Source organism: Mucilaginibacter sp. P4_E8, assembly GCF_056401495.1.
Map to the genome: position 1 here is coordinate 1 of NZ_JBFUJG010000021.1, position 57671 is coordinate 57671.

Here is a 57671-nt window from a genome sequence, read left to right on the forward strand (position 1 = left end):
AACACCAACAACGGCGAAAAATGTAATAAAGTGAATAATCTCCCCCGGAAGGGGAGACTTTTGATTGTCATTTTAATATTCGAGTTACTTAAAACCCTCCCTTGGGAGGGGTGCCGTGGATTGTGAAATGGCAGGGAGGGGTTTATACGTGCGATTAAACCTGTAATGTTCAATAAACCCCTACCTCCACCTTCCCCAAGGAAGGAATCGCACTAGGCCCAAGCTTTCTTTTTATTTCTTCCGAACACCTATAGTGACAACACCAACAACATCTTACCAAACGAAGGAATATAATGTTGGTGACAACACCAACATTGGCGAAGTCTCACCCTGCGGGGGAGATTTAGAGCGGGCTCTTAAAACTCCTCATGAATATAAGTCATGATCCTTACCATTTCATCTCTGATCTCTTTAACGGGCCGGGTAAAATTATTGTTCATGAACGAGAATGCCAGCCGTTTACCTTTCCGGGTAACCAGGTAGCCGCTCTGGTTATAATTGTTTGATAACGATCCTGTTTTTGCCCAGATAAATACCTGACCGTTATCCGTTTTATAGGCATTACGGATAGTGCCGGTTGCGCCGCCCGCCGGCATCATACTATGTAAAAGCTGCTCGTCCTTTACCTCGTCCTCAATTTTACCTAACAACGCGATGATACTGCGCGGTGTAAACAGGTTTTGCCGCGAAAGCCCCGAGCCATCAACCCATTGTGGGGCATCGGGCAGGTCATTTAAAAAATGCTCTTTTGAATAGCTGATCACCGAGCTGGTGTTGAGCGTATTAAATTTTACTGATGAACAGGCCAGCAGCAGTTGCTCTGCAATAAAATTATCGCTGGGCTGCAGCATTCGTCTGTAAACCGAATCGGCATTGGTATTATAAATGGTTTTCGCGTTGCTGCTTAACGGCAGGTTTACGAGCCACACTGGTTTCTTCAGGGTATCACGCAGTAATGCCAATGTTAATTCCGGACTTGTTTTCCACGGAATTTCCTGCCTAAAGTTTGGAGGAACCGGCATTACAGGATAAACAAAGTTATTACCTGAAAAATCGCGCTTAACCATAAATTTATATGGATGATAACTGACATCGCTGTTTAAAAATCGTTTAAGGTATGATGGTTTAACCTGCAGGTTGCCGTCGCTGTCGGCATATAGCAGGGCTACATTATCTTCTATCGGCATGGCAGTTATTTCGGCCTGGTAATAGTCATTATAATCATCCCAGGCCCATCCGGCCCCATAAAAATCATTGTCATAACCCGTTGCCGAATAATAAAGCTTTTTATCACTGTGTTGCAAAAAATTTAAGCCATTCACGCCTTTAAGGTCGCTATGTAAAAATGAAGGATCGCCCGTACCCCAGAAAACCAGCGAATCGTTGCGCAGTTCATACCGAAGGGCCGGGATAGAATCGCCCAGCATTTTAAGACAGGTATAAAAAGTAAACAGCTTGGTATTTGATGCCGGAATAAAATATTTATCGGCATTTAATTCATATATCATTTTTTTATCATCCAGGTCATATAAAGCAAAACCTGTAAAATGATCATTTACTATCTGCGAGTGCTTAAACAGCTTTTTTATCTTCCGTTTTTTTATTGACCGGCCATAAAGGGTATCATTAAACAATAATAAACCACATATCATTAACAGAAATACAAAAGTTGTTCTTAGCATAAATTTATTCTATTTAACCAATTATTGTTGTAAATTTAATACACCGATTAATATACCAACTTGTTACTTACGTTATTTCATAAATTAAAGCTATTCCGGGCATTATGGCTGGCGTGTTCGCTTTCGTTTTGCTTTTTATCGGCCCAGGCACAGTACTTCGATCTTGAATATCATAAAAAAAAGATCACCATACCATTTCACCTGGTACGCAGCCTCATGGTAATAAAGTTAAGCATTAATCATAAGGGGCCTTATAATTTTATATTAGATACCGGGGTTGGGCTTATGATCATAACTGATCCTAAATTGGCCGACTCTATCCCGATTCCTAACAAGCGTACCTTAAAAATACCTGGACTTGGCGAGGGGGAGGACGCCGAAGCCTACGTTACATCGCCTTTGGATGTTGAAATACCTGGGCTGGTAAGTTATGATGTGGCCGCGGCTATCCTCAAAAAAGATCTTTTTAGTTTATCGGGCTATGCCGGAATGCCTATACATGGCTTGCTTGGGTACGAGTTTTTTAACAACCTGGCGGTTAAAATTAACGTTCAGGACAGCACTTTAACAGTTTGGCGGCCAAAGGACCTAAAAGTATTTAGAAAAGGTGTGCACATACCCATTACTATTGAAGACAGGAAACCTTACGTTGAGGCCTGGATAACCTTACAGACTGGCGAAAACATAAGAAGCAAGCTGATTATTGACCTCGGTGCAGGGCATCCGGTCTCGCTCGAAAATATCATACCGCGCTATGGCCTGCCTCAAAAATTTATTGCTTCGGCAAACCTGGGCATTGGTTTAAACGGGCCAATTAATGGTTATATAGGGCGCCTGGAGGCGCTTGAAATAGGTAAATTTAAAATCAAGCAGGTTATAGCCTCCTTTCCCGACGCTGGCAATAACCAAAGTGAGCTATCCGTTAGGCGGGATGGCAACCTGGGTATCGGCATATTAAAGCGCTTTTCTGTAATATTAGATTATGCGCACAATACCATGTATTTAAAACCAGGTTCAAAGTATCGTGAACCCTTTGAGCACGATATGAGTGGGCTTGAATATTATGCGGCTGGTGATAATTTTGATCGCATAATTATTAACCGTGTCGAGCCCGGCTCGGCCGGCGATGAGATTGGCCTGGAAAGGGACGATGAGATAGTAACCATCAATTTTAAACCGGTATCAAAAATGACGCTCGAAGAAATTGATGACCTGTTTAAATCAAAAAACGACAGGAGCCTTTTGCTTGATGTTTATCATGATAAAAAGCTTGATAAGGTAATCCTTACTTTAAAACGGCGTATCTGATGAGCATTTGCGTTGTAAACACCCTGCATTTTACTTAAATTTACGTTTCAAATTATCATCATAAATGAAAAGATACTCCTTGGCAGCCCGCCATTTGTGTGGTGCTGCATGCTTGTTTGTTGTTTTAGCCAGTTCATGCGCCACTAAAAAACAAACCGCAAACCAAACCCTAACCCTTAAAACCACAGCGGGGCCATCAGGAACAGTGGCAACCGCAACAGTTGGCGCGCCCAAAAAAGAAGGTATTAAAAAATTCAGTGACCTTATAACCGGCAAAATAAAAGCCGATAGCGGCCTTTTTAATACGTACAAAGTTGACGGTAAATATTATTATGAAATTCCCGATTCATTAATTAACCGCGAAATGCTGGTTGTTACCCGGTATATTAAAACTCCGGGCGGCTTAAAAACCTTTGGTCAGCAATATGGTGGCGAAGAATTGAATAACCAGGTATGGAAATGGGAGCGCCATGACAAGCAAATTTTTATACGTGTACCCAGCTATTCTATAAGGGCCGATAGTACAACCGATATGTACCAGTCGGTTAAAAATTCAAACCTTGATGCCGTGCTGGCCGGGTTTGATATTAAAGCTTTTAATAAAGATAGCACCGGTGTATTGATTGATGTTACCGACTTTTACAATGGTGATATAACGGCTATTGGTTTAAGTGATAATGTAAAAAAAGCTTATAAAATTTCAGGAATAGATAATACAAGGTCATATATTGATACTATTAAAAGCTTCCCGATAAACCTGGAAGCCCGCGTCTTAAAAACCTATCGCTCTGGCGAATCGCCTACTGATAACTCCAACGGCGCGGTAACTTTTGAGCTCAACACATCCATGCTGTTGCTGCCAAAAACACCCATGAAAGCCCGCATCAGCGATGAAAGGGTTGGCTTTTTTGGCCAGCGCCAAACCGATTATGGGACCAGCGCACAAAAGGCCCTGGTAACTGCCTACATACACCGCTGGAAACTGGAACCTAAAGACCCTGCTGCCTATGCCAAAGGCGAACTGGTTGAACCTAAAAAACAAATAGTTTATTACATTGACCCCGCTACCCCTAAAAAATGGGTGCCATACCTTATTCAGGGTATAAATGATTGGAACAAGGCTTTTGAAGCTGCTGGTTTTAAAAACGCCATTATAGGCAAGGAAGCCCCAACACCCAAACAGGACCCTGAATTTAGTACCGAAGATGCGCGCTACAGCGTGATCAGGTATTTTGCGTCAGACGTTGAAAACGCTTATGGGCCCCATGTTTCTGATCCGCGGAGCGGCGAGATATTGGAGAGCCACGTAGGCTGGTACCATAATGTGATGAGCTTGCTGCGCGACTGGTACCTGATACAAACCGCCGCGGTAAACCCGGCTGCCCGCAAAGCTCAGTTTACTGATGAACAAATGGGCGAGCTTATACGCTTTGTATCGTCGCATGAAATTGGCCACACCCTGGGCTTGCCCCATAATTTTGGTTCGAGCTATGCTTACGCGGTTGATTCATTGCGGTCAAAATCATTTACAGACAAGCATGGTACAGCGCCATCAATCATGGATTATGCCCGTTTTAATTACATTGCCCAGCCAGGTGATGGGGTTACCCACCTTTATCCGCAAATAGGCGAGTATGACCTGTGGTCAATAAAATGGGGATACAGCTGGTTCCCGGGTAATAAAACCCCTCAGCAGGAAAAAGAAATATTAGCCGACTGGACAAATAAAAAAGCCGGCAACCCGCTTTACTATTATGGCAGGCAAGGCACATCTATTGACCCTCGTTTGCAAAATGAAGATCTGGGCGATAATGCCATGAAAGCAAGTACTTATGGTATAGCCAATTTAAAACGCATTTTGCCTAATCTCGAAAAATGGACCTACCAAAAAACCGAGAATTTTAGTGATGTATCAGAGTTATACAACGAAGTAATAGGCCAGTTTTACCGTTATATGGGTCACGTTACTACCAATATTGGTGGCATGAACGAAAACTTTAAAACTTATGATCAAAAAGGTGCGGTATATGGTTTTGTTAGCAAAGCCCGTCAGCATGATGCTGTGCTGTTTTTAAACAAGCAATTATTTGAAACCCCGCTTTGGTTAATAAACAAACCCGAGCTAAGCAAATTTGATAATGGCGTTATTCTTAACCGCATTAAAGCCTTGCAGGTAGCTGTATTAGCCAATGCCACTAACCCGTCAAGGCTGGCACGCATGTATGATAACGAGGCTAAAAATGGCAATAGCGCCTACACGGTTGCTGAATTGTTTACCGATATACGCCTGGGTGTTTTTAGCAATAACAAACCAGATGCCTTTAAACGTAACCTGCAACGCGGATATATTGATAACCTGAAGAGTTTACTGGACAACGATTTAAGCACTACTATACCTGGCGTAACCAGCTCACAGCTGGCATCATATGGTTTAACTCCCATAAACATTGCCCTGTCTGACATAAGGCCAATGGTGCGTGCTGAATTAAAGAAAATAGACGTTGGATTGCCGAAGACTGGTGATGCTTTAACAACGGCGCATTTCGCAGATCTTCATTTAAGGATCAAAGAGGCATTAAATCCAACCAGGCCGGTAGTGAATTTCCCACAATCGCTTATGCGTGGCATAAATACCGACGAAATTATTAGAGAAAATAATGGTGGCGGCTATATGAATTGTTGGCCGCGAACAGTTGTTGACAAGTAATTTACTATAATCTTAAAATCTATTACCCCGATCCTGCTTAGTTTTTAAGCAGGATTTTTTTTTGAATATGTACATGAAGGCAGCATTGATCAGCTGTAGCTGAACATTGGCAATAATATAACACTATATCATTCAAAATAATGTTACTTGAGCTGGCTGATGTTTTCAAAAAAAGCAACCTGAAGATCCAACAACGACCTCACATTAATTTTTTCGCCGTAGGCATCAAAACATAAAAATTTTGTTCTTTCTGGATGATTTCTTTTTTCTTTTTCGAAAAAGTTAAAAGTCTCAAAAAAATAATGATTGGTTGTTACATTATTTTTGCCATTAGTTTGCGATGCATTTAGCCGAAAGCCAATTGCATCAATCCAAATATGCACTTTTGAGTGCAATGTGCTGCCAATATTTTTCATAGGTTAATTAGATTTTATAGATTTTAAGTATAACGAAAGTTACGAGCTTTTTGTTGTCATTTTTTTTCAAACATTTGTGCATTCTTCACATACGATATACTGGGTTAAAATTATACCCCGACAACAAATTTCTTCTGTGTTAATACCCCCGCAACTAATTAGCTACATATGCGTAAAAGTGTTACCATACAAACCTTAAAATCTTAATTTGATGAGAAAACTAAAACTCTTGTTTCCTATTTTATTCGTATGCCTTTTTAGTGTGAGTGCATGTAAAAAAGATGGGACGAACGGGGCAAACGGCGCCACTGGTGCCGATGGGGCACAAGGCCCGCAAGGGGATACCGGCGCACAAGGACCTGCGGGACCACAAGGACCAGCGGGACCTACCGGGGCCACTGGCGCAACCGGAGCGCCTGGGGCAAATGGAGCAAACGGCGCCACTGGGGCAAACGGCGCCACTGGAGCTCCGGGCGAAACCGGCGCCACTGGTCCACAGGGCCCGCAAGGCCCAACAGGGCCGGCAGGGGCCGACGGGTCGGTTGACGTTAAAAGTTATTTATTAATTAACAAAAGCGTCACTTTAACCGGGTTTACCTCTTTTTCAATACCCGCAATTACACAGGAAATTGTTGACAGTGGTGTTATTTTAGTTTATTTCAGAACTACAGGCAGCACCAGCGGTTATTTTGCATTACCTTATAGCGAAGCCGGGCGCACCATAACACTATCTGATTTTGGGGTTGGTTACGTAAATGTTAAGGCTAATTTCTCACAAGGCGGGCTTGATTTTAAAGTTGTAGTTATTCCAGGCGGCAGTCTTACTACCATGAAGGCCGCGCACCCCGGCATCAACCTTAAAAACTACAGCCAAGTTGCAAGCGCCCTGCACATAAATTGATATTCCATTATGTATACATAAACAGAAAAAGCCGGTATTACCGGCTTTTTCTGTTTTATACTGTAACAATGACGTGATTGATAAGCGTTTAGCGCAACCAGTGTAACAATCATATGGTTTTTTAACAATTAATACTTTATAAATTGAACATTTGCATTCAAATTATGTCTTATGACTAATTAATAAAATAGCAAGCTGATTAAACACTTTATGAAACCCCTCTTCCTTATTTTAAGTTTTATCCTTTTAAGCGTACTTAACACATTTGCGCAAACCGCGCATGATGTAAGTGGTACTATTGCCGACTCAACCAAATTATCGTTACCGGGCAGCAGCATCAAACTGGTATCAAACAGTGGCGATAGTACCATATCCATTGCCGATGCCAACGGAAAGTTCACCTTTGCCGGGGTTAAAGGAAGTAAAATTACACTCACCGTATCATCTATTGGTTTTACAGCTGTTAAAAAACATTTTGCGCTTACTGATGATGGCAAACCTGTTGATCTGGGTAATATTATTTTGCAGCCACAAACAAATATGTTAAACCAGGTTACTATTGTTGGCGCTGCAAATCCCATTACCCTTAAAGAGGATACCGTGGTATATAACGCGGGGTCCTATAAGGTGCGTGAGAATGCCCCGGCCGAGGATTTGCTCAAAAAACTTCCTGGTGTTGATGTGGATGTGAACGGTAATATCACAACCCAGGGTAAACAGGTAACTAAAGTGCGCATAAACGGTAAGGACTATATGGGGGGCGATGTTCAAAGCGCAACCAAAAACCTGCCTGCGGATATTATTGAAAACATCCAGATGATTGATGATTATGGCGATCAGGCAAATTTAACAGGTGTTAAAACCGGCGAACCTGATAAGATCATGAACATAACGATCAGAAAAGATAAAAACTACGGCTATACCGGCCAGGCTACTGCCGGTGATGGTGAGGACGCATTACCCAAAAGCCAGGGTATCCCAAATCAAAACCGTTACATAGGGTCGTTAAATGTTTTCAATTTTAATGGCGATCAGCAAATTGCTGTTCAGGGAAGTTTTAATAATACCAACGTAAACACCTTTTCTTTTGGCAGCACCGGCACCCGTGGTGGTGGTGGAGGCGGCGGTGGAGGTGGCGGCTTTGGGAGCGGTGGTGGTGGTTTTGGTGGCGGCGGTGGCCGTGGGAATGCCGGGCGCGGAAGCGCAAACTCCGGAAGCCTTATAACGGCTCAAAACGGGATTACTGTTGCCCGTTCTATCGGCGTAAATTTTCGCGATCAGTGGGGTAAAAACCTTTCGGTATACGGTAGCTACAGCTTCGCGGATAATACCACATCAACCATTAATAATATATTTCAGCAAAACCCCTCAAGTGAGCAGCGCCAGTACAGTCTTGAAAAAGATGAGAACATCAATCACCGTTTTACCTGGAATATGGAGTACAAGCCCGATACGGTAAATTATTTAAAGGTTACACCTACGTTTTCATACGGTGGCACCAATACCAATGAGGCCGACAGTTCTTCACTTAGCCAAAAGCAGGCTATATCAAATGCATATACTTCTATTACCAATGGCGATTCGCAGGCGCCTAACTATGGTATTTCGGCATTGTATAATCACCGGTTCAAGCATCGCCGTAATTTGAGCATCTTTGCCAACGCGAGCTCGGCCCCAACCTGGTCGTTCCAGAACCCGGTTTATAATTATACCGTTGGCATCCCGCGTACTCCAATAAACCAGTTGATAAATACTTCCAGCCGTACCAATAGTTATGGTGTAAATTTATCATACCTTGAGCCACTTGGCACTCGTTCATATCTTGAGCTTAATTATGCATTTAACCATTCAGTTACTGCAAACAACAAAGAAACAGACACCTTAAGCAACGCCAATACTTATGACCGGTCTGATTTATTAAGCAATCAATACAACTATACTTTTACTACCAACAAAGTTGGTTTAAATTACCGCTTTGTTGAAAAGAAATATAACTATACATTGGGTATAGGTGTACAGCCTTCTGTTTTAGATGGCGACTCTCCATTAAGCGGCATCGAAACGCACAGATCAACCTTTAATATTATTCCTACGGCCAGGTTTATTTATAACTTTTCGCGCAGCAAGGCATTCAGTATTAATTATAACGGATCAAACGCGGCGCCAACATTTAATCAGTTGCAACCCGTAACCGATTATTCAACCGCATTTTATCCGGTTATAGGTAACCCTAACCTTAATCCGGCATTTACAAACAATGTTTCCATTAGGTACAATAATTTCAGTTTTGCCACAGGCGATGTATTTTTCGCCAATCTATCTTATCAGCAAGTAAGTAACCAGGTAGTAACCAATACCATTACTTCAAGCTCAACCGCACCAGGTGCATCAAGCAATATTTTAACGCAATATTTAAATGCCGATGGCTATTATAACGTATCGGGCCGCCTAACTTTCTCTAAACCATGGGCCGAGCGCAAATACACTGTAACACTTAACGGTACAGCCACTTACAATAATAACGTAGGTTATTTAACAAAGGTAGCGTCTGATCCGCTTGCTGCAACCCCTCAGGAAATTAACGCATCAATGCAAAAGAACCTTGCTAAAAATCTCGTTTTTACTCCCGAAATACGTTTCAGGGTTGATTTACCTAATATAATTGACGCTCAAATTTTAACCAATTATGCGATCAACAGAACCAGCAACTCTGTAAAAGATACAATTAATGATGCATTATCAAACGTAAGAACATGGAACATAGGTGTAAACGGAAAAAACTACTTTGGCGACTGGGTATTTAGCTACGACTATTCAAAAGCTACCAACTATGGCTATAACTCTAATATTAAGGTAACCAATCCAAACATCCTGAACCTTTATGTGGAGCGCAGGTTCCTGAAAAATAAAGTGGCTACTATCCGCCTTTCCGGCTTTGACTTATTTAACGAAAATACCGGTTTTACATCTGTTCCAACGCCCAGTTCCCTTACACAAACACGTGTTAACCGGCTTGCGCGCTATTACCTGCTAACCTTTACCCTGCGCCTGCAAAAATTTGCAGGGAAAGCTCCTGTACAGGATGGTGATATGGGCGGCGGACGCCGGTTTAGAGATGGTGGCGGAAGACGCGATGGCGGCGGTACGGGCCCTGTACCAGGCGGCCCTCCCGGAGGACCACAATAATATAAATAGAAAGCCCCATCCGTTAAGATGGGGCTTTCTATTTATGATCGTTTAGATTTATAATGGTTTATTGTATTACTAATACGTTGTTAATAACCCGCTCCAGTTCTTCCAGATCAAACGGTTTGGCCAGGTAGGTTTGGGCGCCGGCATTGCTGGCCAGTACCTGGATATCACTGTTGGCCGAAAAATAAATAACCGGTATATGCTTTAACTCTGCCGATTTTTTAAGGGTTTGTGTAGCAACAATACCACCGGCATCGGGAATCCAGTTATCCATTAAAATCACATCAGGTAAAACACCCAACACTTTGTCAATTATATTGTTGCAATCGGTAAAAGTGTGAACTTCCCATCCCTGCTCTTCCAAAATATAACTGCAAATAGAAAGTATATCTTCGTCGTCATCAAATATAATGATCTTTTTATTCAGCTCTTTCATTTCATACCCTGAGTGAAAATATAAATAAAATTTAACAAAATCAAATATTTTAAAGTCCTGATAATACAAGCAATGAATCAACTAATTGTTTATCAGTAATGAATTAAATCATTTTTCTGATAACGCCAACGCTGCTTGTCGCTACCTTTTTTTACGAACATTGCGGATTTTTAATGGTGTATATATTACACTTTGGTAATATATTAGTTACTCAATATTTTATGTGCCTTTTTATTAAAAACAATAATAAATTTACCTATCCTATTATAACCGTATCAAACCAGGTTGCTTCATGCACTGCTGCTAAATTTTAACGTATGAACAAAAATATCCGATTTTTACTGTGGCCCCTGCTATTGGGCGCCGTAACCACTGTTAACGCGCAAAAGAATGCGCAGGCCAGTCTGTGGCTAACTAAAGCCGACAGGTCTGTTTTGTTTGAGAAGCAAAAAGACGCCCTGATCTTTAAACCTGCAAGCGGCAGCAACTTTACCATAAATATTAATGATAAGCAAACCTACCAACCAATTGACGGGTTTGGTTTTGCCTTAACAGGAGGCAGCGCCATGCACATCATCCGCATGAGCGCCAATAGCCGGGCCGCCCTTTTAAAGGAACTGTTTGCCACCAGTGATAATAATATCGGTGTTAGTTACATCCGGTTGAGTATTGGCGCCTCAGATCTGAACGAGAAAGTGTTTTCATATGATGATATGCCCGCCGGCCAAACCGACCCCACGCTGAAACATTTTGATCTGGGTCCCGACAAGCAGGATGTGATCCCGGTAATGAAACAGATCCTGGCCATAAATCCGGCCATAAAAATATTAGGATCACCCTGGTCGCCACCAGCATGGATGAAAACCAATAACGATACCCGCGGCGGCAGGTTAAAACCAGAATATTATAGCGTTTACGCCAAATACCTGGTAAAATACATACAGGGTATGAAGGCTCAGGGCATACCTATTGATGCCATTACCATTCAGAACGAGCCTTTGCATCCTGGCAACAACCCAAGTTTATTACTGGTAGCGCCAGATGAGGGCGCGTTTATTAAAAACAACCTCGGTCCGGCTTTTAAAGCGGCGGGCATCCGTACCAAAATAATTATTTACGATCACAATGCCGACAGGCCCGATTATCCTATCTCTATTTTAAATGACCCGGCCGCCCGTAAATATATTGATGGCTCTGGCTTTCACTTATATGGCGGCGATATTGAGGCCTTAACAGATGTGCACAACGCCCACCCTGATAAAAACCTTTATTTTACCGAGCAAATGGTTGTTGAGCGCGAAAACAGCGCTACCATCAATATTGTATCGCCGGTTAAAAGGCTTATCATTGGCGCTACCCGCAACTGGAGCCGCAACGTACTGGAGTGGAACCTGGCTGCCGATCCGGATTATAAACCCTATACCGACAGGGGTGGCTGCCCATCATGCCAGGGCGCTGTGACTATTGATAAAGACGCCGTAAAAAGAAATATCGCTTACTATTCCATAGCACATGCATCTAAGTTTGTTCGTCCGGGTTCGGTCCGTATTGCCTCTAACAACTCAGATAATTTGCCTAACGTGGCCTTTAAAACGCCCGATGGTAAAAAGGTTTTAATTGTGGCCAACACCAGTGATGCATCACAGGATTTTAATATCCAATACCTGGGCAAAGTGATAGCCGCTACGTTAGATAAGGGATCGGTTGGTACTTATATCTGGTAAAAACAATATTTGTTCATCAATAACCTAAGTATATCATGTTACTACATACTTTTAAAAATATAATGTTAAAGTCGCCGGTAAAAGTTCTGTTAATGACTTTGGCTGTTTCCTTTATTTCACAACAAAGCAGTGCCCAAAGCTTTTTAAGAGCCGATGGCAAAAAGATAGTTGATCAAAACGGCAAAAATATATTGCTGCGCGGCATGGGCCTTGGCGGCTGGATGCTGCAGGAAGGGTACATGCTGCATGTTAATAAGGATAGTCGCCAGTACCGGATACGCGAGCGATTGGAAGAGCTGATGGGTCCGGCCGAAACAAAGGAGTTTTATGATACCTGGCTGGCCAATAATACCCGCAAAATAGATATCGACTCCATGCGCCGCTGGGGCTTTAACTCTGTGCGGTTGCCTATGCACTATAACTTGTACACGCTGCCCATTGAAAAAGAACCTGTTGCCGGGCAAAACACCTGGATTGACAAAGGTTTTAAAATGACCGACGATCTGTTGGCCTGGTGCAAGGCCAATCATATGTACCTGATACTTGACCTTCATGCTGCTCCGGGTGGTCAGGGCAATGACTTGAATATATCGGACCGTAATACCGATAATCCTTCTCTATGGGATAGTGAAGCTAACAAGCAAAAAATGATAGCTCTTTGGCGCAAACTGGCCGACCGCTATAAAAACGAACCTAATATTGCCGGTTACGATATTATTAACGAACCAAACTGGGGTTTTGATGATCCGGAAAATGACAAGAACGGCTTAAAGGAAAAAACCAACGCGCCACTAAGAAAACTGATGGTTGATATTACAACCGCCATCCGTGAGGTTGATAAAAAGCACATCATTATTATTGAAGGCAATGGCTGGGGCAATAATTACAATGGCATATTACCCCCGTGGGATAAAAACATGGTGCTCAGCTTTCACAAATACTGGAACTATAATGATCAAAAATCAATTGAACACATCATTAAAACCCGCGACCAGTACAATGTTCCTGTATGGCTTGGCGAAACCGGCGAAAACTCTAATGTTTGGCTTACAGAAGCCATTCGACTTTTAGAGAAGAACAACATTGGCTGGGCTTTATGGCCATTGAAAAAGATGGGGAACAACAATCCTATCGAAATACCATCAAACCTGAACTACGATGATGTTACTAACTACCTGAACACCGGTAAACACAAACCCAAAGAGAGCAATGTATACAGTGGTACGCTCGAAATGGCCACCTACGCCAAATTGGAGAATACTATTATTCACCATGATGTAATTGATGCTATTTTCAGGCAACCGTTTTCGGCGGCTTCAAAACCGTTTAAAGCCAATAAAGTTAAAAACGGGACCGTTATTAATGCCGTTGATTATGACCTGGGCCGCAATGGCATTGCTTATTTTGACACCGATACCGCCGATTATCATGTATCAACAGGTAAATATGGCAAAGGCAATGCCGGCCGTGTTTATCGTAACGACGGTGTGGACATTAGCAAGGACTCGACCGCCTACAACAGCTATTATGTTGATCATATTGAAACCGGCGAATGGCTGCAATTCACCCTGCAGGTAAAAATACCGGGAGTTTACTCGGTTAGCTTAAAAGTGGCCTCTGATACTGATGGTGCTAAACTATCTCTTGAAACTGTCAATACTTCGGCAACTAAAGAGATTCCTAATACCGGCGGAATCAAAAAATGGCAGGTAATTACGGTAAAAAATATCCATTTAAAAGCAGGCAATAACAAGCTTAAGGTTAATGCCGACAAGGGTGGTTATAACTTGCATTCCCTGCAATTTTGGCTGGCAAAATAATGTTGTTTCCTATCTGTATTAAAAATTAAATGCTTTTTTGCTAAGTATTTGATTTTTAATACAGGTTTGAATAATATTTTACAGATTTTATCGTATTTCTTAGAACAATTTACACGGGATTCTGCGTATAACAGTGAGTTTAACAGTTAATAACTAATAAATGAAAAATTTCCTTTTTGCATTTAAGGCGTTTGCTGCCGTATTAAAAGCTGATAGCTACTGTTTAATTACTACCCGTGGCAATGCCTTTACTTGTAATGGTGATATAAAACCTACCGATTTTTATAATGTTGTTAACGAAGTTTGGGATAACATTGAAGGCCCGGAAGATACCCTGAAAAAGTATAAAGAATTGTTAGAAGATACTGAACACCAGTAATTATCCTTCCACCTTTGCACAAGCATTGAAAGATGCATTAACCTTAGCTTAATAAAAAACCTTTCTTCTTATTTTAAAAATGGCCGCTCAATTCGGTTATTGTCTCTCTAAACTTGTCTCTCTGGTCTCTGATTTAGGCTTTCTTTTAAAAAATATATAGGTTTGGCTTGTGTAACTAAAAATCACCACCAACAAAGTTGTAATAATTTTAGCCGGTGTAGGATAAAAGCCTAAATAATCAACAAATAGTTTCAGAAAAACATAGTTGAGAAAAATACAAATGGTAGTAACCATTATGTACCTGGCAAACTGGCTTCTTCTCCGTAACCCGGATTGTTGAAATACAATGTAACGGTTAAGATAAAACCCGGAAGGCAAGGAAATGCTCAATGCCAAAAACAAAGAAGCAATGTGAGGACTCAACGTAAAAAGCCCTAAAGACACATCATGCTTTTTAAAAATAAAATTATAGCTTAATGAAAACAGGCAAATATCCAATACTGTATTACCCCCACCACAGGCCGCGTATCTAAAAGTATGTAAGGGAATGTATTTTTTAAATGGGGTATAAAAGAAATCTATCGCCTTTAGGATGGTTTCTCTGATATATTGGTGAATTTTCCTCATGTGGTGTCAAAAATAGCAATTCTATCACAAGGGCACGCTCTCTCGTTGCCGCAAGCGTTTCGCCTTGTGATCTTCTCATAAAGTAATTATTTATAGTTTTTGTTTTGTGCGGAGCTTAATTCCTGCGCAAGTATCTGCTCCCGCGAGTTTAGCGTAGCGTAACTCGTGGGTATCATGTGGTAAGCCTCCGGCTTACATTTCAGCTGAAAGCTGAAACCATATTTACCACGAGCTATAAGCTCGCGGGAGCGAGACAATTTCCTTCTTGCCTTACCTGACATACTTGCGCCAGATTTGGGCCATCCCGGGTCCAATTAAAATGGACTGTAGCCACTCAATACTTTTTTTACCCGATGATCTATAAATTCAGACAGTTTTTTATTTGTGCCGTTTATCCAAGAAGTGGCCTCATAGCGTAAAGAAGGCAAAAAGGCACCGTATACTTCCGGATCGTCTATTCCTTCATCCAAATAAACAAATAGAAACTGATCACCGGCATTATATACATCAATTACAAAAAATGGCCTGTTTATGCTTCGGTTAAAATCTTCCATCCAACTCCTCGCGTCCTCTTGCATTTCCTCCTGTGTATCATTTAGACCGTAATCCAAAACATAACAATTGCCTCCGGCCAAATACAGGAGTTCTTTTAATGCTTTGGGAAACTGATTTCCATGATTGAAATTGGTCTCCAGACTATCTATTTGTTCTATAGAAAGAGGTACAAGTACACTGGTGTAATCCGAATTGTTGACCCTTATCGAAGTGTTATCATTTAATTGTTTTAAAAATTCTATTTCCATATCACTTTAATATTTCCTTCAATTCATTCATACGTGTTGCAATAGGGTGAGCAATTAATTTCAATTGTCTTTCCCACTGTCCATAGTTTCCAACTACGGACCATTATGCCCGGAAACTCTGTCTCCAATTCTATCCAGCCCAACCCTCTCTATCCAAGCTCCTGAAATGTATCGCCTCCGCCAAATGCTCCAACTTAATTTCTTCACTGCCGGCAAGGTCGGCTATGGTGCGGGATACTTTCAGAATACGGTCATAGGCCCGGGCCGACAGGCCCAGTTTTTCCATGGCCTTTTTGAGCAGGGTTTGTCCGGCTACATCTATTTTACACAGGTCGCGCACCATTTGTGGGCTCATCTGGGCGTTGGCATGTAAGTCGGGTCGGTTGTCGAAACGTTCTATCTGTATTTCCCGGGCTTTGATCACCCGCTCACGGATCAGCTCACTTTTTTCGGCGGCACGGTCTGACGACAGCTCATTAAAATTAACCGGCGTAACCTCTACATGCAGATCTATCCTGTCCAACAGCGGACCAGAGATCTTACTCAAATATTTTTGCACCATCCCCGGCGGACAAATACATTCCTTTTCGGGGTGGTTATAATAACCGCAAGGGCAGGGGTTCATACTCGCTATCAGCATAAAGCTCGATGGATAATCAACCGTGAATTTGGCTCTTGATATAGTTACCTTGCGTTCCTCCAGCGGCTGGCGCATTACTTCCAGCGCGCTGCGTTTAAACTCGGGCAGCTCATCCAAAAATAAAACACCGTTATGGGCCAATGAAATTTCGCCGGGCTGGGGGTTACCACCTCCACCAACAAGAGCAACATCGCTAATAGTATGGTGAGGCGACCGGAACGGCCTTATAGTCACCAAAGCATCGGCCGCGGCCAGTTTACCGGCAACAGAATGGATCTTGGTGGTCTCTAATGATTCATAAAGACTTAACGGCGGCAAAATAGAGGGTAGTCTGCGGGCCAGCATGGTTTTACCTGCCCCCGGCGGACCGATCAGTATTACGTTATGACCGCCTGCGGCGGCAATTTCAAGGGCGCGTTTAATATTTTCCTGGCCCTTTACTTCGCTAAAATCGCTGTCGTAATTGCACAGGCTGTTGTAAAACTCCTCGCGGGTGTTTACCACCTCCGGCTCCAGGTTGATATCACCATTGAAAAAACCGGCTACTTCTTTGATGTTTTCTACACCGTAAACTTCCAGATCGTTCACAATGGCTGCCTCGCGGGCGTTTTGTTTGGGAAGTATAAATCCTTTAAAGCCATCCTTGCGGGCCTGTATAGCAATAGGGAGGGCGCCCTTAATGGGCTGTAAGCTGCCATCAAGCGATAGTTCGCCCATGATGATATACTTGTCCAGGTTTTCGGGTTCTATCTGGCCAGAGGCGGCTAAAACACCGGTAGCGATGGTCAAGTCGTATGATGAGCCTTCCTTTTTGATATCGGCCGGCGCCATATTCACCACTACCTGCTGACGTGGCATCCTGAAAGCACAATTTTTTAAGGCCGATTCGATACGGAAATAACTCTCTTTAACGGCCACGTCGGGCAGGCCAACAATAAAATATTTGGTCCCCGCCGCTATATTTACTTCAACCGTTATGGTAATAGCCTCGATACCATAAACCGCACTCCCAAAAGTTTTAACCAACACTGTGATAAGTTTAAATCAAAGCGTAAGATAAATATTTTTATGTAGGTGATAAAGGAATAATAATTTTGTATGGGCCATGGTTTTTAAGAGATTCTATTATTGATCATAAATCATGGTAATCCTAAAATCAGGAGAATCGCGGTTCAGACAAACTTGATACGGGCAATCTTCATATAAAAAAATCGTCCGTGAAACACGAACGATCATTAAAAGTATATTTCTTATTCTACCTGTTGATTCTTAAACCTATCTAACTGTATCAGCAAGCAACAAAAACCCACAGGAAACAATTACGCTGGCCAGAACCATTATTGACCACGCATTTTGATGCCGCCTGCTCATTTTTTCGAAAGCGACATTAAGTTTTTTCAATCGCTTATTATTCAGCAATATAAAATAGTTTAGCAGCAAAGCGCCCACTGCCCCAAAAAGTATAACCGTACCCGATATTGCATTTAAATTAAACCAGCCAGATCTTAAATAAAGCTGGGCGATCAGCATTAAATTGGTTAATAAAACGATCATCAGGAAACTCACACCAAAAAGTGAATTGAAGCGGGGCAAGCTTACGAGGCCGAAATTTTTAAAGTTCCACCTGTAAAAACTTACATACATGGATTTATAAAATCTTGCAGTGTTCATGATGTTGGGGGTTTAAGGTTAATAAATTGGTTTTAGCTAATATAAAAATATTATATATGGATTAAACGCCTTTTTATAAAATATTATTGCGTCAATCTTCATTAATATTATTTATTTATCCATTTTATTAAAAAGATAACCAATGCTTGTAAAAGTTGAAATTGTTGCAAGCCACCTTTGTTAATAAAGAAAAAACCAAAATATCAAACCTTATTTTGCAGCCACCATTTGCAAAAGGTTCTTATCCGGGTTGCTTTTTACCTCACATTGGTTATCAAATATCATAGTAGCTCCATTAGCCTCGGTATATTTGGGCCAGCTGGGCAGGTCCTTATTGTTAGGGTCGCCTTTTGTGGCAAAGTTTATCCAGGCCTGGCTTATACGATTGGCAAGCGTATAAGCCGCTTTGCCGCCGCCGGTCATTTCTTCGCAACGGTCAATATTGTTAAACTGAAAAGCCAGATCCATGCAGTGAATAGCTTTAAGCGTACCATCTAACACGGGCGATTGCCAGGTGAACAAATAGGTATAAACCGGTGCAGCAGCCGATGCCGATTTGGCATTAGCCTGTTTTATCACTCCCGGCCTGAAACGCAGATCGATATCCACATAATCGGTTGGTTTTAGGGTGCTGTTGGGGTAGGTCTTTTTTACCTCGGCTATATAGGCATCCGTTTTATCGCCGTATGTTTTTTGTAAGTAGGTTTTGATCGAATCCATAGAATATTCCTTTAGCGCAGGGTTCATGGCCGACGCAAAGATTTCGTTTTTGGTAGAGCCTACTAACAGCGGAACATCTTTTGACAGGGCAAGCGCGGCAGCGTCGCCCGGCTGATAGGGCAGGAAGGTGTTATCAAGTATAGGTCCCCAGCCCAGCCCAAAACCCGGGAGGTTTTTACCTTCAGCTTTTAAAGCATCTGATACTTTTTTTATTGCTTTTTTGCTGGCCGCGTATAAGCGGTCGTACGGTACGGTTTTCAATGAATCTGCCTGTGCAGGCTGTAAGTTCAGTTCTTCAAGCAATGCGGCCGAAACTCTTTTGGCAATCGTATTATCTAAAAAATTGTTCACATAACTGCCGCTTTGCACAATGGCTTTTTGAAATAAACCTTTGGCAGATGGGGCGGCCATTAGGGTTGATACCTTACCACCACCGCCTGATTGGCCAAATATGGTTACGTTATCCGGATCGCCGCCAAACTGCGCTATATTTTGCTTAACCCATTGCAGGGCAGCCACAATATCCAGCATACCAGCATTAGGCGATGATTTATACTTATCGCCATAGGCAGACATATCCAGGAAACCCAGCACATTTAAGCGGTGGTTGATAGATACCACCACTACATCGCCTTTGCGGGTTAAGTTTTCACCGTCATAAGATGGTAATTCAACAGATGAACCGGCTGTAAAACCCCCGCCATGTATCCAGAACATTACCGGCCGCTTTTTGCCATCGTTAAGACCCTTTGTCCAAACGTTAAGTACCTGACATTTTTCGCTGCTGTAACCCCAGTCATGATGATAGGCAAATTCAGACGGATCATTAACCTGTGTGGTTACATCGGTAGGGCAAACCGGCCCGTAGGCCCTTGAGCTTCTTACGCCTTTCCAGGGAGCCGGCTTTTGCGGAGCCATAAAGCGTTCGGCCGTGGCATAGGGGATACCTTTATAAGTATAAATCCCTTTATGAATATAACCCGCTACCTGTCCGTTATCGGTATTGGTTACGGCAACATCATTACCGGCAACAATGGCATCATCGCCGCTTTTACTTTGGCAATAGCCATACACGGGCAACAGACATACGGCTAAAAAAGCCCAAAATGTGGAGATTTTCTTCATGACTTATCTGGTTTAGTATAATTGGTTTATTGATTATCCGGAGCTTGAATAACAACCTAAAATGATACTACAGATAAGTTACTGTTAGCAGAAATATCTGCCGAAAGCGGACGCTTATTCTATAATTATCATTGTGTAGGTATTACACAATGATAATTATAAATTCTTATAAATCAAGGGCGACAAGCAATTTTGTTACAAAGTATATTATTGCAATGAGTTAATTTGCAATAACATTAAATGTGGCCAGTAAGTTAACATTAGGATCGGCAACAATGGTTTCAGGTTTTGCTTTCACCGCTATTTGGGCCGTAGCCGCTTTACCATTTACCGTAATGGTGTGTAGCTGGCCCGCTATGGTTATCTCCAATGGAAACACATACACGTTATCCTGTTTTTGCTCTATGCTGATATTAACCTCTCCCTTATCCGCATCATAATGCCAGGCTACATTTAAATCAGGATGGCCCGCTGTACGCAGCCATTGGTTAAAAAATTGTTTCAAGTCCTGCCCGCTGGTTTGTTCTATTACCTGGCGCAGATCGTCGGTATTGGCATTGCTGCCTTTGTACTTGGCGTAGTAGTTGCGCACTCCTTTCCAAAACAGCTCATCGCCCAGTTTGCGGCGCAGCATGTGCAATACCCAGCCGCCTTTTTCATAACTGTTGGCATTAAGCAGCTGCATATACTGCCCTTTTACAGCTGTATCAACCACGGGGGTAAGTCGCTTTTTTTCGAAGGACAGTACTTTCTTTCTGTCGGCTATTAACCGGCTTTTCAGGGTATCAGCACCGTATTTGTTTTCGAGGTACAGGTTGGTCATGTAAGTGGCAAAGCCCTCACTGAGCCACAGGTGCCAGAAACTTTTTTCGCTGGCGCCATCGCCAAACCATTGGTGGGCAATTTCGTGGGCCATTAGTTCTTCAATTTCCGGTGATTTAACCGACTCTTCAAAGTAAAATATGGCGCTGGCATTTTCCATACCGCCAAATATGGTTTTGGATTGTACGTTAGCCAGTTTTTCATAACTGTACGGCCCAACCTTTTCTATAAAAAAGGGCAGGATCTCTTTAGCTACAGCATAACTTTTAAAACCAACTGCCTTATTCTCCGGGAACACATAGGTATAAACCGGGATCTTATTCACATCGCCGGGATGGTCAATAGCAAACGCAGCCACACCTATAACCATTACCTTGGTTGGCAGTACGGCAGACTCTCGCCAGTGGGTTAGCTTTAAATGATTAGGCAGGGCCTGTTCTTTTATTTTTAATCCGTTGGATATAACCTGGTAATGATCAGGCGCGGTAACCACAAAGTCGACCGTGGCCTTATCTGCCGGATGGTCAACGCATGGCAGCCAGTTATGCGCGCGGTTGGGCCAGTTATCGCCAAAAAAAGTACGATGTCCATAATTATTGGTTGATATAATGAGCCCATCCACAGGGATACCCGCATAACTTATCTTGTAATTATGGATGCTGTTTAACTTTGCACCGGCATATATTTTAACCACGTCGCTATCCTGCACAAATTTGAGTTTTTTGCCATTTTCTGTAATGGCCGAAACCAGCATCCCTTTACCGGTACTATTCTTTTTTATCAGGTTCAGCTCAAAAGATGGCGCATCCTTTATAAATTTAATAGCGATGGTGGCCTGACCCTTGATATTATTATCCGCATCGTTCAGCTGCAGGGCAAAGTTATAGTGCTGCACATCAATGGATGAGCCGGGGACTTGCGCGTGAGCTGTAAACGCCGAAAGGGTTAATGCAATAGCAAGTGTTTTACGGATATATGTGCTGGAAAACATAGTGAATATTTTAAAAGCTAAAGTTTACAAAAAAGGCGGGCATTTACACGCATTCGATAATATTTTTATAGGGGGCGCTTAGTTCATCATTGCGGGGTACCAGGCAACAAAAAAGCCCCTGGCTATTCACCAGGAGCTTTTTATATTTTCCAGTCCTTGGGATTGGGAACTCTACATTTTCGGCATCCGGCGCATCATGCTGGCCATGGCTGCGGGGTTGCTCATTTGTTTCATTACCTTTTTCATATCATCAAACTGCTTCATCAGGCGGTTCACTTCCTGCAGATCGGTACCTGATCCGCTTGCTATACGGCTGCGTCTGCTTTGATTGATGGTTTCGGGGTTTGCTTTTTCAAACGGGGTCATTGACTGTATAATGGCCTCGATTGATTTAAAGGCGTCATCATCAACCTCCACATCCTTCATCATTTTGCCTACGCCCGGTATCATGCCCATCAGATCCTTCATGTTACCCATTTTCTTGATCTGCTGAATCTGGCTGTAAAAATCGTTAAAATCGAATTTGTTTTTGCGGATCTTCTTTTGCAGTTCGGCGGCTTCTTTCTCGTCAAATTGCTGTTGCGCGCGCTCCACCAACGATACCACGTCACCCATGCCCAAAATACGGGATGCCATACGATCAGGGTGGAAAACGTCTAACGCTTCCATCTTTTCACCCGTACCTATGAATTTGATGGGCTTGTTAACTACCGACTTGATAGAAAGCGCGGCACCACCACGGGTATCGCCATCAAGCTTGGTTAAAACCACACCGGTAAAATCAAGGCGGTCATTAAACACCTTGGCGGTGTTCACCGCATCCTGACCGGTCATGGAATCAACCACGAACAGGATCTCATGCGGATTTACGGCGGCTTTTACCTGTTCAATCTCCACCATCATGGCTTCATCAATAGCCAAACGACCGGCGGTATCAATAATTACCACGTTATGGCCGTTCTGTTTAGCCAGGGCAATACCTTCGCGGGCTATAGCAACCGGATCTTTCGACTCGCGGTTAGCATATACTGGGATGCCTATTTGCTGGCCCAAAACTTCCAGCTGGTCAATAGCCGCGGGGCGGTAAATATCATCAGCAACCAGTAATGGTTTCTTGTTTTTTTGTGTTTTTAAATAATTGGCCAGCTTACCGGTAAACGTGGTTTTACCAGCACCGTTCAACCCTGCAATTAATATAATAGTTGGCGTAGCCGGAAAGTTAAGTTCGGCAGTGGTGCCGCCCATCAGTTCGGCAAGCTCATCGTTCATGAGCTTGGTAAGCAACTGGCCCGGCGAAACCGCGGTTAATACGTTTTGCCCCAGCGCCTTTTGCCTTACATCATCCGTAAATGCTTTGGCTGTTTTATAGTTAACGTCGGCATCCAGAAGGGCTTTGCGTATTTCCTTCATGGTTTCGGCCACGTTTATCTCAGTAATAGTTCCCTGTCCCTTCAGGACCTTGAACGCCCTGTCGAGTTTATCCGAAAGATTTTCAAACATTATGATAAAAAACTTTTATTCTTTTAAAGGATACAAAGGTATGATTTTGAAATATATCCGTTAAATTAATTTAGACAGCACATTATAGCTTGATGATAACAGTCGAATTGGGTTCTTAAGCCTTTTTAAAGTGCTATTTTCAGTCAAAAATTATATTAAAAAAGATTAAAAAACACCAAAAACAGTCCGAAAAGTACTCGTTTTGGTTCATTTTGAACAAAAATTGATGGTTTTTTTTACCGTTTAAAAAGTCGCGTTTTTCTGACTGTCAATTGATTGATTTTTTTTCGGGGCTCAAATCGCTTTTTCGCGAAACAGCCCGGTTTCTCTGATCAGAGAAACCGGGCTGTTGACATATAAATTTAGTTTATATCGCTACGGGAATCGGTACAACACGCCCAATGCAAGGCCTTCGGTTGCCTGAGCATCTGGCGAGGTGTGCTTATCATATAGCAATGTGCCATTTATGGTAACGTTTATTAAACGGTTTACACGGGCCGCCAATACCATGTCTACACGATGGGTTATAAATTTGAGCGACTGTCCGTAGGGTATAAATAATGCATAACGCGTGTTCAGGTGAATATTTTTCATGATATCCTTATCAAACAATGCAACCAGCTGGAAAGCGAGATCGTTTTTTACGGTATGTAAGGAATCAACACCATAATTATCGGGCTGATGCTGGATAATGGTTTTGTCTAAAACAAAGGTTTGCCTTGCAGTACCTGTACCCAAACGCAAATCGAAATAGGTGGTTGGTTTGTACTCAAAACCGACCGACTCCGTTAAATAACCCGGCGACATGAAGTTTGAGATATATTGCGCATCTATCACACCATTCCCCTGGTCAACATAGTTAAACCCTTTATCAAATTGCGATTCAAAGGTTAACGCGCCGAAAAAGTACCAGTGTGCTGATAATTGCGATGCCAGCTTGTTATCAAAATAAATACGGTCGTTGGTTTTACGTTTGCCCTGGCCTTTGTTTTTTGATACACCATAGGTAAGGTTAAGTTCAGATACATAGCTAAACGGAGCCTTATTGTATTCGGTATGATAAATAAAATTTGTACCCAAGGCAACCGCGGTTACACCACCCGCGCTATAATTACTGGTAAAGGCCGACTGGCTAAAGTTAAGCCCGAAAGTAATAGCCTTTTTCCAATAATTCACCTTATAATCAAGCATGGTAAACGGAACCTGCGCCCTTTGCAACTGTACCGGCCTTACCCGGGTAGGGATGGCATTTTTACGGGAATCTATCCTGAGTTTATTGATCTGTGCGGTATCTATTTTAACGGTGTCTCTTTTTAGGGTGTCCGTTTGCTGGGCTTTAGCCGAAATGCCGAAGGTAATTGATACCAGGAAAAGAAGGCCAAGTCTGGTTTTTATCATAGTGGACAAATTAAAGCAAAAATCTCCTTTTTTAACAGATTAATAAAAAATCAGCAGGATAGTTTTAAATTTTTTGAAGTTTCTGGCCGTGCTCTATCTTAATTGTCGTGATATATTCATACTATGGGGTACCCAAATCCTTCACCTTGGGCGTAACCAGCGGTGCTAATGTATACACCTTGGGCGCCCGTAAATATCGCCTTAAATTCGCCTTTATAGATGCTATAAAATCATATTCACTTGCGGTTGTCACCATATAGTAGCCCGGGCGGTAACGCTGCATAAAATCGGTAAGCTGCTGGTCTTTTAAATGGGTGATATTGCCAACGTAAGTACGGTTAAAGCGGAAATCGATCACGTTTTGCTTATGGTCGCGTTCAATGATCTGGCGCAGGTGTTCGGCGTTGCGGCCGCTGCGGCTCAGGGAATTCCATAAGGCGTCAATGCCTATACCCGCACCCATGCCTGGTGCAACTGAAAGCACGTCATGGTTATCCAATGATCCGTAAATTTTGGTATAATCCCGCTTGGTGGCTTCCAATTGTTTTTGCGGACTAAGCATGGTATCCCGTACAATAACTTCCCTGAGCTGTATGGCCGTGCGTTTCATGTAAACCGCCAGCGAGGTATTATTTTGTACCTGCAGGGTATCGGCGTAATGATCAAATTTGGTAAAAACAAGTACGTCGCCGGGTTTGGCGTCTATCTTAAATTCGCCTTTAAATGTATTGTACACCGATTTGCCGGTGGTGATATTTAGCACATTTACCTTTGCAATTCGGTCTTTGCTTTCCTTATCAAACACAATACCGTCAATGGTTTTTTGCTGGGCAAAAACCGTTACAGATAATGTGCAAAAAAACAAAAGCATCCATATTTTCATGGTGGCGCCAAAAATAAACGTTCGGCAGTGCTTACTCATATTATTTAACAACAATTAACAGCTTTCTTTAGTATCAAGTAGTTAGTATCAAGTATCATGACTTTTAAAATGATATTTATACCCTACAAGAAATCGTGATACTTGATACGCTCAGCTATTTCACAACTACAAGCTTTTGTCCTATAGCGATGTGATCATCGGCTATACTGTTTAACGCTTTTAGTTCATCAACTGTTATTCCAAAACGTTTTGATATGTTGTATAGTGTATCGCCCTGTTTTACGGTGTATATTTTATCGTCGGGGCGGGTTTGTGTAAGCGTGTCGGTATTGGGCTTGCCTATGCTATCATTTATCTGCGACAGCACACGATCTTCCCGTTTAATTTTAGCTATTTCACCTTCGGGCCGGTCATATTGGTCAAGGTGGTAGCGTACAATAATATTGATGAGCATGTCGGGATATTTGGGATTAGTCGCGTAGCCCGCCTGTTTAAGTCCGCGTGCCCAGCCTTCATAATCATTTTTATCCAGCTCAAACAGTTTCGCGTAGTTTTTACGCTTCAAAAATGCAGAGTGGTCACGATAGGAATCATCAGGGTTATCATACACCCTGAAACATTCGTTAGCGCTGTCATCATCCTTGTAATAACTTTTACCTGTCCAGTCGCGGGTACACTTGATGCCGAAATGGTTATTAGCCACTTTGGCCAGCTCGCTATTACCGCTGCCCGATTCAAATAAACCCTGTGCAAGGGTAATACTTGCCGGTATGCCGTTCTGGTTCATTTCCTGAATGGCGATAGCTTTAAACCTTTCAATATAGGATAGGGAAGTGTAAGACTGGTAGCTCGAGATGGCGTCCCGATTGTCTTTTTTTATCGTGTTATTATTGCGGCGAACCTGACCGTTAGAGATAGTTCCTTTCCGTGACGAGCACGAGCTAAAGCAAACCGCGGTTATAAATAATAAATAAAATAGTTTTTGCATACAGCTAAACCTTAGTATGTGGCATTAATAAATATGCCAAAGTAAGATTTATTAATGTATTTATTGTTTTGTTTCTGCTAATTGGGTCTGATTGGCCGTTTTAGTTGAATCTACGGGCTTCTCATCAAGGTCATGCAGATCGTATTTTTTAATGATACCCAATACCTGCGATGCCCATTTGCGGCTGCCGGCGTAACCACTGCGTTGAATGCCTTTCGCCCATCCTAAGTAATCATAATGGGTAAGTGCATCGGCCAGGTGGCTGAATTGCTTGCGCTCGGTCATGATGCGGGCAAAATCCTGGAACGAATCCAGTACCGAATCGTATCTTTTGTAGGGTGTGCGTACTTTTTTATTGTGTTTGGTATAAACCGCGCCGCCGCCGCCCTTTACGCCAAACTGGTTGTTTAACTTTTGGGCGATGTTGCTGTTGCCACAACCCGACTCATGCATGGCCACACCTAAAACGATGCTTGCGGGTACCCCGGTTTCGTGCATGATGCGAATGGCATCATCTTTAAACTTCTCGATATAAGATTGTGAAGTGTTTTTTTGAGCTGAAACAGCTAATGTTGATATCAACAGGGATGTAATCAGTAAGATTTTCTTCATAATTTATTTTTTTCTGATAACCAGCAGCCCGTCGCGTACTGGCAGGATAAATTTTTCTACCCTGCTATCAACAGCTATCTGGTCATTTAGTTTGCGGATGTTTGCAGTATCGGCATCATTTTCGGGGCCGTACACCTTTCCTTTCCACAAAACATTATCAATTATTATTAATCCTCCGGATCTGACTTTATCAAAGACCAATTGAAAGTAAGTATAATTATTCTTTTTATCGGCATCAATAAACACCAAATCAAAATTATCTTCCTCTAAATCAGCAATAATTGCCTCTGCCTGGCCAAAATGCAGTTTTATTTTATTTTCAACATTTGTTGATTTAAAGTGTGAAATGATGATCTCCTCCATTTCGCGGTTAACTTCAATGGTATGGAGGATGCCATCTTTGGCAAGCCCTTCGGCCAGGCAAATTGCCGAGTAGCCGGTAAAGGTGCCTATTTCCAAAATGCGTTTTGGCTGTACCATTTTGCTCAAAAAACTGAGCAGCCGGCCCTGATAATGTCCCGACAGCATATGCGGACGGAGCACCTTTAAATGCGTTTCCCTGTTGAGCTTTTGCAATGCTTCCGGCTCAGGATCGCAATGGTCATCTAAGTATGCCTGCAGGCCATGGGGTAGAATATCCATGGGGCAAAGATAAACCGTTGATGGGTTTTATTACGCTGATTTCGTTGATTATTTTCTTAACTCATTGATTATTAGTTGATTTTATTTGATTTTTTCAACCATGCCGCTTGCTTTTTTTGATTTCGAAGATGCCTTTTCTGTTTTTTAGTAATCATTTTCCTTCGGTATTGATTGATTTTTATAGCTTCATTAATTAAGCCTTTAACCTTATTCTGAATGAAAGAAACAGTAAAACCCATTTATAAGCACTCCGAAATAACCGGTAAAATTATTGGTTGTGCCATGAAGGTACATAGTGAACTGGGCAATGGTTTTCAAGAGATAATTTACCAACGAGCATTGGCCATTGAAATGCAAAAGCAAAATTTAATATTTAATCGTGAACTGGAAATGGCCATATATTATGATGGAATTGATATCGGCAAAAGACGTGTTGACTTTTTGGTTTCCGATATCGTGATGGTAGAAATTAAGGCAGCATCAAAATTAGACGACGCGCACCTGGCCCAGGTATTAAATTATCTGGAAGCTTACAAATTAGAAACGGGACTACTTTTAAACTTTGGCTCAAAAAGCCTGGAGTTTAAACGCATCACTAACGAGCACAAATTAGCCAAACAACAAAGCAAAAACTCTCAATAAATCATTAACTACTTACAAAGCATCAACTTAAACAAAATAATCCATGGTCAAGAATCACTAACGCCTTAGCAAAGCAATCATTACCCACCCGCAAAGCATCAGCGAAATCAACGCAATCAAAACAATCTGCGGTCCATGTAGCTCTGCAGCAATATCACCGCTGATATGGTATCAACCAGTTCCTTATTTTGCCGGTTTTTTTTGTTCATGCCACTTTGGGCAATGGTGGCCGATGCCATTTTTGAGGTAAATCGCTCGTCGAGCATTTCAATGGGAATCTCCGGGAACGTTTTTTTGAGCAGGCCAACAAAGCCTTTTACATGTATGGCCGATTGTGATGGGGTATTGTCCATCTGCTTGGGTTCGCCAACAATAAAGCGTTCAACCTGTTCGGTTTGCAGGTACTTTTTCAGGTAATCAACAATATATTGGGGGTGTATGGTATCCAACCCGGTAGCTATGATCTGCAACGGATCGGTAACCGCAATGCCTATGCGCTTGGTACCATAATCAAAAGCCATAATTCGGGCCATGTGTAGTTTTTAGTTGTGAGTGGTAAGAATGGTTTTGAGTTCAAAAGCAAATTTATAGGATGATTCAACTCCGGGCCCAAGACTCAGTACTTATTATTATGTTAATTATTTGGTAAAAATAGCCCTTTTATGAGTACTAATATTAACTCAATACTTATTACTCAAAACTATTTCACTATTTTGCACCAAATGCAGTTTAAGAACATAGTAGGACAAGCAGCGATAAAGCAACGGTTGGTTAACTCGGTGAAAGAGAACCGGGTAAGTCATGCACAGTTGTTTTTAGGTCCCGAAGGATCTGGGAGCCTGGCACTTGCTGTTGCTTATGCTCAGTATCTGTCATGCGAAGATAAGCAGACGGATGACTCTTGCGGTGTGTGTTCATCGTGTCGCAAGTATCAAAAACTGATGCACCCCGACCTGCATTTCTCGTACCCGTTTTTTGCCAAACATAAAGACGATACCGCGCTAACCTTTATTGAGCAATGGCGCGATGCTTTTATAAATAATCCTTACCTGAGTTTAGATACCTGGCGCGGATACCTCGATGCTGAAAACAAACAGGCCAACATCAACATTGCCGAGTGTCACCAGATCATTAAAAAACTAAGCTTCAAACCTTTTGAATCGGTTTATAAGATCCTGATCCTTTGGCTGCCCGAATATTTAGACAAGGAAGGAAACGCATTATTAAAGATTATTGAGGAGCCGCAGCCCAACACTTTATTCATATTAGTGGCACAAAATCAGGATCAGATATTGAACACTATCCTGTCGCGTACGCAGCTGATAAAAGTTCCGTGCCTCACTTATGAAGAAGTAAAGCAACACCTGCTTACCGAACATAACCAAACCGATGACGCCGCGGCCGAAATAGCGTACCTGAGCAATGGCAACCTAACCGAAGCCCTGACTATGTTGCAACAGGACAACAAAGGTTATCATAGCCTTTTTGTACAATGGCTGCGCCTTTGTTTTTCAAACAAAGGACTGGAGGTTTTGACATTTGTTGATCAGTTTGCCAAAATGGGCCGCGAAAACCAAAAAAACTTTTTACGCTACGGCATAAGCTTTATCCGCGAATGTTGTTTACTGATGGCAGGGGCGGGTAATTTGGTGCACCTGCCGGCAAAAGAGCTGGAAACAGCACAAAAAATGACCAACGTGCTTGATATTTCAAAAGCACAATATATAAGTGACGAGCTTGAAAAAGCGCATTATCATGTGGAGAGAAATGCAAATCCGAAAATTTTATTTTTAGATGTATCTTTACAGATTATAAAAATACTAAATTTAAAAACCATCCCTCAGGGGAGTCAATATATACCGAATTAATTATGGGATGTGGAAGTTGCTCAACAGGGGGCGGATGTTCACCTGCGGGCTGCAAAAGTAATGGCTCATGCCTTACTAATGGTTGCAGCAAATTAGATGTTTACGATTGGCTGTCACATATGGACATGCCAACAAATTATAAGCCGTTTCCGGTTATTGAAGTGAAATTTAAAGGCTCACGAAAAGAGTTTTTTTTAAACAGCGAAAATATTTACCTGGAAGCCGGCGAACTGGTAGCCGTTGAAGCCACTACCGGTGGTTATGATATTGGTCACGTATCTATAACCGGCGAACTGGTGCGCATGCAAATGGTTAAACGCCATGTTAAAGAGGCCGATGTGGTTAAAAAAATATACCGCAAAGCTACCGTTGCCGATGTAGATAAGTGGAAAGCCGCCAAGGATATGGAATGGGAAACCATGCACAAATCGCGCAAGCTGGCCCTTGACCTTAACCTGAGCATGAAGCTGAGTGATGTGGATTACCAGGGCGATAAAACCAAAGCTACTTTTTATTATACGGCCGAAGGCCGCGTTGATTTCAGGGAACTGATCAAAAAAATGGCCGAAACCTTCCGCATCCGTATCGAGATGAGGCAGATAGGTATGAGGCAGGAAGCCAGCCGTTTGGGTGGTATAGGTTCATGCGGTCGCGAGCTGTGCTGCTCTACCTGGTTAACTGATTTTAAAACGGTGTCGACCTCGGCTGCCCGTTATCAAAACCTCTCTTTAAACACCCTAAAACTGGCCGGCCAATGCGGTAAGTTAAAGTGCTGCTTAAACTATGAGCTGGATACTTATATGGATGCCCTAAAATATATCCCTGATAATGTGAACGTACTTAAAACCGAAAAAGGTGATGCGCGTCTGCAAAAAACAGATATATTTAAAAAGATCATGTGGTTTAGTTATCCACGCGAAGAATCATGGGTTCCGTTGCCTATTAGCAAGGTAAAGGAAATTCAGCAGCAAAATAAAGATGGTGTTATCCCTGCTGATCTGGGTGAAATGGTGGAGGTAGAAAACCTGCCGGCAAAAGCACTTGATTATGAAAATGTGGTTGGTCAGGATAGCTTAACCAGGCTTGATGAGCGCAGCCGTAATAACAACAATAAAAAGAAGAACAATAACAAAAACCGTAATAAAAACCAAAAGCCCGGAGGTCCATCGGCCGAAAACCGTCCTGGCGGTCAGCCTAACCAGCCACGCCAGGGAGCTGCTTCCGCTACTGAAAAGCCGGCACAGGGCACCCCGGAAGGTAACAAACCCCAACAGGGAAACCGCCCGCAACAACCAGGTAACAGGCCACCGCAGGCGCAGGGTAATAGGCCGCCGCAGGAAAATAATAACAGGCGTAACAGGCCAAACCGCCCAAATCCAAATAACCCAAACAAAAACAATAACACCCCACCGGATACCCAGCAATAATGAAACGGGCTTTAAAATTCTTTTACCCTGCAGCATGTGTATTACTCATTATGCTGTTGGGTAGCTGTACCGATCCTAAGGCAGTTATAGATAATAATACGGCCATAGCCGATCATAACTGGTCGTACGTGAACAGGGCTAAGTTTGATTGCAAGATTGATGATGAAAGCGCCGCTTACAACCTGTACCTTAATTTGCGGGTAACAGATAATTATAAATACGCTAACCTGTTTGTACTGATCTACCAATCATCGGGCGGCGACAAAGCAAAAGTAACCCGCTACGAAGTAAAACTGGCCACTCATGATGGCCAATGGCTGGGCAAAGGATCGGGTAATTTATACAGCTACCAGGTGCCGTTTAAAACCGGTTATAAATTTCCGGCCAAAGGCAATTACCATTTCGAGATAGAGCAAAACATGCGCGATAACCCCCTGCATGAAGTAAGTGATGTTGGGTTGAGGGTGGAGAAAGTGAAGTAGATTTTGTTATCTTGTTCCTTTAAAACCAACCTTACATGAACCGCGAATATCCCATTTCTACAGGGTATAAATTTTTCTATTACATCATTGCTTTGGGGATGATTGCTTTTGTGTTATTTCTCTTTAGCCGTCCCAGTGATATTAATACTGCGCTTTTCATCATACTTTTTGTGACCGCATCCGTGGCTTTAGCTATCATGATAAACATGTTTAAAAGCAAGATAATCGTTTCGGAAAACAGTATTATACGTACCAACATTTTTAAAACCAAAGAGTTATACTTTACTGATATCAAAGGATTCAGAGCCGATTCAAAAATAATTACCCTGGAATCAGCTTCCGCTTCCATATCCAAAATGAAAATATTTAATTATGAGGAGTATGCTGACCATAAGGATTTGGAACTATGGATCAGGGATAAATTTAAGGATCTTGATAATATAGAATTCCAGGAAGATGTAGCAATTCTGTTAAACGATCCGAATATTGGTTTTACCGAAGCCGATCGTAAATCCCGGATCAGAAAAGCGAGGAATATTAGCATGATATATGGCGTCGGTCTAATAATTCCCGCAACAGGGATTTTCTTTTTCTTTGATATGAAGATATTGGATATAATAATGCTTATTTATCCGCTTTTAGCAATTCCAATTATGCTTACAAGCAATGGGTTGATCCGGTTTTATATAAAAAAGAACAGCCCTTTTTTACTACGTATATAACTGTTTACATTTCTTCTATAGCCTTGTTCATAAGGTCGGCGGATAATAACCACGTCATTCGTTTTTCTCCGCTCTTACTACCTTGTTTGACTATTGGTTTAGTATATTGTGTTTTTTTAAACTTTGCTGCACGGGGTAAGGTCGCCACTACCACGCAGCCCGCTAAAGTTGCGCTCTTTGTATTGATTCTGGCCGGATTGATCTTCGCTGCTGGCAGCAGCAGGACACTTAATTGCACCTTTGATAATTCGGCAGAACAACAATTTCAGGCAACCATATTAAATAGAAATATCACGCATAATAAAGGCGCTACTCATTATCATCTTACAATAAGCACCTGGGGATCGCAAACAAACGTGGAGAATATAACCGTTTCAGAAAGCACTTATAATAAGCATGCTGAAGGTTCGGCTATAGCCGTTTATCTAAAAAAGGGATTATTAAATACCCCCTGGTATTTTGTTTCCCAGTAACTATTGATACCGTAATATGCCCATTTGAAATTTTAACCTTGCGAGATGGAATAGCATAATGAGATTGCTGCGCTCGCAATAACATGTTGATTATTTTAATCCTCTTGTGATGTAACAGAGTAGCGTGACAAAACGCTTTAACTCGAGAGAATCTTATAATCCTACGAATCACGGTTCAGACAAAAGTATATACGGCAACCCTTTGAAATACTAAAAATATTATCATATTTTTGCTAATATTTTTATCAAAATGAATAATGATATTTTATTGATTGTATCACTGGCGATCCTGATCGTATCCGTTTTTTTATTTTTAAAAAAACCAAAGGCGATTGAGCTGATATCGGCAGAAGAGTTGAAAAAGCTTCGTATCGAGCATGACCTACTTAAAATATCCCTGGCTAAGGCCGAGGAAAAAGCTGATATTATTGCAAACGAAAAGGAAAACATCATTCAGCTTTTAAAGGACGAAAAAACGCGTCTGCTTGATGAATTATTATACGAGCGTACCCAGCTGGCCCAGGCTAATCAGTCGTTGGAAGGTTCGCGGGCTTACTATAAATCGCAGCAGGAAAAAGTGCAGGAGCAAAAGATAGAGATAGAGCAGATCCGGGTGCAATTTCAGCGGGAGTTTGAAAACGTGGCCGAAAAGCTGCTTAAAGAAAAATCAAAGGAATTTATTGATATAAACCGTAATAACCTCGACATGATCCTTAATCCGCTGAAAGAAGACCTAAAGGCATTTGAGGATAAGGTGGAGAAGGTTTACAACATGGAAGCTGCCGAGCGCAACACCCTGAAAGGTGTAATAACCCAGCTGATGGACCTTAATAAACAGATCAGTGACGAGGCGCAGAATTTAACCAAAGCCTTAAAAGGTGACAATAAAAAACAAGGCAACTGGGGTGAGGTGATCCTGGAGCGGGTGCTGGAACGCTCAGGACTGGTGCGCGATCAGGAGTACCGCATACAAGCCGCCATGCAAACTACCGATGGTGCCCGTTACCAACCTGACGTGATCATTGACCTGCCCGATGAAAAACACCTGGTGATCGACTCTAAAGTATCACTTATTGCTTATGAACGCCTGGTAAATGCCGATACGGAAGAAGACCGCAAGCTTTTTGCCAAGGCTCATATCGAATCTATCCGTAATCATATTGGCGGCCTGTCATCCAAAAAATATCATGATCTGTACAAAATCAATTCGCCCGATTTTGTGTTGCTTTTTGTGCCGATTGAATCATCATTCAGTATTGCTGTTCAGCTGGATGGCGAATTGTTTAATTATGCCTGGGACAAAAAAGTGGTAATTGTAAGTCCCTCCACGTTGCTGGCCACACTGCGCACCATTGCCAGCATGTGGAAACAGGAACGCCAAAACCGTAATGTATTGGAAATTGCCCGCCTCAGCGGCGATATGTATGATAAGTTTGTGGGTTTCCTGGGCGATATGGACAGCATCGGTAAGAATATAACTTATACCCAAAATGCCTATAACAGCGCAATCAATAAATTATCTGATGGTCGTGGAAATTTAACTACAACTGCCGAAAAAATTAAGAAGTTAGGTGCTAAAGCTGATAAGCAAATTGATCAGAAGTTTATTGGGGATGAGTGAGGACTAAATTATCAATATTTACGTCATGCCGAATTTATTTCGGCATCCCACAGGACAGGCTATATAAAATCATAATTCCAACTCGCTTTTTAAATCTTTCATTTCAGCGTTTACGGACTTAATTAAGTTAATTTTCCAATCCTGATGCCATCTTTTCAATTGCTTTTCGCGATCTATCGCATCAGTTATCCTTTCAAAATATTCGTAGTATACAATATCATGGAGCTTATATTTTTTAACAAATGCCGACCCTTCTCCATTTATATGCTGCCAAACCCTTGTACGCAAATCGCTGGTTACACCAATGTAGAAGGTTGTACGGTAAGTGTTTGACATGATATAAACATGGCCTTGCTTATAAAGCATATTGGTTAAAGTTATTTAGCCAATATAAATAATGTTGAATACTTTGCATGTGGGATGCCGAAATAAATTCGGCATGACAGATGGGATTCGTGTCCTAAATAAATAAAGGTCATCCTGAACTTGTTTCAGGATTCCACAGAACGGGTTCTCAACTTAGCATGTGGGATGCCGAAATAAATTCGGCATGACAAAAGCGCGTTGGTATTATTCCATTATCTCCGCCCTCTTTACACTAAACCAGGCATTAGCCGGTTTGGAAAAAAGGAATATCATGGCAATTATCTCCACAACTATTTCGGCAGCATATAATACCATGACCAGGCTGGTAAGTTTTTCCTTTTCACTGTTATTTATCAGCCGAATAATATTGGCTGTGAATAAAAGTAAATTGAATAATATCAGGACAAGCATTACTATCCTTGCCCATTTTTTTCCCTGATTAGTTGAGGATATAAAAAAGCTGATAAATAAAAAAGTAACTAAAAAAGGGACAACACCAATACCATCGAGCCAATCGGTGGTCATGGATAAAATAAAGGCTATGTATAGTAAAATAACCCCGTTAACTACCTGTTTAGGCTTATCGTTATTGTTATCCTGATTTGAGTTTAGCTTTTTAAAAAGAATGTTGAGCATTACTGTTCATTTTTTAAAAGCATTCCAGCCCTGTGCCTTTAAGGGGTGAGAGTTACCTGTCTTTGTGATGAGGTTACAGCCTGCTGAGGGCTCTGTTATATGACCTATAATGGTGATATCCATTTTAAACTTGATCTTGTCGTAGTCGGCTTGCTTAACGGTAAAAAGGAGTTCATAATCCTCGCCACCACTCAGTGCGCAAACGGTAGGGTCAAGGTTAAATTCGCGGGCCGTTTCATAGGTCATCGGATCAAGCGGAATTTTTTCTTCGTATAAATTACAGCCTTTATCACTTTGCTTACAAATATGCAATATCTCGGATGCCAAACCGTCTGATACATCGATCATAGCAGTAGGTTTTACATCAATGCTTTTTAGCAGTTCCACAATATCACGGCGCGATTCGGGCTTTAGTTGACGCTCAACTATATAATCTTTACCCTCCAGATCGGGCTGTATCTGTGGATTTTCCAGGTAGATCAACTTTTCGCGCTCGAGCAATTGCAAACCAACATAAGCACCACCCAAATCGCCGGATACACAGAGCAGGTCACCTTCGCCGGCGCCATTACGGTATACTACATCGGCTTCATCGGCATAACCGATAGAAGTTACACTGATCACCAGGCCTTGTTTTGATGAAGTAGTATCACCACCAACCAGGTCTACATTATATTTTTCGCAGGCAATATAAATGCCTTCGTATAGTTCTTCAATAGCTTCCAAAGGGAACTTACTCGACATACCTATAGAAACAGTAACCTGCGACGCGGTACCGTTCATGGCATAAATATCGCTCAGGTTTACCTGTATAGCTTTATAGCCCAAATGTTTTAAAGGGGTATAGGCCAGGTCGAAATGGATGCCTTCCAGCAGCATATCGGTACTTACTAAAACTTTTTTACCGGTAAAATCAAGTACAGCTGCATCATCGCCAACACCTTTTACGGTACTTTCCTGTGTTAGCTTTATATTTTTTGTCAGATGGTTTATTAAGCCAAATTCGCCTAAGTCCTCTAAATTTGTCCTATCCTGATTTTCAAACATTTTCCTTTATAAAAAATTAATTCGCAAAAATACGAAACCTAAAGTCAATTTCGGGCCGTCGCAAAAAAACGCTTGATGCCTACCGCCGAAGGCGGGAAATTTTTAAGAATTTTGGCCCTTTACTGAGCTTGTTTCAAAATATTTATAGCGCCACCGCAAAATGCATCATATCCGCCTTTGGCGGAAAAATTTTTTGAGATTTTAGGATCTACTATATATAGCGAGTCATGCCGAACTTGTTTCGGCATCCCATAAGCAAGGTTTAAAACATGTTGGCAGCCTTTTCTGTGAGATGCCGAAACAAGTTCGGCATGACTTTATCCGTTTATTATTTTTTTACAATCCCAACCTTGCTGATATCTCCAGCATACGTTCAATTGGTTTTACAGCACGTTCAATAATATGCTGTGGCACTGTTATTTCTGGCGATCCATTTTTTAAACACAGATATAATTTTTCCAGTGTGTTGCGTTTCATGTGCGGGCAATCATTACAGGCACAATTATTATTTGGCGGCGCCGGGATAAACACTTTGTCAGGGTTTTCCTTTTGCATCTGGTACAGTATACCAGCCTCAGTAGCTACAATAAATTCCTTATCCGGATGGCTGCCTGCATACTTCAGGATCCCCGTTGTTGAGCCAATATAATCGGCCATTTGCAGTATCACTTCCTCGCATTCAGGGTGGGCCAGTAGCTTAGCTCCGGGATGTCTTTCCTTCAGTTTGGTGATCTTTTCCCTTGAGAAAATTTCATGAACCATACAGGCTCCGTTCCATAATACCAAGTCGCGTCCTGTTTTTTTAGCCACATAAGCACCCAGGTTTTTATCTGGTCCAAATATGATCTTTTGATCTTTTGGCAAGCTCTCAACAATGGCTATGGCGTTACTTGATGTACAAACAATATCGCTTAAAGCTTTCAGTTCGGCCGTACAGTTTACATAGGTGATCACCAGGTGATCGGGATAGTTTTCCTTAAATTTTTTAAACAAATGAGGCGGACAACTATCTGCTAATGAGCAACCTGCCTTTAAGTCGGGTAATAAAACTTTTTTGTTGGGTGATAGTATCTTGGCAGTTTCGGCCATGAAGTGTACCCCGGCGAAAACGATAATATCGGCGTCAGTTTTAGCGGCTTGTTGCGATAGCCCAAGGCTGTCGCCAATATAATCTGCAATATCCTGAATATCGGGTTCCTGGTAGTAATGGGCCAAAATAACTGCATTTTTTTCCTTTTTAAGTTTTTCAATTTCATCAAAAAGATCCAGTGTGGGGTCGATGTATTCGTCCACAAATCCTTTCACATTTATTTCTTCGAAGGTATCCATTTCAACAATTCAATTAATAACAACTATTTTTTATATAAATAAAACTATTGTTTATTGGTGTGTTAGTTATGTGCAAAAATCGGTATAATTTTTCTGGGATAAATTAGTTTTCACTTTTTATCAACAGTTATCAACATGTTTTGATAGTATATTCTATTGATTTTGTGATTCGTATGACAATCAAATTTATTTTAAGAAAGTTTTATGTTAATAGTTTTCGGGTTGGTAAAATGTTAGCTATATGACTTTATCACCTCAAAAGTCGCTTAAAAATTATTCATATTAGCAGGAAAAATAGGAGTTATCAACGCTTTCACTATTTGTTAGCTATTTGTTTACATAAAATTAACACCTTTTATACCTGTTATTAACACAAGTAGTACTTTTACACAATATACACATATAATATGACCAAAACTGTTGATTTTCTGGTGGTGGGATCGGGCATAGCCGGCCTGAGTTTTGCACTTAAAGCTGCAAAGCATGGTAAGGTTCTGATAGTTACAAAATCAAACGAAGACGAATCAAACACTAAGTACGCCCAGGGTGGTGTAGCGGTGGTTGTGGATAAAAAAGAAGATTCTTTTGAAAAACATATCGAAGACACATTAATATCGGGGGATGGTCTTTGTGACCGTGAAGTTGTAGAAGCCGTTGTTAAAGAAGGTCCGGAACGGATTAATGAGATTATTGATTACGGAACCAATTTTGACAAGACCAATGAAGGTTTTTATGACCTTGCCAAAGAGGGTGGACATTCCGAATTCAGGGTGTTGCATTATAAAGATGTAACCGGTTTAGAAATTGAACGTTCATTGTTAGAAGAGATTCATAAAAACCCGAACATTGAGATATTAACACATTATTTTGCGGTTGATCTGATCACACAACATCATTTGGGCCAGCTGGTGGGTAAATCAAGTACGGATATTACCTGTTATGGTATTTATGCTTTCAACACAGAAAGTAATGTGGTGGAGAAAATACTATCAAAAGTTACGGTAATGGCTTCGGGTGGTGCAGGGCATATATATTCCATTACTACTAATCCTACTATTGCTACGGGTGATGGTATTGCTATGGTTTACCGGGCAAAAGGTAAGGTAAGAAATATGGAATTTATACAGTTCCATCCAACCGCGCTATATAATCCGGGTGAGTATCCTTCTTTTTTGATATCTGAAGCTGTGCGCGGTTTTGGTGGAATATTAAAACGTACCACGGGTGAAGAATTTATGCAGGAATATGATCCCCGTAAATCATTAGCCCCCCGTGATATTACTGCCCGGGCTATTGATGCCGAGATAAAAAAATCGGGCGAGGATTTTGTTTACCTTGACATCAGGCACCGGAGTAAAAAAGATATTTTAAATCACTTTCCTAATATATACGCTAAATGCCTGGAGATAGGTATTGATATGACTAAGGACATGATACCTGTTGCTCCTGCTTGTCATTATATGTGTGGCGGTGTTATGGTTGATCATGTAGGTCAATCATCTATATTAAGGTTATATGCCTGCGGCGAATGTTCTTCAACAGGTTTACACGGAGCTAACAGGCTGGCTTCCAATTCATTATTAGAAGCATTGGTTTTTGCGCACCGTATATATGAAGATGCTATCAGCAAGTTTGAAAATTTTGTGATCCCTGAAAATATTCCGGATTGGGATGAGAAGGGCGTACAACTGTCAAATGAGGATATCCTGGTGACCCACAACGTACGCGAAATGCAGAAACTGATGAATGACTACGTGGGTATTGTACGTTCAGATTTCAGGCTGGAAAGGGCCATGCGAAGGTTAGGTTTGTTATATGAGGAAACAGAATCTTTTTATAAAAAAACAAAGCTATCCGTAAAGCTTTGCGAACTGCGTAATTTAATACAAGTATCTTTTATTGTAGTAAAATCGGCTATGTTACGTAAGGAAAGCAGGGGATTACATTATACTACGGATTATCCGGTACATGCAGAAAAGGTAGAGGATACGGTATTTTAAAATGAAAAAATACATGCGTCATTGCGAGGCATGAAGCAATCTCTATACTATACAGAGCAAATTAAAAAGTTAAATATTTTATAGTCGACTTGCCTATGTAGAGATTGCTTCGTACCTCGCAATGACGCGTGTGGAAAGATAAAATGAGCGGAAAACGGGATTCGAACCCGCGGCCTTCAGTTTGGGAAACTGATGCTCTACCAGCTGAGCTATTTCCGCTTATTTGTATCCAAACATAATTAAAAATTCAATAATCCAATCATTCAATAACTCAATAATTAAATATATGCCTGTTATACTGCCTGTTAAAGATAAAAGCCCTATTTGGGGTGACGATTGTTTTATTGCACCCAATGCTACCATAGTAGGCGATGTAGTCATGGGAAAAAATTGTTCAGTATGGTTTAACGCGGTGATCCGTGGGGATGTGCATTATATAAAGATAGGGGATAATACCAATATACAGGATGGAGCTGTGATACATGCCACTTATTTAAAAGCAGCAACCAATATAGGCAGCAATGTATCTATTGGCCATAATGCCCTGGTACACGGCTGTACGCTGCATGATCATACACTAATAGGCATGGGTTCTATTGTGATGGATCATGCTGTAGTAAATGAGTTTGTTATCATAGCCGCCGGAGCAGTGGTATTGGAGAATACCATTTGCGAATCGGGCTATCTGTATGCAGGTATTCCAGCAAAAAAAATAAAACCATTAACCGAAGAGCAGAGAGCTATGCTTAAACAGCTGCCAAATAACTATATCATGTACTCGGGCTGGTTTAAGGAGTAATAGGCTCCTTGGGTACCGTTATAGCTTCTTCGGCCTCCCAGTTTGGCCTTAAAGCTATTACTTTATCACTTACCCATATATTTTCGGGTTGTCGTTTTTGGCGTACGTTACCGCTATCCCACCGGCCATTCCGGTTTTCGTCGTATATAACCCTTATTAAATATTTACCCGTTAAATAACCATTATAAACTACAGACGTACTACTTCTTATAGGATTACTTTGTAGTACAACTTTTTGTTCGTTCAACAGTTCAACAACATAAGCCTTTGAAGTATCAGGAGGGACAGTAACTTTTACAGTAAGACTGCTATAATTTTCAGTTTTGTCAACCTGAAATCTTTTTGATGGTAATCTTTTATTTTTATCACCATATATGGAAGTAAACGCACTTTCATTTAAAATGAGCTCATACTTACTGCCTTGCCGCCATCTGTATTTTAGTGCAAACTTTTTAAAATTGCCCGTATCTTTCTGTAAGGTATAATCACTAACGGCTACAGCTATAGAGTCTTCATTTAAAGTTACACGTGAATTATCAAAATTTTCGATGGGTAAGCTCGCTGTTAATATCAAATCATTACCGGGTTTAAGTAAGTTGTTTCCATTTATATTGTATTGAAAGTTAAGCGTACGCTGAAAACTTTCTTTTTTTGCTTTTAAAAGAGAAGTTGTATCAACCGGCTTATTATTATCAAAAACAACAACCCTTACCGAGTCAAAATTCATGTTGTGTAAATAAACAGACGCTGTATCTTTTGTTTTACTAAACTCCACCTGTTTTTGCTTGTTAAGGTCTGCGGGGTAAATAATCTTCATGGAAGGATTATTCAGGGCTTTGTTAAAAACAAAAAGCATCTTACCATCCGTGTCAAATCTTTTTTCAGAAAACCTGAATTTTTCAGGAAGCTGTTTAAATAAATTAAGCTGAATATTTGTGGTATCTGATTTAAGGTGGATGGGGTTCTTCAGAAAAGCAATAAGCTCCTGGTCATTATCAAATATTTTATTGGGTGATGCTTCTTTCAATGCATATATGCGGTAGTCGTTCTCATGTAAATTGTTCAGACTAAAATTTCCGGACGAATCTGTAGTGGCATAAACGCTTGGTTTCTTTTTACCAAAAAGAGTATCCTGTTTTATCGGAAAAAGCATAACGGTTACATCTTTTTCTTTTTCCTGCGTTAGGGTATTGGTAACACTGCCGGTTATACTTAATGAATCGATGTGTGGGCCCGTCGAAAAAACGTAGGTGAAATTTTTGAGCACATTACTTTCGTTCACGTCTTGTATAGACTTGCCAAAGTTTATAACGTAGGTAGTATTTTTTTGAAGGGTGTCTTTAAATTTTATTTTAAGATCCCTTTTGTTCGAATTGTATTCTGGTGCTTTTTCCATCGCCGGGCTCATGCTTATCTCCTGGTACTGGTTGGTCAGTTTTATAAACTCGTCAAATTGCAGGTCAATTTCTTTAGCGGCGAAATTTCGGGTCTTGTTGGCCGGTACCGCCTTCACCAATTTGGGAGGGGTAAGGTCGCGGGGGCCTCCCTGGGGTGGTTGTTGAGCTGCGCAGCCAAAAAGCACTAAAATCGGAATTAAATAGAGTAAAAAATTGTAATAATTGACCTGTTTTTTATTTAACATGGTTTTTAGGCGATATAATCGATTTTTATATTTTTATGAACCGTAATATTAAAAATTCAAAATAATTGATTTAAAACGATATTTTGTAACGTATTTATTATCAATAAGTTATATATCATCTGGAGACGTGTACCATTAAAACTGAAATATCAGACGGCGAAACTCCCGAAATGCGGGATGCCTGACCTAAAGTGCGTGGTTTTATCTTCATCAATTTTTCGCGTGCTTCTTTTGAAAGTGATACCAGTGTATGATAATCGAATTCCGGGTTTATTTCACGGTCTTCCATTTTCTTCATCCGGTCAACAATTTCCAATTCTTTTATAAAGTAACTCTCATATTTGATTTTTATTTCAGCCTGCTCAATAGTTTCTTTATCATAGGCTGATAATAATTCGGCCAATGGTTCATCCGCTTTTTTCAGATCGTTAAAACCAATCTGCGGGCGGCTTAATAAATTAAAGAGTTTAGCATTTTGTGATAGGGGACTTGTGCCGAGTTCATCAAGTAAGGCATTAACATTTGATGGATCGATAGATTTGCTTTTAGTGTAAGCAACAATATCATCCGAGTTTTTAACCTTTTGTTTTACTTTTTCTAACCGTTCGTCATTGATCAAACCAAGCTCATGACCCATTGGGCTTAGTCTGATATCAGCATTGTCCTGGCGTAATAACAGGCGGTGTTCGGCTCTGGAAGTGAACATGCGGTACGGTTCTTCGGTACCTTTTGTTACCAGGTCATCAATCAACACACCAATGTACGACTCTGATCTTTTCAGGATCAGTTCATGTTTATCATTGATTTTTTGATGCGCGTTTATCCCTGCAATAAAGCCTTGTGATGCTGCTTCCTCATAACCGGTAGTACCATTGATCTGTCCGGCGAAGTATAAGTTGCTGATCAATTTTGTTTCTAAAGTTAAACCAAGCTGGGTAGGTGGGAAGTAATCATACTCTATAGCATAACCCGGGCGGAACATTTTGGCCGTTTCAAAACCAGGTATTTTGGTAAGTGCTTTGTATTGTACATCCTCGGGCAGGGAGGTTGAGAAACCATTTACATAGATCTCTACAGTATTCAATCCTTCCGGTTCCACAAATATTTGGTGACGTTCGCGCTCGGCAAAACGGTTTATTTTGTCCTCGATGGATGGGCAATAACGCGGGCCTAATCCTTTGATACGCCCGGTAAACATGGGCGATTTTTCAAAGCCTTCTTTTAGGGTTTCATGTACATCGGTATTGGTATAAGTGATCCAGCAGCAGCGTTGCTCTTTCATTAATTCTACATCTGTAAAAGAAAATCTGCCACGTTCTTCATCACCCCATTGCTCTTCCATGAGGCTGTAATTTAGGCTGCGACCATCCACGCGGGGAGGGGTTCCGGTCTTCATTCTGCCAGAGTCAAAACCTAAAGTGATTAGCTGTTCGGTTAGTCCGGTTGCTGCTTTTTCACCAGATCGGCCACCACCAAATTTCTTTTCACCTATATGTATCACACCATTTAAAAACGTGCCATTGGTAAGTACTACAGCGTCTGCTTCTATCTCTACACCTATAGATGTACGTACACCTGCAATAGTATTATTCTTTACTAATAAGGATGTAACGGTGTCCTGCCAGAAGTCTACATTAGGGGTTCTTTCCAGTGCCAAACGCCATTCTTCTGCAAAACGCATACGGTCGCTTTGCGCCCTTGGGCTCCACATAGCAGGTCCTTTTGAGCGATTAAGCATCCTAAATTGCAGCGAAGTTTTGTCGGTAATAATACCTGAGTATCCTCCCAATGCGTCTATCTCGCGCACTATTTGTCCTTTGGCAACACCGCCCATAGCAGGGTTACAACTCATCTGTGCAATAACCCCCATATTCATGGTGATCAGCAAAACAGACGAACCCAGGTTGGCAGCGGCAGCAGCAGCTTCACAGCCGGCATGTCCTGCACCTACAACTATTACATTATATTTCCTAAACATTTTCACCTCCATGTTCCACGTGGAACGCTATTATCTTTCTATTAAATGCGCTTAGTTAAACGCATAAATACTATTCTAATTGTACCTATGTTCCACGTGGAACATAGCGGTTTTAGCTTAAATCAAGCCATTTCAAGTGTAGAATCTTTATTCGATTTATATTCATGTTCCACGTGGAACATGAATGTTCTTTCTTAAAATACGCCCTATAGAACGCACAAAATTATTCAATCTATACTGATGTTCCACGTGGAACCCTGAATAATGATATAAAAGCTACAATCCCCCATATAGCTTCTAATACCACAAAAGGGTAGAAACTAATCAGGTAGGAAGAGTAGCAGCAAGTAGCTGCACCAATAAAATTCATAAGCTTGTAGGCCTTACTTTCAGCAGATAATTTGTTAAATAAATTTAGCAAAAAAGCTATCAAAAGAATAATTACACCTACAGAAGCAATGATATCTGATGCCTTCATATTAGGATTCTTTTAGCTCAGTTAACTCCATCCAACGTGCGCTTTTAGCATCCAGCTTTTTGTTCAGATCATCTATCTGGTTTATTATTTCATTCAGCTTTGCAGGCTCAATTCCTACCGCGTTTAACTGATCTGTTTTGGCTTTTATCTGATTTTCTATCTCTATGATCTCAGCTTCGGTTGTTTCCAGCTCTTTAGCTTCTTTAAAGCTAAGTTTGCTTTTTTTAGGAGCAGGAGCAGCGGTTTGCACAATAGGAGTACCCTTTTTGTTTTGCTGTTTGGCTTCTTCAAGCTCCAGGCGATACGATGAGTAGTTTCCGTTATAGATCCTCACATTGCCGCCGTCTTCCATAATAAAAAGTTGATCGGTTAACTTGTCCAGTAAATACCTATCGTGCGATACCATCATCAATACACCGCCATAATTGGTTAAAAACTCTTCCAATACATTCAGGGTATCAATATCAAGGTCATTGGTGGGCTCATCCAGTATCAGGAAGTTAGGATTCTTCATCAGGATGCTCATTAATTGCAACCGTTTCTTTTCGCCACCGCTCAATTTAGATATAAAACCATATTGTTTAGCAGGTGGAAATAAGAACAGTGTAAGCAGGGCAGAGGCCGAGATCAGTTTGCCATCGGCCATAGTGATAAACTCCGCTACGTTTTTTACAATATCAATTACACGCTCATCTTCCTTAAAAGTAATACCCGACTGGTGAAAATAGCCAATCACGGTAGTTTCACCTTTATCAATAACGCCTTTATCTGGCTGTAGGCCTCCGGTGATCAGGTTAAGCAGGGTTGATTTACCACTTCCGTTTTTACCGGCTAAGCCAATGCGGTCGCCTTTTTTAAATACATAGCTAAAATTATTGATGAATGTGCGATCATTGAACCCCTTATAAAGGTGGTTCATCTCCATGATCTTGTTTCCCTGGCGCGCAGTTTTTACGCTCAGTTCTACTTTTTCACGAATACCACCGCTTTTGGTCTTTTCTTCCAGGTCATAAAATGCGTCAATGCGTGCTTTTGACTTGGTGCCCCGGGCTTGTGGCTGACGGCGCATCCATTCCAGCTCTTTGCGCAGCAGGTTGCTGTTTTTTTGAAACGACGCCTCGTCGGCTGCATCACGCTCGGCTTTCTTCTCCAGGTAATAACCATAGCTACCATTATAGGGTACTATCTTACCGCGGTCAATCTCCAATATCTCATTACAAACGTTATCCAGGAAATACCTGTCGTGCGTAACCATCAGTATGGTCTTGTTGCCGTCGGTCAGTAATTTTTCCAGCCACTCAATGGTATCAATGTCCAGGTGGTTGGTAGGCTCATCTAAAATATAAATATCAGGGTCTTCAATAAGCAGCTTAGCCAGGGCCAAACGTTTCTTTTGCCCACCCGATAGGGTATTGATCTTTTGGTTCAGGTGGTGGATGTCTAACCGGCCTAAGATGGTTTTGATCTTATACTCGTATTCCCATGCATCTACATCGCTCATCTCCTCCATCACTTTTTCAATGGCTTTGGCATTGTCGGGCTCGTTCTCTAAAAGTTCCTCATACTTGCGTATCAGTTGCTGCTGTACATCATCGGCATGAAAAATATAATCGCTGATGGTTACGGCATTTTTAAAGTGAGGGTCCTGTTCCAGGTAACCCATGTTGAGGTCGCGACTTTGAACCACCTTGCCTTCAGTAGGTTTTAGGTGGCCGGCTAATAATTTTAATAAKGTAGATTTACCCGCTCCATTAACGCCAACCAATGCAACCCTGCGGCCACGGTTGATGCCGATGGTAATGTTTTTAAAAAGCCAGTTGTCATGAAATTGATGGCCAAGATTCTCGGCAGAAATGTAAGTGCTCACGATAGTTGTTTTATTTTATCAGACTCATATATAAATAAGCCCGTATCATTTTTTATTGATTGTTTGTACATGGCAGTAGCCACCGTTGCCGCCGGTATGCTTTTGTATTTTTTTAACCCTCCAAATAACAAAGGATCTATTATTTTAAATAGTACGATTATTAATTTTTCGGTTATTCGTTTTTCCTGCCTGTCGCCTGTCAAAAACGACGGACGGTAGGTATGCATTGCCGGAAAGCCAACCTGCTGCAGATCGGCCTCTGTTTCACCCTTCGTTTTAAGATAAAAAGCAGACGAAGCAGCGTTAGCGCCTATCGAAGAAACCAGATGGTACTGTTTAATACCGTTTTTATGCGCTAATTGCCCCAGTTGCAGGGGATAATCATGGTCAATTTGACGGTAAACAGCCAAATCGGGCGTTTTACTTTTGGTTGTCCCCAGGCAACAAAAAATAGCATGACCAGTTAACTGGTCTGCATACGCCTCCAGCCGGGTAAAATCCACCACCAACTGAGTCAATTTAGGATGCTGTGTTGATAATTCTTTTCTAACCAGAATTAAAACTTCATCATAAAAAGGCTGTTGGAGTAAAATATCCAGTAATTTACTGCCAATTAGTCCGCTTGAACCTGCAATAATAGCTTTATTTGCCATTGTGCGCTTCTTTTTTGCAAAAGTACGCATAAATAAATTGTGGAATAAAAATTGTATGTTTAAACATATAAATAGGAGAACATCATGAAATCAATATTTTATCCCGAAAACGAACGTGGAAAAAATGATATCGGCTGGTTAAAAGCAAACTTTTCATTCAGCTTTGCATCGTATTATGACCCTAATAAGGTAAATTTTGGTGTATTAAGGGTATTAAACGATGATACTATAGCAGGAGGCAAGGGTTTTGGTACTCACCCGCATGATAATATGGAGATCATTACCATACCGCTTGAAGGTGGTTTGGAACATAAAGACAGTATGGGGAATACCGGGGTGATCAATGCCGGCGAGGTGCAGGTTATGTCGGCCGGTACAGGTGTTTACCACTCAGAGTATAATGCATCGGCTACTAAAGACGCTAAAACCCTGCAGATATGGCTTTTCCCTAAAGAAAGGAACATACAGCCACGGTATGATCAAAAGAGCTTTAAAGACGTTTTAAAGCTGAACCAGCTTACTACTTTGATATCGCCTGTAAAAAGCAATGATACTTTATGGCTTAATCAGGATGCCACCTTTAGCATGGGCGATTTTGAAGCTGGACAGCAGGTAAACTACGATATAAAGACCTCTGGAAATGGTGCTTATGTATTTGTTATTGAAGGCTCTGTTAAAATAAACAGTACGGTTTTAAACAAAAGAGATGCTATGGGTGTTTATGATACAAGTTCATTTATAATTGAACCCGAAGTACTTTCCCGTTTCCTGATCATTGATATACCAATGTCATAAACCTGCAAACCGAAACCTAAAGGTTAATTTTTCTTGAACTGCAAAATAAACAGGTAAAACAAAGTTTTACCTGACAATTAGTTGTGTAACTTATGGCAGAACAAGCAATTACCGGATGGAGGAGGTGGATGGAAGGCATTGGGGAACAATGCATTTTCTTTACCAGGTTTTTCAGAAATATATTTGCCGGCGGTTTTGAATGGTCGGAATTTGTGCGGCAATGTTATGAGATTGGCTATCGTTCCATGATGCTGGTGGGTATAACCTCCTTTATCATGGGACTGGTTTTAATTGTACAGCTCAGGCCATCCCTGGTAGATCTTGGCGCCGCCAGTATGCTGCCCAAAACACTTGCTGTATCCTTTATCCGCGAAATAGGGCCTGTTATTACTGCCATTATATGCGCCGGCAAAATATCCTCGGGCATAGGGGCCGAACTGGGCAGTATGAAGGTTACCGAGCAGATAGATGCCATGGAGGTATCAGGAGCCAACCCGCTGCAATATCTTGTTGTTACGCGTATTTTGGCAACCAGTATCATGGTACCCCTTTTGGCCATTATTGGCGACGTTATAGGGCTGTTTGGTGGCTTCCTGGCCCTAAATATTACAGATAACATCAGCCTTCCTCTTTATTTTAATAAATGTATTGCCTCCCTTGATTATTCAGACTTTTTACCGGCTGTGGTTAAAACCGTGTTCTTTGGCTTTGCGATAGGTTTTGTGGGCTGCTATAAAGGATATCACTCCAATAAAGGAACTGAAAGCGTAGGGATAGCCGCCAATTCGGCTGTGGTAACCGCATCCCTGTGGATATTTGTTATTGATGCCATAGCTGTTCAGATCACCAGTTTGTTATTTTATAAATAAGATGAAGACAACAGACGAAAATATCGATACTAAAAATCCGGCTTCAACTAAAAAGGATGAGGTGGTTATACATGCCAAAGGTGTAAAGAAGGGTTTTATTGATAAAGATGTGCTGAAGAGTATCACCTTCGACCTGAAAAGGGGGGAGAATATGGTGGTTATGGGTAAATCAGGCTCTGGTAAATCAGTAACTATACAGTGTATAGTAGGGATGCTTAAGCCAGATGGTGGCGTATTGACCGTTTTAGGTGAAAATGTAGCCGAAATGAATGATGACGAGTTGAAACAATTGCGGATGAAAATCGGCTTTTTGTTTCAGAGCGGGGCTTTGTATGATTCCATGACCGTACGGGAGAATTTGGAATTTCCATTAACCAGGGTGCTGATGCTTAAAGATCAGCAGGATATAGATAAACGCGTGGAAGAGGTTCTGGATGGCGTTGGCCTGCTTGATTCCATAGATAAATTACCTTCAGATCTATCTGGCGGGATGCGTAAAAGGGTGGGGCTTGCCCGCACCCTCATCGTAAAGCCCGAGATTATGCTTTATGATGAGCCAACTACCGGTCTTGACCCTATCACATCCAGGGAAATCAGCGAACTGATACTCCACATGCAAAAAAAATACAAAACATCATCTGTCATCATAACCCACGATATGGAATGTGCCCGGATAACGGCCGATCGCATTGTAATAATAGATGATGGAGAATTTATAGCCGAAGGTTCCTATAAAGAGCTGCAAAAATCGGATAACAAAATTGTAAAATCATTTTTTAGCGAAACGATATGAAAACCACATCATCACAAAAAATAAAAATTGGCCTGTTTACCTTTGCGGGCTTAGCAGTATTGGTGCTGGGTATATTTTTTATAGGCAATAAAAAAGGGTTGTTTAACTCCACTTTTAACCTGTACGGCACGTTTAATAATGTAAGCGGTTTACAGGTAGGCAATAACGTGCGCTTTGCCGGTATTAACGTAGGTGTAGTACAGTCCATTAACATCGTGACAGACAGTTCGGTAAGGGTTGACCTGACGCTGAACAATAATGTAAGGAAATTCATCAAAACCGACGCAAAACTCAGCATAGGCAGCGATGGGTTGATGGGCGATAAGCTGGTAGTAATTGCCCCCGGCGGTATAAAAAGCCATGACGAGGTACAGCCCGGAGGCCGGCTTGGATCCATTAACCCGGTTGATGTAGATAAGATAATAACCAAACTTACCCGCGTTGCCGATAACGCTGAAATATTAACCACTGATTTGTCGCAGATTGTAGGTAAGATAAATGGCGGAAAAGGAACCATTGGACGTTTATTGAATGATGATAAGATGGTGAAAGACCTGGAGGGTACTGTAAGACAAGCCCAAACCACCATGAAAAATGTTCACCGGACTACCAATACCCTAAATGAGGACCTTACAGCCGCGCAGCATAACTTTTTGCTAAGAGGTTTCTTTAACAAAAAGAAAAAAGCTGCCAAAGCCAAACAGGATTCCATTAAAAAGGTACAGGAGCAAGTACAGAAAGGGAAGGAAAAGGCTGCCAAAGCCAAACAGGATTCTATTAAAAAGGTACAGGAACAAGCACAGAAAGACAAGGAAAAGGCTGCGAAGGATAAGGGGGGTAATTAATTATATCATTGAGAAGGGCCTGTCATACTGAGTTATCAAAACCAGCAGTATCTAAAGGTTAAATGACGGGAGAAGCGAAGGGCTGTGCGATTCCCCTCTTGAGAGGTGTGGAGGTGTGTGTCCTTTTCATCGCACGTATAAACACACCCTCGATTCCTACGCCCCCCTCTCAAGAGGGGAACTAAAAACAAACACATCATGGGTAGCTTGTTGAAGCATCGGGCGCAGAGAGGGGCCCACCATACTAATGACGGTAAAAACACGTCCTGGATCAACTAAATACAACTATATAGAATACTATACACAAAAACGATATATTAGAACTAAAAAACGTGCATGGTTTGCGAAATGGAATGAACAAAAAAAGCCTCCCGATATTATCGGGAGGCTTTTTTTGTTTTATAACGAATACCCCTTAGTTAAGGTATTTGGTGATATCCTCTGATAGCGGGGTAGTTTGTGACCTGAAACGATGTATTAATTTACCATTTTCATCAATCAGGAATTTTTCAAAGTTCCATTTAATTTCGCCGGTAAAATCAGGGTTTTCAGCTGTAGTTAAGTATTGGAATAGCGGATCAATGTCAAGTCCTTTTACGCTAACCTTGCCGCTCATTGGAAAGGTTACAGAAAAGTTTTCTTTACAAAAAGTTTTAATGTCCTGGTTGGTACCTGGTTCCTGACCGCCAAAGTTGTTAGCCGGGAAACCTACAACTACTAATTTACCTTTATACTGCTCAGATAGCTTTTCGAGATCAGCGTATTGTTTGGTAAAGCCGCATTTAGAGGCTGTATTAACAATAAGTACTTTTTTACCCTTGTATTTGGCCAGGGAAAAGTCTTTACCATCAATGCTTTTCAGCTTAAATTCATACACCGATGATGGTGCGGAAATAAAAAGGAATGCTAATATTAACGTAAGTAATTTCATTTTTTTATAATTGATTGTGAAACAAATTTCTTAAGTAAAATTAACCATTAAAAAACTCTTTTAGCCAAATACTCATCTTCTTTTTGTGTCATTTTCTTCTTTGTAACAACACTTTTATCTGTATAGCCTAAAAGGTGTAGAGCGCCGTGGATAATTACGCGATGCAATTCATCAGTTTCGGTGATATTAAATTTTACGGCATTTTCGCGAACGCGTTCAATTGATATAAATATATCCCCCAGGATCTCGCCCTCAACCTCCGAATTATCAAAAGTAATGATGTCGGTAAGGGTATCATGATCAAGGTATTGCTGATTAAGTGGCAGGAGGTATGCATCAGAGCAAAAAACGTAAGTAAGCTCTTTTAATTTAAAACCCTCGGCGGTAATGGTATCTTTAATCCATTGTCGCACAAGGGCCTTGTTTTTTAACTTATAGCTGATGTCTTCTTCAAAAAACTGGATAGCCGGCATTATATTTTAAAGTGTAGTTCGATAGTATTGCCTGATGTATTAAAAATACATTGATCGGCCAGGTGTTTTATAATAAAAACTCCCCGCCCGGTTAAATTCTCCAGATTTTCGGGTGCGGTAGGGTCGGCCAGATTGGCATAATCAAAGCCGGTACCTTCATCGGTAATGGTCCATATGATGCGTTTGAGCTCAACCTCGGCATTAATGATCACCTTTTTTGTTTCATCGTGTTTATTGCCATGTATAATAGCATTTATAACGGCCTCGTTCAAACAGGTCATCATATTAGCGAAAGTATCTTCGGCAACGTGATATTTATCCGCAATTTCTTCAATCAGCAATTCAAGTCGCGCTATACTTTCCGTTTTTGACGGTAGTTGTAACGTAAATAACTCGCTGGTATGAACATTGGCCTGCTCCATTTTATTTAGCATTAAGTTGATCAAAGTAAGATTTAATTTTTTGTTTGTAATACAAATTAAGTGCCGGAGATACTGTTTTTATCTGCTCTGTTTGTTTATTTCTTTGCTGCTGGTATCCCTGCAACGCCTTTATATATCCCGGAGGTATGTCTTTGCCGGTATGGCTTTCTCTTTGCTGATCCTGCTCGCGTTCCTGTTCTGCTTTTTCAGCCTCCAATAACCGGCTTTGAATTTGTTGTTGCCTCTTTAGCGCTTCATCCGTTATCTTCCTGTTTACGAGATCATGCTCAGTTTGTTCCATTTCTTTCGAAATTTTATCCAAATTCCCTAACCCACCTTTTCCATCCTTGTTTTCATCGCGGTTTATTTGCTCAAGCGCTTGTCTTATCATTTGCTGCTGACGGGCCATTTTTGCCAGCTGCTCGCTCATGTTTCCCTGGTTTCCCTGCTGGCTTTTACCCTGATTTCCTTGCTGTTGCATTTGATCGCGCGCCTTCTGCATATTTTGATTGAGCTGTTGCTGCATTTTAGCCAGCTGCGATACCGATTGCTGTTTACCCTTGCCTGCCTTGCCTTTATTCATCATTTTTTGCAATTGCTCCAAGGCTTCGCTCAGCATCAGAGCAAGGTTGTTCATGGATGTCATGGCGTATTGCTGGTGGCGGTTTGCTTCGGCTGTACGGCGGTCGCCCAGGTTTTCAAGAGCCTGGTCAATGTGCGAGTTGATGCTGCTGATTTCTTTGTTTACGGTTGATTGTATTTGTGGTATGCGCCTGCTGATGGCATAAAGACTATCCTCGGCGGTTTTTAAATTATCTTTAATATCCTTTTGGTTTTGTGACAGCGTGATATAAGAAGGATCTGTTGGGTTGGTGCTTTTTAAGGTTTGCATCACCTTTTCCTGGCTAAATGAACTATTTACCAGGCTTTTTAACAGCTCGCGCAGCTGCTGGGCATCAATGGCATTTTCCTTGCTTTCGCCCTCTTCATTATTTTGCTGCAATTTGCCAGCCAGCTGCTGCATTTGTTTGGCTGCCTGTTTTTGAGATTTTGATGCGCCGCTTTTATTGTTTTTTTGCAGTTCGCCCGCGCTTTGATCCATTTGCTGATCAATGCTTTGGGTTTCCTTTTCGGGGTTTTCAAAATCCGATTTATGCTCGGCCTGCTCGTTTGTTTTTTGCAGGTCTTCCAGTCCCTTTTTAATATCCTGAAAATCCTTTTTCAGGTTTTCCTGCTCTTGTTGTAATGCTTTTTGATCGGCGCCCTGCTGCTGGGTTTTGTCTGAAAGTTTTTGTTCCTTATCGGCCAGCTTGTTAAGCTGATCGACGCTTTGATTTAGCTTTTGGTCAAACTCCAGCTTTTTATACAGCTCCAGCATACGGTCCAGCTCTTTTTTTAACGATTTGTTATCCATTTGCATTTTTGATAACTCATCGCGGGTGGAGTCTTTTTGTTGCTGATCTAAAAGTTTTTGCAGGTTTTGTAGCAGTTCTTTTGTTTTTTGATCAAGTACGTTGTTAAAAAGGTCCTCAATTTGCTTTTGCTTGGCTAACAATTCCTCGTTTTGCTGTTGGTTTTCCTGGCGGTTATACAGGTTTTTTTTGTTATCGTCCTTTATTTCCTTTACCAGATCTTCCAGGTCGCGGCGTTTTTGAAGCAGGTCCTCTACTTGTTTTTTTTCATCAAAGGAAAGTGTGTTTTTATTTAGCAGGAGTTGGTTTAGCTTTTGCGAATCGTGCTCTACCTGGCCAGCCAGTTTAATTGCCGATTGCATTTTTTGCTTTATGGCCTGTGTGCCGGCATTTAACTGCTCATTTGTAGCCTTCGTATCGGGTACGTTGAGGGTGCGCTCAGGACTGCGGGCTTTTTTGGGTCCGTTTACTCCGTCGTTATCAGCAACTTCAAAAAAATAAGTTATCCTGGCGCCTGGATCAATACCCAGCTCTTTCAAATTCCAGAAATAAAAGAAATCCGACTGCGTTTGGTTCATGACAGCATCAATACGTTTTATGAACGTTTTTTGCTCCCCCTTATTGCCGGGAGACTGTACGCTGTAATGGAAATTTAGTGACGAAAATCCGTGATCGTCCTGAATTTTGCCATTGAAATACAGGGCCTTCATACTTATCGAATCGGATTTTTCCTGTACCATAATAGCAGGGGGTTCATCGGCAATTACGTTTATGTGGTAAGCTGCCGAATCGCTATGATTCACCAGCGGGTTTATTGGACTGAGCTTGTAAACCGTGTTTTTGTAAATCTTTTCGCTATGCTCAAACAGATCGGTGCCGTGTGGTTTGGCCGGCTGCGCCACACCATTCATATAAAATTGCAGCCCCGATGCGTATTGCGTGTGTAATTGCCAGTTCACCAGGGTACCTGTTGGTATAATAAGGTCGCCGGCATTAACAAGTTTTTCGGATTTTTTATGGAGGTAGGCCGGATAGGTAAGCTCCACATCAAAATGCAGCAGAGCAGGCTTCTGGTTAACTTTAATTTCAAACTGAGCCGAAGCAAAGCCATTGCCCAACAGCCTGAACCGGGTATTTTGCTGCAGGTTAGTAAACAGATAGTGAAAACGGCTGATGTTTTCTTTATCGAGCTTAAATGTATTATTGGCGGTTTCAATATAAACGTCGGCGGGCAATCTGTCACCATCCAGTTTCAGGTTAAGCTGCAGGTCATCGCCCTGTACAACCGAGAGGCTTTTATTGAGGATATTAAACTTAAACGGAGCTATCGGCACAAAATATTCATTATGCCTGATGAGCCTTTTGGTGCTTTCGGTTAATATAGACGGCGCGGCAAAAGCAAGTATTACGATTACGGCTACCGGGGCCAACACCCATTTTAAATATTTAGTGTTTTCGCGGATATTGATGGCCGATGGAAAACTAACAGGTTTAAGCGCCTCTATCTTTTGATCAATACTGGCTTCAATAAGGGCGCGGTGTTTTTCGTCCTGGGCGGCCAGCTTTTTAAGCTGCAGGGTATTGAGCAGCTTATCATTAACATCATGAAAATGTTTGCCTATAATTTCGGCGGCTTCGTCATGGGTTAACGAGTGGCCCAGCTTAAACCAGGCCAGTAATGATGGTAAAATAAGCCAGCATACCAGGCCAATATTAAGCAGGATGAAAAAATAAAACAGGATGGTGCGAAAAACGATATTGAAATTGCCAAAATATTCGCTCAGGGTAATCGCTACGTAGGCTGTAAACAGGCCGGCACCTAAAAATATAAGTCCGCGCAGAAAATTATTGAAATAGTATTTCCTGATGAAGATGTTGATCTTCCCGATTAATACGTCATAATTTTCAGAAGAATTCATATTTCAGTGCTAAAATACTCAATAGAATTTAAACGATAAAACGGGGCAATTTATACAATACGGTGATTAAGTTAATAATGGAGAGTATAATAACCAACATGAACAATACTTAAAGGGCACAATTTGAGCGATAAATTTATTTAAATGAGATCATAACAATCACTTTCTATCGATAAATACATGCCATTCATCGACACCTTTATGTTTTTAAGTAATGATAAAGTATGTTAGCCCGGCAAATCGGGGCATTAGCCCAGGTTGTGTGATAAGGTTTAGGTTAAGCCTCCGAACTGCGAGAGTAAGGAGGCTTTTATGAAAGAGTGCATTAAATAATTTTATATATAAATATGTTAATGAATGTATTAGCAATATTAGCTGCGTTAATATGTAGCTGTTTAATTTGTCTGCTTGCGGTTCGGTTTCTGCCAAATAGGGGCAGGAGGGATGAATCCTGAGCAATTAAGGATGGGAGCGTGAAGCCTTTTCGACAAAAGAGGGGCGATAAAGAAATTTAATTTATAACTATTTACAACTCAACTTCGTATCAGGTACAAATTAACACCGACATGAGTTTTATTATTGTGTTTGGGCTATCTTACGCTCACTGGGAGTTATTTTTGATAATGGCATTACTGTTTTTCAGCATGTTGAAGCATATTAAAAAGCGCTATTATCCAAATTGGAAATTTCCAGATTATATAAGCATTGGATATGCTGATTATTTGTATGAAAAGTATATTAAAAGAGATATCCAATAATTAGATGCTCCTGTTATTATTATCATAGTGTGATATAAATAGTATATTAATTTGTGTATCAAAAAAATAACTTAAGTAGCTTTATTGGGTTCAAACTACCCCATTACATTAAAAACTGCGGTTTGTGAGAAGGTTAGGCAATGTCAAAGGACCTGCTTTAAGTTAAACTTTCAGATGTGATCTTTTCCCATTTTCTATATATTGAGCCACGGGAAGTTAGGTACTGATGCCTTTAAAAAGTAACTATGTGTTTTAGAAAAGTCTTTATATCTATTTTTCTGCTGGTATTTATGATTGCGAGTTGTACCGACCGGGATAAAACCGTTGACAAAAGTAAGCTGCTTGGCTATGATTATCGGCTTTATCAGGACTTGCCTGCGTGGGAGTTGGCTAAAGCTGTTGAAGACCAGGATGTAGTAAAAATTAGGCAGGAGGTT

50 protein-coding genes and 1 tRNA gene (1 of these 51 running past the window's edge) are annotated in these 57671 nt (G+C 41.3%); 21 read left to right on the forward strand and 30 right to left on the reverse strand.

The window, feature by feature from the left end; all coding sequences use genetic code 11:
* Nucleotides 1-356: 356 nt before the first annotated feature.
* A complete protein-coding gene (locus AC1DRQ_RS11205; RefSeq protein WP_477424395.1) occupies nucleotides 357-1682 on the reverse strand; it encodes a D-alanyl-D-alanine carboxypeptidase/D-alanyl-D-alanine-endopeptidase in 1326 nt (441 codons plus the stop codon).
* 60 nt (nucleotides 1683-1742) lie between these two features.
* Between AC1DRQ_RS11205 and AC1DRQ_RS11210 the strand changes: the two genes are divergently transcribed.
* Nucleotides 1743-2990 carry an aspartyl protease family protein gene (locus tag AC1DRQ_RS11210; RefSeq protein ID WP_429399205.1) on the forward strand — a complete coding sequence of 416 codons (1248 nt, stop codon included), beginning with the start codon at nucleotides 1743-1745 and terminating at the stop codon, nucleotides 2988-2990.
* 64 nt (nucleotides 2991-3054) lie between these two features.
* Nucleotides 3055-5697, forward strand: a complete 2643-nt coding sequence (locus AC1DRQ_RS11215; protein ID WP_477424397.1) for a zinc-dependent metalloprotease — start codon at nucleotides 3055-3057, stop codon at nucleotides 5695-5697.
* Nucleotides 5698-5840: 143 nt separating this feature from the next.
* On the opposite strand, the gene AC1DRQ_RS11220 is transcribed toward AC1DRQ_RS11215, so the two are convergent.
* Nucleotides 5841-6113, reverse strand: coding sequence for a hypothetical protein (locus AC1DRQ_RS11220; protein WP_477424399.1), 273 nt, complete (start codon nucleotides 6111-6113; stop codon nucleotides 5841-5843).
* 211 nt (nucleotides 6114-6324) lie between these two features.
* Between AC1DRQ_RS11220 and AC1DRQ_RS11225 the strand changes: the two genes are divergently transcribed.
* Both AC1DRQ_RS11225 and AC1DRQ_RS11230 read left to right on the forward strand, forming a co-directional pair.
* Nucleotides 6325-7014 carry a hypothetical protein gene (locus tag AC1DRQ_RS11225; protein WP_477424401.1) on the forward strand — a complete coding sequence of 230 codons (690 nt, stop codon included), beginning with the start codon at nucleotides 6325-6327 and terminating at the stop codon, nucleotides 7012-7014.
* A 210-nt stretch (nucleotides 7015-7224) separates the two neighbouring features.
* A complete protein-coding gene (locus tag AC1DRQ_RS11230) occupies nucleotides 7225-10200 on the forward strand; it encodes an outer membrane beta-barrel protein (RefSeq protein ID WP_477424402.1) in 2976 nt (991 codons plus the stop codon).
* 67 nt (nucleotides 10201-10267) lie between these two features.
* On the opposite strand, the gene AC1DRQ_RS11235 is transcribed toward AC1DRQ_RS11230, so the two are convergent.
* Nucleotides 10268-10642, reverse strand: a complete 375-nt coding sequence (locus AC1DRQ_RS11235) for a response regulator (RefSeq protein WP_477424404.1) — start codon at nucleotides 10640-10642, stop codon at nucleotides 10268-10270.
* 317 nt (nucleotides 10643-10959) lie between these two features.
* Between AC1DRQ_RS11235 and AC1DRQ_RS11240 the strand changes: the two genes are divergently transcribed.
* From AC1DRQ_RS11240 to AC1DRQ_RS11250, 3 genes are all read left to right on the forward strand, one after another.
* Nucleotides 10960-12366 carry a glycoside hydrolase family 30 protein gene (locus AC1DRQ_RS11240; protein WP_477424406.1) on the forward strand — a complete coding sequence of 469 codons (1407 nt, stop codon included), beginning with the start codon at nucleotides 10960-10962 and terminating at the stop codon, nucleotides 12364-12366.
* A 35-nt stretch (nucleotides 12367-12401) separates the two neighbouring features.
* Nucleotides 12402-14186 carry a cellulase family glycosylhydrolase gene (locus AC1DRQ_RS11245; protein ID WP_477424408.1) on the forward strand — a complete coding sequence of 595 codons (1785 nt, stop codon included), beginning with the start codon at nucleotides 12402-12404 and terminating at the stop codon, nucleotides 14184-14186.
* A 160-nt stretch (nucleotides 14187-14346) separates the two neighbouring features.
* Entirely contained in the window at nucleotides 14347-14565 is a 219-nt protein-coding gene (locus tag AC1DRQ_RS11250; RefSeq protein WP_429399213.1) for a hypothetical protein, read from the forward strand.
* A gap of 96 nt (nucleotides 14566-14661) precedes the next feature.
* Here the strand turns inward: AC1DRQ_RS11250 and AC1DRQ_RS11255 are convergent, their stop codons facing one another.
* The 12 genes from AC1DRQ_RS11255 to AC1DRQ_RS11310 form a co-directional block, all read right to left on the reverse strand.
* Nucleotides 14662-15192: a GtrA family protein gene (locus AC1DRQ_RS11255; protein WP_477424410.1), complete on the reverse strand. Its 531-nt coding sequence runs from the start codon at nucleotides 15190-15192 to the stop codon at nucleotides 14662-14664.
* Between the two features lie 314 nt (nucleotides 15193-15506).
* Nucleotides 15507-15995 (reverse strand): SMI1/KNR4 family protein, encoded by a 489-nt coding sequence (locus tag AC1DRQ_RS11260; protein WP_477424412.1) that lies wholly within the window; start codon nucleotides 15993-15995, stop codon nucleotides 15507-15509.
* Between the two features lie 130 nt (nucleotides 15996-16125).
* Nucleotides 16126-17664 carry a YifB family Mg chelatase-like AAA ATPase gene (locus tag AC1DRQ_RS11265; RefSeq protein ID WP_477424413.1) on the reverse strand — a complete coding sequence of 513 codons (1539 nt, stop codon included), beginning with the start codon at nucleotides 17662-17664 and terminating at the stop codon, nucleotides 16126-16128.
* A gap of 246 nt (nucleotides 17665-17910) precedes the next feature.
* Nucleotides 17911-18306, reverse strand: a complete 396-nt coding sequence (locus AC1DRQ_RS11270; RefSeq protein ID WP_429399217.1) for a hypothetical protein — start codon at nucleotides 18304-18306, stop codon at nucleotides 17911-17913.
* Nucleotides 18307-18516: 210 nt separating this feature from the next.
* Nucleotides 18517-20151: a carboxylesterase/lipase family protein gene (locus AC1DRQ_RS11275; protein WP_477424415.1), complete on the reverse strand. Its 1635-nt coding sequence runs from the start codon at nucleotides 20149-20151 to the stop codon at nucleotides 18517-18519.
* A gap of 220 nt (nucleotides 20152-20371) precedes the next feature.
* Complete coding sequence (locus AC1DRQ_RS11280; protein ID WP_477424417.1) at nucleotides 20372-21964, reverse strand: M1 family metallopeptidase; 1593 nt, start codon at nucleotides 21962-21964, stop codon at nucleotides 20372-20374.
* Between the two features lie 171 nt (nucleotides 21965-22135).
* Nucleotides 22136-23464, reverse strand: coding sequence for a signal recognition particle protein (gene ffh / locus AC1DRQ_RS11285; RefSeq protein ID WP_429399220.1), 1329 nt, complete (start codon nucleotides 23462-23464; stop codon nucleotides 22136-22138).
* 375 nt (nucleotides 23465-23839) lie between these two features.
* Nucleotides 23840-24862 carry a DUF3078 domain-containing protein gene (locus AC1DRQ_RS11290; protein ID WP_429399221.1) on the reverse strand — a complete coding sequence of 341 codons (1023 nt, stop codon included), beginning with the start codon at nucleotides 24860-24862 and terminating at the stop codon, nucleotides 23840-23842.
* Nucleotides 24863-24983: 121 nt separating this feature from the next.
* A complete protein-coding gene (locus tag AC1DRQ_RS11295; protein ID WP_477424419.1) occupies nucleotides 24984-25784 on the reverse strand; it encodes a peptidase associated/transthyretin-like domain-containing protein in 801 nt (266 codons plus the stop codon).
* Between the two features lie 115 nt (nucleotides 25785-25899).
* Entirely contained in the window at nucleotides 25900-26733 is an 834-nt protein-coding gene (locus AC1DRQ_RS11300; protein WP_429399223.1) for a glucosaminidase domain-containing protein, read from the reverse strand.
* Between the two features lie 60 nt (nucleotides 26734-26793).
* Nucleotides 26794-27345 (reverse strand): glycoside hydrolase family 73 protein, encoded by a 552-nt coding sequence (locus AC1DRQ_RS11305; RefSeq protein ID WP_429399224.1) that lies wholly within the window; start codon nucleotides 27343-27345, stop codon nucleotides 26794-26796.
* A gap of 3 nt (nucleotides 27346-27348) precedes the next feature.
* Nucleotides 27349-27987, reverse strand: coding sequence for an O-methyltransferase (locus AC1DRQ_RS11310; RefSeq protein WP_477424421.1), 639 nt, complete (start codon nucleotides 27985-27987; stop codon nucleotides 27349-27351).
* Between the two features lie 216 nt (nucleotides 27988-28203).
* Between AC1DRQ_RS11310 and AC1DRQ_RS11315 the strand changes: the two genes are divergently transcribed.
* On the forward strand, nucleotides 28204-28629 hold the full coding sequence (locus AC1DRQ_RS11315) for a GxxExxY protein (RefSeq protein ID WP_477424422.1): 426 nt from the start codon (nucleotides 28204-28206) through the stop codon (nucleotides 28627-28629).
* 116 nt (nucleotides 28630-28745) lie between these two features.
* Here the strand turns inward: AC1DRQ_RS11315 and ruvX are convergent, their stop codons facing one another.
* The gene (gene ruvX / locus AC1DRQ_RS11320) at nucleotides 28746-29162 is read right to left on the reverse strand and encodes a Holliday junction resolvase RuvX (protein ID WP_477424423.1); all 417 of its coding nucleotides are present in this window, start codon (nucleotides 29160-29162) and stop codon (nucleotides 28746-28748) included.
* Between the two features lie 129 nt (nucleotides 29163-29291).
* Between ruvX and AC1DRQ_RS11325 the strand changes: the two genes are divergently transcribed.
* The 6 genes from AC1DRQ_RS11325 to AC1DRQ_RS11350 all read left to right on the forward strand — a co-directional run bounded on the left by AC1DRQ_RS11325 (nucleotide 29292) and on the right by AC1DRQ_RS11350 (nucleotide 35222).
* Nucleotides 29292-30497: a DNA polymerase III subunit gene (locus tag AC1DRQ_RS11325; RefSeq protein WP_477424425.1), complete on the forward strand. Its 1206-nt coding sequence runs from the start codon at nucleotides 29292-29294 to the stop codon at nucleotides 30495-30497.
* 2 nt (nucleotides 30498-30499) lie between these two features.
* Nucleotides 30500-31924: a regulatory iron-sulfur-containing complex subunit RicT gene (ricT, locus tag AC1DRQ_RS11330; RefSeq protein ID WP_477424427.1), complete on the forward strand. Its 1425-nt coding sequence runs from the start codon at nucleotides 30500-30502 to the stop codon at nucleotides 31922-31924.
* Nucleotides 31924-32406, forward strand: a complete 483-nt coding sequence (locus AC1DRQ_RS11335) for a gliding motility lipoprotein GldH (RefSeq protein ID WP_477424429.1) — start codon at nucleotides 31924-31926, stop codon at nucleotides 32404-32406. The genes ricT and AC1DRQ_RS11335 overlap by 1 nt, the downstream gene beginning before the upstream one ends.
* 35 nt (nucleotides 32407-32441) lie before the next feature.
* A complete protein-coding gene (locus tag AC1DRQ_RS11340; protein ID WP_477424431.1) occupies nucleotides 32442-33128 on the forward strand; it encodes a hypothetical protein in 687 nt (228 codons plus the stop codon).
* An 86-nt stretch (nucleotides 33129-33214) separates the two neighbouring features.
* Nucleotides 33215-33601, forward strand: a complete 387-nt coding sequence (locus AC1DRQ_RS11345; protein WP_477424433.1) for a hypothetical protein — start codon at nucleotides 33215-33217, stop codon at nucleotides 33599-33601.
* 250 nt (nucleotides 33602-33851) lie between these two features.
* Nucleotides 33852-35222, forward strand: coding sequence for a DNA recombination protein RmuC (locus AC1DRQ_RS11350; protein WP_477424434.1), 1371 nt, complete (start codon nucleotides 33852-33854; stop codon nucleotides 35220-35222).
* Nucleotides 35223-35291: 69 nt separating this feature from the next.
* Here AC1DRQ_RS11350 and AC1DRQ_RS11355 read toward each other — a convergent pair whose 3' ends face one another.
* From AC1DRQ_RS11355 to nadA, 4 genes are all read right to left on the reverse strand, one after another.
* Nucleotides 35292-35588 (reverse strand): GIY-YIG nuclease family protein, encoded by a 297-nt coding sequence (locus tag AC1DRQ_RS11355; protein WP_429400555.1) that lies wholly within the window; start codon nucleotides 35586-35588, stop codon nucleotides 35292-35294.
* Nucleotides 35589-35792: 204 nt separating this feature from the next.
* Nucleotides 35793-36224, reverse strand: a complete 432-nt coding sequence (locus AC1DRQ_RS11360) for a hypothetical protein (protein ID WP_477424435.1) — start codon at nucleotides 36222-36224, stop codon at nucleotides 35793-35795.
* 6 nt (nucleotides 36225-36230) lie between these two features.
* Nucleotides 36231-37271, reverse strand: coding sequence for a thiamine-phosphate kinase (gene thiL / locus AC1DRQ_RS11365; RefSeq protein WP_477424437.1), 1041 nt, complete (start codon nucleotides 37269-37271; stop codon nucleotides 36231-36233).
* Between the two features lie 336 nt (nucleotides 37272-37607).
* A complete protein-coding gene (gene nadA, locus AC1DRQ_RS11370; RefSeq protein WP_477424438.1) occupies nucleotides 37608-38600 on the reverse strand; it encodes a quinolinate synthase NadA in 993 nt (330 codons plus the stop codon).
* A 407-nt stretch (nucleotides 38601-39007) separates the two neighbouring features.
* Here nadA and nadB point away from each other — a divergent pair, with 407 nt between their 5' ends.
* On the forward strand, nucleotides 39008-40600 hold the full coding sequence (gene nadB / locus AC1DRQ_RS11375) for an L-aspartate oxidase (protein WP_477424440.1): 1593 nt from the start codon (nucleotides 39008-39010) through the stop codon (nucleotides 40598-40600).
* 146 nt (nucleotides 40601-40746) lie between these two features.
* Here nadB and AC1DRQ_RS11380 read toward each other — a convergent pair.
* Nucleotides 40747-40819, reverse strand: a tRNA-Gly gene (locus tag AC1DRQ_RS11380).
* A 67-nt stretch (nucleotides 40820-40886) separates the two neighbouring features.
* Here AC1DRQ_RS11380 and AC1DRQ_RS11385 point away from each other — a divergent pair.
* Nucleotides 40887-41399, forward strand: a complete 513-nt coding sequence (locus AC1DRQ_RS11385) for a gamma carbonic anhydrase family protein (RefSeq protein WP_477424441.1) — start codon at nucleotides 40887-40889, stop codon at nucleotides 41397-41399.
* Here the strand turns inward: AC1DRQ_RS11385 and AC1DRQ_RS11390 are convergent.
* The 5 genes from AC1DRQ_RS11390 to AC1DRQ_RS11410 form a co-directional block, all read right to left on the reverse strand.
* Nucleotides 41389-43041 carry an Ig-like domain-containing domain gene (locus tag AC1DRQ_RS11390; protein ID WP_477424442.1) on the reverse strand — a complete coding sequence of 551 codons (1653 nt, stop codon included), beginning with the start codon at nucleotides 43039-43041 and terminating at the stop codon, nucleotides 41389-41391. The genes AC1DRQ_RS11385 and AC1DRQ_RS11390 overlap by 11 nt on opposite strands.
* Before the next feature lie 115 nt (nucleotides 43042-43156).
* On the reverse strand, nucleotides 43157-45019 hold the full coding sequence (gene mnmG, locus AC1DRQ_RS11395) for a tRNA uridine-5-carboxymethylaminomethyl(34) synthesis enzyme MnmG (RefSeq protein ID WP_477424444.1): 1863 nt from the start codon (nucleotides 45017-45019) through the stop codon (nucleotides 43157-43159).
* Nucleotides 45020-45251: 232 nt separating this feature from the next.
* Nucleotides 45252-45497, reverse strand: coding sequence for a CBU_0592 family membrane protein (locus AC1DRQ_RS11400; protein ID WP_429400563.1), 246 nt, complete (start codon nucleotides 45495-45497; stop codon nucleotides 45252-45254).
* 1 nt (nucleotide 45498) lies between these two features.
* Nucleotides 45499-47364 (reverse strand): ABC-F family ATP-binding cassette domain-containing protein, encoded by a 1866-nt coding sequence (locus AC1DRQ_RS11405; RefSeq protein WP_477424447.1) that lies wholly within the window; start codon nucleotides 47362-47364, stop codon nucleotides 45499-45501.
* The gene (locus AC1DRQ_RS11410) at nucleotides 47361-48017 is read right to left on the reverse strand and encodes an oxidoreductase (protein ID WP_477424448.1); all 657 of its coding nucleotides are present in this window, start codon (nucleotides 48015-48017) and stop codon (nucleotides 47361-47363) included. Before AC1DRQ_RS11410 ends, AC1DRQ_RS11405 begins: the two co-directional genes overlap by 4 nt.
* A gap of 84 nt (nucleotides 48018-48101) precedes the next feature.
* Here AC1DRQ_RS11410 and AC1DRQ_RS11415 point away from each other — a divergent pair, with 84 nt between their 5' ends.
* The 4 genes from AC1DRQ_RS11415 to AC1DRQ_RS11430 all read left to right on the forward strand — a co-directional run bounded on the left by AC1DRQ_RS11415 (nucleotide 48102) and on the right by AC1DRQ_RS11430 (nucleotide 51319).
* Nucleotides 48102-48812 (forward strand): pirin family protein, encoded by a 711-nt coding sequence (locus AC1DRQ_RS11415; RefSeq protein ID WP_429400566.1) that lies wholly within the window; start codon nucleotides 48102-48104, stop codon nucleotides 48810-48812.
* A gap of 92 nt (nucleotides 48813-48904) precedes the next feature.
* Nucleotides 48905-49681: an MlaE family ABC transporter permease gene (locus AC1DRQ_RS11420; protein ID WP_429400567.1), complete on the forward strand. Its 777-nt coding sequence runs from the start codon at nucleotides 48905-48907 to the stop codon at nucleotides 49679-49681.
* 1 nt (nucleotide 49682) lies between these two features.
* Nucleotides 49683-50474, forward strand: a complete 792-nt coding sequence (locus AC1DRQ_RS11425; protein WP_477424450.1) for an ABC transporter ATP-binding protein — start codon at nucleotides 49683-49685, stop codon at nucleotides 50472-50474.
* Nucleotides 50471-51319, forward strand: coding sequence for an MlaD family protein (locus AC1DRQ_RS11430; RefSeq protein ID WP_477424452.1), 849 nt, complete (start codon nucleotides 50471-50473; stop codon nucleotides 51317-51319). Before AC1DRQ_RS11425 ends, AC1DRQ_RS11430 begins: the two co-directional genes overlap by 4 nt.
* Nucleotides 51320-51734: 415 nt before the next feature.
* Here AC1DRQ_RS11430 and AC1DRQ_RS11435 read toward each other — a convergent pair whose 3' ends face one another.
* From AC1DRQ_RS11435 to AC1DRQ_RS11450, 4 genes are read right to left on the reverse strand one after another with little or no spacing between them, the layout of a single operon-like run.
* Nucleotides 51735-52250, reverse strand: a complete 516-nt coding sequence (locus AC1DRQ_RS11435) for a glutathione peroxidase (protein WP_429400570.1) — start codon at nucleotides 52248-52250, stop codon at nucleotides 51735-51737.
* Between the two features lie 47 nt (nucleotides 52251-52297).
* A complete protein-coding gene (ybeY, locus tag AC1DRQ_RS11440; protein ID WP_477424454.1) occupies nucleotides 52298-52723 on the reverse strand; it encodes an rRNA maturation RNase YbeY in 426 nt (141 codons plus the stop codon).
* Entirely contained in the window at nucleotides 52723-53145 is a 423-nt protein-coding gene (locus tag AC1DRQ_RS11445) for an ATP-binding protein (RefSeq protein ID WP_477424456.1), read from the reverse strand. Before AC1DRQ_RS11445 ends, ybeY begins: the two co-directional genes overlap by 1 nt.
* A gap of 1 nt (nucleotide 53146) precedes the next feature.
* Entirely contained in the window at nucleotides 53147-56476 is a 3330-nt protein-coding gene (locus AC1DRQ_RS11450) for a DUF4175 family protein (RefSeq protein ID WP_477424457.1), read from the reverse strand.
* 1003 nt (nucleotides 56477-57479) lie between these two features.
* Here AC1DRQ_RS11450 and AC1DRQ_RS11455 point away from each other — a divergent pair.
* Nucleotides 57480-57671, forward strand: the 5' portion of a protein-coding gene (locus AC1DRQ_RS11455; RefSeq protein ID WP_477424458.1) for an ankyrin repeat domain-containing protein. 615 nt of this gene lie beyond the right edge of the window; only the first 192 of its 807 coding nucleotides appear in the window; its start codon is at nucleotides 57480-57482; its stop codon lies off the right edge, out of view.

Coding starts and splice junctions, on each gene's coding strand:
- AC1DRQ_RS11205 (WP_477424395.1), bottom strand. CDS start 1,682: ATGCTAAGAACAACTTTTGTATTTCTGTTAATGATATGTGGTTTATTA.
- AC1DRQ_RS11215 (WP_477424397.1), top strand. CDS start 3,055: ATGAAAAGATACTCCTTGGCAGCCCGCCATTTGTGTGGTGCTGCATGC.
- AC1DRQ_RS11220 (WP_477424399.1), bottom strand. CDS start 6,113: ATGAAAAATATTGGCAGCACATTGCACTCAAAAGTGCATATTTGGATT.
- AC1DRQ_RS11225 (WP_477424401.1), top strand. CDS start 6,325: ATGAGAAAACTAAAACTCTTGTTTCCTATTTTATTCGTATGCCTTTTT.
- AC1DRQ_RS11230 (WP_477424402.1), top strand. CDS start 7,225: ATGAAACCCCTCTTCCTTATTTTAAGTTTTATCCTTTTAAGCGTACTT.
- AC1DRQ_RS11235 (WP_477424404.1), bottom strand. CDS start 10,642: ATGAAAGAGCTGAATAAAAAGATCATTATATTTGATGACGACGAAGAT.
- AC1DRQ_RS11240 (WP_477424406.1), top strand. CDS start 10,960: ATGAACAAAAATATCCGATTTTTACTGTGGCCCCTGCTATTGGGCGCC.
- AC1DRQ_RS11245 (WP_477424408.1), top strand. CDS start 12,402: ATGTTACTACATACTTTTAAAAATATAATGTTAAAGTCGCCGGTAAAA.
- AC1DRQ_RS11250 (WP_429399213.1), top strand. CDS start 14,347: ATGAAAAATTTCCTTTTTGCATTTAAGGCGTTTGCTGCCGTATTAAAA.
- AC1DRQ_RS11255 (WP_477424410.1), bottom strand. CDS start 15,192: ATGAGGAAAATTCACCAATATATCAGAGAAACCATCCTAAAGGCGATA.
- AC1DRQ_RS11260 (WP_477424412.1), bottom strand. CDS start 15,995: ATGGAAATAGAATTTTTAAAACAATTAAATGATAACACTTCGATAAGG.
- AC1DRQ_RS11270 (WP_429399217.1), bottom strand. CDS start 18,306: ATGAACACTGCAAGATTTTATAAATCCATGTATGTAAGTTTTTACAGG.
- AC1DRQ_RS11275 (WP_477424415.1), bottom strand. CDS start 20,151: ATGAAGAAAATCTCCACATTTTGGGCTTTTTTAGCCGTATGTCTGTTG.
- AC1DRQ_RS11280 (WP_477424417.1), bottom strand. CDS start 21,964: ATGTTTTCCAGCACATATATCCGTAAAACACTTGCTATTGCATTAACC.
- ffh (WP_429399220.1), bottom strand. CDS start 23,464: ATGTTTGAAAATCTTTCGGATAAACTCGACAGGGCGTTCAAGGTCCTG.
- AC1DRQ_RS11290 (WP_429399221.1), bottom strand. CDS start 24,862: ATGATAAAAACCAGACTTGGCCTTCTTTTCCTGGTATCAATTACCTTC.
- AC1DRQ_RS11295 (WP_477424419.1), bottom strand. CDS start 25,784: ATGAGTAAGCACTGCCGAACGTTTATTTTTGGCGCCACCATGAAAATA.
- AC1DRQ_RS11300 (WP_429399223.1), bottom strand. CDS start 26,733: ATGCAAAAACTATTTTATTTATTATTTATAACCGCGGTTTGCTTTAGC.
- AC1DRQ_RS11305 (WP_429399224.1), bottom strand. CDS start 27,345: ATGAAGAAAATCTTACTGATTACATCCCTGTTGATATCAACATTAGCT.
- AC1DRQ_RS11310 (WP_477424421.1), bottom strand. CDS start 27,987: ATGGATATTCTACCCCATGGCCTGCAGGCATACTTAGATGACCATTGC.
- AC1DRQ_RS11315 (WP_477424422.1), top strand. CDS start 28,204: ATGAAAGAAACAGTAAAACCCATTTATAAGCACTCCGAAATAACCGGT.
- ruvX (WP_477424423.1), bottom strand. CDS start 29,162: ATGGCCCGAATTATGGCTTTTGATTATGGTACCAAGCGCATAGGCATT.
- AC1DRQ_RS11325 (WP_477424425.1), top strand. CDS start 29,292: ATGAGTACTAATATTAACTCAATACTTATTACTCAAAACTATTTCACT.
- ricT (WP_477424427.1), top strand. CDS start 30,500: ATGGGATGTGGAAGTTGCTCAACAGGGGGCGGATGTTCACCTGCGGGC.
- AC1DRQ_RS11335 (WP_477424429.1), top strand. CDS start 31,924: ATGAAACGGGCTTTAAAATTCTTTTACCCTGCAGCATGTGTATTACTC.
- AC1DRQ_RS11340 (WP_477424431.1), top strand. CDS start 32,442: ATGAACCGCGAATATCCCATTTCTACAGGGTATAAATTTTTCTATTAC.
- AC1DRQ_RS11350 (WP_477424434.1), top strand. CDS start 33,852: ATGAATAATGATATTTTATTGATTGTATCACTGGCGATCCTGATCGTA.
- AC1DRQ_RS11355 (WP_429400555.1), bottom strand. CDS start 35,588: ATGCTTTATAAGCAAGGCCATGTTTATATCATGTCAAACACTTACCGT.
- AC1DRQ_RS11360 (WP_477424435.1), bottom strand. CDS start 36,224: ATGCTCAACATTCTTTTTAAAAAGCTAAACTCAAATCAGGATAACAAT.
- thiL (WP_477424437.1), bottom strand. CDS start 37,271: ATGTTTGAAAATCAGGATAGGACAAATTTAGAGGACTTAGGCGAATTT.
- nadA (WP_477424438.1), bottom strand. CDS start 38,600: ATGGATACCTTCGAAGAAATAAATGTGAAAGGATTTGTGGACGAATAC.
- nadB (WP_477424440.1), top strand. CDS start 39,008: ATGACCAAAACTGTTGATTTTCTGGTGGTGGGATCGGGCATAGCCGGC.
- AC1DRQ_RS11385 (WP_477424441.1), top strand. CDS start 40,887: ATGCCTGTTATACTGCCTGTTAAAGATAAAAGCCCTATTTGGGGTGAC.
- AC1DRQ_RS11390 (WP_477424442.1), bottom strand. CDS start 43,041: ATGTTAAATAAAAAACAGGTCAATTATTACAATTTTTTACTCTATTTA.
- mnmG (WP_477424444.1), bottom strand. CDS start 45,019: ATGTTTAGGAAATATAATGTAATAGTTGTAGGTGCAGGACATGCCGGC.
- AC1DRQ_RS11400 (WP_429400563.1), bottom strand. CDS start 45,497: ATGAAGGCATCAGATATCATTGCTTCTGTAGGTGTAATTATTCTTTTG.
- AC1DRQ_RS11410 (WP_477424448.1), bottom strand. CDS start 48,017: ATGGCAAATAAAGCTATTATTGCAGGTTCAAGCGGACTAATTGGCAGT.
- AC1DRQ_RS11415 (WP_429400566.1), top strand. CDS start 48,102: ATGAAATCAATATTTTATCCCGAAAACGAACGTGGAAAAAATGATATC.
- AC1DRQ_RS11420 (WP_429400567.1), top strand. CDS start 48,905: ATGGCAGAACAAGCAATTACCGGATGGAGGAGGTGGATGGAAGGCATT.
- AC1DRQ_RS11425 (WP_477424450.1), top strand. CDS start 49,683: ATGAAGACAACAGACGAAAATATCGATACTAAAAATCCGGCTTCAACT.
- AC1DRQ_RS11430 (WP_477424452.1), top strand. CDS start 50,471: ATGAAAACCACATCATCACAAAAAATAAAAATTGGCCTGTTTACCTTT.
- AC1DRQ_RS11435 (WP_429400570.1), bottom strand. CDS start 52,250: ATGAAATTACTTACGTTAATATTAGCATTCCTTTTTATTTCCGCACCA.
- ybeY (WP_477424454.1), bottom strand. CDS start 52,723: ATGCCGGCTATCCAGTTTTTTGAAGAAGACATCAGCTATAAGTTAAAA.
- AC1DRQ_RS11445 (WP_477424456.1), bottom strand. CDS start 53,145: ATGGAGCAGGCCAATGTTCATACCAGCGAGTTATTTACGTTACAACTA.
- AC1DRQ_RS11450 (WP_477424457.1), bottom strand. CDS start 56,476: ATGAATTCTTCTGAAAATTATGACGTATTAATCGGGAAGATCAACATC.